52 protein-coding genes (2 of these 52 running past the window's edge) are annotated in these 57,671 nt (G+C 32.1%); 31 read left to right on the top strand and 21 right to left on the bottom strand.

Going from position 1 to position 57,671, the window contains the following annotated elements; translation table 11 throughout:
• The 8 genes from KKQ79_RS11515 to lepA all read left to right on the top strand — a co-directional run.
• On the top strand, positions 1-1,235 hold the 3' portion of the coding sequence (locus KKQ79_RS11515) for an OmpP1/FadL family transporter (RefSeq protein ID WP_213190258.1). It extends 7 nt beyond the left edge of the window; 1,235 of the gene's 1,242 nt are visible here — the last part of the coding sequence; its start codon lies beyond the left edge, outside the window; the stop codon is at positions 1,233-1,235.
• A 12-nt stretch (positions 1,236-1,247) separates the two neighbouring features.
• Entirely contained in the window at positions 1,248-2,729 is a 1,482-nt protein-coding gene (locus KKQ79_RS11510; RefSeq protein WP_213190257.1) for an SGNH/GDSL hydrolase family protein, read from the top strand.
• A gap of 92 nt (positions 2,730-2,821) precedes the next feature.
• A complete protein-coding gene (locus KKQ79_RS11505) occupies positions 2,822-3,760 on the top strand; it encodes a ribose-phosphate pyrophosphokinase (protein WP_213190256.1) in 939 nt (312 codons plus the stop codon).
• Between the two features lie 55 nt (positions 3,761-3,815).
• Complete coding sequence (locus KKQ79_RS11500) at positions 3,816-4,457, top strand: 50S ribosomal protein L25/general stress protein Ctc (protein ID WP_213190255.1); 642 nt, start codon at positions 3,816-3,818, stop codon at positions 4,455-4,457.
• A gap of 136 nt (positions 4,458-4,593) precedes the next feature.
• Positions 4,594-5,145: an RNA polymerase sigma factor gene (locus tag KKQ79_RS11495; RefSeq protein WP_213190254.1), complete on the top strand. Its 552-nt coding sequence runs from the start codon at positions 4,594-4,596 to the stop codon at positions 5,143-5,145.
• Positions 5,146-5,167: 22 nt separating this feature from the next.
• A complete protein-coding gene (locus KKQ79_RS11490) occupies positions 5,168-5,671 on the top strand; it encodes a hypothetical protein (protein ID WP_213190253.1) in 504 nt (167 codons plus the stop codon).
• A gap of 7 nt (positions 5,672-5,678) precedes the next feature.
• On the top strand, positions 5,679-6,191 hold the full coding sequence (locus tag KKQ79_RS11485) for a hypothetical protein (RefSeq protein WP_213190252.1): 513 nt from the start codon (positions 5,679-5,681) through the stop codon (positions 6,189-6,191).
• A 96-nt stretch (positions 6,192-6,287) separates the two neighbouring features.
• Complete coding sequence (gene lepA / locus KKQ79_RS11480) at positions 6,288-8,084, top strand: translation elongation factor 4 (RefSeq protein WP_213190251.1); 1,797 nt, start codon at positions 6,288-6,290, stop codon at positions 8,082-8,084.
• A 77-nt stretch (positions 8,085-8,161) separates the two neighbouring features.
• Here lepA and KKQ79_RS11475 read toward each other — a convergent pair whose 3' ends face one another.
• Positions 8,162-8,962 carry a hypothetical protein gene (locus KKQ79_RS11475; protein ID WP_213190250.1) on the bottom strand — a complete coding sequence of 267 codons (801 nt, stop codon included), beginning with the start codon at positions 8,960-8,962 and terminating at the stop codon, positions 8,162-8,164.
• A gap of 56 nt (positions 8,963-9,018) precedes the next feature.
• On the opposite strand from KKQ79_RS11475, the gene KKQ79_RS11470 reads away from it, so the two are divergent.
• Positions 9,019-10,716 (top strand): M14 family metallopeptidase, encoded by a 1,698-nt coding sequence (locus tag KKQ79_RS11470; RefSeq protein ID WP_213190249.1) that lies wholly within the window; start codon positions 9,019-9,021, stop codon positions 10,714-10,716.
• A gap of 557 nt (positions 10,717-11,273) precedes the next feature.
• Positions 11,274-11,774 carry a ferritin gene (locus KKQ79_RS11465; protein WP_213190248.1) on the top strand — a complete coding sequence of 167 codons (501 nt, stop codon included), beginning with the start codon at positions 11,274-11,276 and terminating at the stop codon, positions 11,772-11,774.
• Positions 11,775-11,805: 31 nt separating this feature from the next.
• Here the strand turns inward: KKQ79_RS11465 and feoB are convergent, their stop codons facing one another.
• Entirely contained in the window at positions 11,806-13,848 is a 2,043-nt protein-coding gene (gene feoB, locus KKQ79_RS11460) for a ferrous iron transport protein B (protein WP_213190247.1), read from the bottom strand.
• A gap of 32 nt (positions 13,849-13,880) precedes the next feature.
• The gene (locus tag KKQ79_RS11455) at positions 13,881-14,135 is read right to left on the bottom strand and encodes a FeoA family protein (RefSeq protein WP_069799908.1); all 255 of its coding nucleotides are present in this window, start codon (positions 14,133-14,135) and stop codon (positions 13,881-13,883) included.
• 206 nt (positions 14,136-14,341) lie between these two features.
• Between KKQ79_RS11455 and KKQ79_RS11450 the strand changes: the two genes are divergently transcribed.
• Positions 14,342-14,854: a methylated-DNA--[protein]-cysteine S-methyltransferase gene (locus KKQ79_RS11450; protein ID WP_250131246.1), complete on the top strand. Its 513-nt coding sequence runs from the start codon at positions 14,342-14,344 to the stop codon at positions 14,852-14,854.
• Between the two features lie 54 nt (positions 14,855-14,908).
• On the opposite strand, the gene KKQ79_RS11445 is transcribed toward KKQ79_RS11450, so the two are convergent.
• Positions 14,909-17,029, bottom strand: coding sequence for a carboxy terminal-processing peptidase (locus tag KKQ79_RS11445; RefSeq protein ID WP_213190246.1), 2,121 nt, complete (start codon positions 17,027-17,029; stop codon positions 14,909-14,911).
• Between the two features lie 165 nt (positions 17,030-17,194).
• Positions 17,195-19,474 carry a DUF5686 family protein gene (locus KKQ79_RS11440; protein WP_069799904.1) on the bottom strand — a complete coding sequence of 760 codons (2,280 nt, stop codon included), beginning with the start codon at positions 19,472-19,474 and terminating at the stop codon, positions 17,195-17,197.
• A 414-nt stretch (positions 19,475-19,888) separates the two neighbouring features.
• On the opposite strand from KKQ79_RS11440, the gene surE reads away from it, so the two are divergent.
• From surE to guaC, 6 genes are all read left to right on the top strand, one after another.
• Positions 19,889-20,656, top strand: a complete 768-nt coding sequence (gene surE / locus KKQ79_RS11435) for a 5'/3'-nucleotidase SurE (RefSeq protein ID WP_213190245.1) — start codon at positions 19,889-19,891, stop codon at positions 20,654-20,656.
• Positions 20,657-20,817: 161 nt separating this feature from the next.
• Positions 20,818-21,678: a TraB/GumN family protein gene (locus KKQ79_RS11430; protein WP_213190244.1), complete on the top strand. Its 861-nt coding sequence runs from the start codon at positions 20,818-20,820 to the stop codon at positions 21,676-21,678.
• 533 nt (positions 21,679-22,211) lie between these two features.
• Entirely contained in the window at positions 22,212-22,943 is a 732-nt protein-coding gene (locus tag KKQ79_RS11425) for a hypothetical protein (RefSeq protein ID WP_213190243.1), read from the top strand.
• A gap of 368 nt (positions 22,944-23,311) precedes the next feature.
• Positions 23,312-23,557 (top strand): type II toxin-antitoxin system ParD family antitoxin, encoded by a 246-nt coding sequence (locus KKQ79_RS11420; RefSeq protein ID WP_213190242.1) that lies wholly within the window; start codon positions 23,312-23,314, stop codon positions 23,555-23,557.
• 2 nt (positions 23,558-23,559) lie between these two features.
• Entirely contained in the window at positions 23,560-23,859 is a 300-nt protein-coding gene (locus KKQ79_RS11415; protein WP_213190241.1) for a type II toxin-antitoxin system RelE/ParE family toxin, read from the top strand.
• 36 nt (positions 23,860-23,895) lie between these two features.
• The gene (gene guaC, locus KKQ79_RS11410) at positions 23,896-24,939 is read left to right on the top strand and encodes a GMP reductase (protein WP_213190240.1); all 1,044 of its coding nucleotides are present in this window, start codon (positions 23,896-23,898) and stop codon (positions 24,937-24,939) included.
• 227 nt (positions 24,940-25,166) lie between these two features.
• Here guaC and KKQ79_RS11405 read toward each other — a convergent pair whose 3' ends face one another.
• The 7 genes from KKQ79_RS11405 to KKQ79_RS11375 form a co-directional block, all read right to left on the bottom strand.
• Complete coding sequence (locus tag KKQ79_RS11405; protein ID WP_213190239.1) at positions 25,167-25,745, bottom strand: 5'-methylthioadenosine/S-adenosylhomocysteine nucleosidase family protein; 579 nt, start codon at positions 25,743-25,745, stop codon at positions 25,167-25,169.
• Between the two features lie 107 nt (positions 25,746-25,852).
• A complete protein-coding gene (fabG, locus tag KKQ79_RS11400) occupies positions 25,853-26,596 on the bottom strand; it encodes a 3-oxoacyl-[acyl-carrier-protein] reductase (protein WP_069799888.1) in 744 nt (247 codons plus the stop codon).
• A 104-nt stretch (positions 26,597-26,700) separates the two neighbouring features.
• Positions 26,701-27,255: a YdeI/OmpD-associated family protein gene (locus KKQ79_RS11395; RefSeq protein WP_250131245.1), complete on the bottom strand. Its 555-nt coding sequence runs from the start codon at positions 27,253-27,255 to the stop codon at positions 26,701-26,703.
• A gap of 35 nt (positions 27,256-27,290) precedes the next feature.
• Entirely contained in the window at positions 27,291-27,965 is a 675-nt protein-coding gene (gene rsmI / locus KKQ79_RS11390; RefSeq protein WP_213190237.1) for a 16S rRNA (cytidine(1402)-2'-O)-methyltransferase, read from the bottom strand.
• A 1-nt stretch (position 27,966) separates the two neighbouring features.
• On the bottom strand, positions 27,967-28,521 hold the full coding sequence (locus KKQ79_RS11385) for a type II secretion system protein GspG (protein ID WP_213190236.1): 555 nt from the start codon (positions 28,519-28,521) through the stop codon (positions 27,967-27,969).
• Between the two features lie 9 nt (positions 28,522-28,530).
• A complete protein-coding gene (locus KKQ79_RS11380; RefSeq protein WP_213190235.1) occupies positions 28,531-29,898 on the bottom strand; it encodes a UDP-N-acetylmuramate--L-alanine ligase in 1,368 nt (455 codons plus the stop codon).
• Between the two features lie 79 nt (positions 29,899-29,977).
• The gene (locus tag KKQ79_RS11375) at positions 29,978-30,985 is read right to left on the bottom strand and encodes a hypothetical protein (protein WP_213190234.1); all 1,008 of its coding nucleotides are present in this window, start codon (positions 30,983-30,985) and stop codon (positions 29,978-29,980) included.
• Between the two features lie 59 nt (positions 30,986-31,044).
• Here KKQ79_RS11375 and KKQ79_RS11370 point away from each other — a divergent pair, with 59 nt between their 5' ends.
• From KKQ79_RS11370 to KKQ79_RS11345, 6 genes are all read left to right on the top strand, one after another.
• The gene (locus tag KKQ79_RS11370; protein WP_069799881.1) at positions 31,045-31,629 is read left to right on the top strand and encodes a thymidine kinase; all 585 of its coding nucleotides are present in this window, start codon (positions 31,045-31,047) and stop codon (positions 31,627-31,629) included.
• Complete coding sequence (locus KKQ79_RS11365) at positions 31,629-34,076, top strand: bifunctional UDP-N-acetylmuramoyl-tripeptide:D-alanyl-D-alanine ligase/alanine racemase (protein ID WP_213190233.1); 2,448 nt, start codon at positions 31,629-31,631, stop codon at positions 34,074-34,076. Before KKQ79_RS11370 ends, KKQ79_RS11365 begins: the two co-directional genes overlap by 1 nt.
• 35 nt (positions 34,077-34,111) lie before the next feature.
• A complete protein-coding gene (locus KKQ79_RS11360; protein ID WP_213190232.1) occupies positions 34,112-36,268 on the top strand; it encodes a patatin-like phospholipase family protein in 2,157 nt (718 codons plus the stop codon).
• Between the two features lie 11 nt (positions 36,269-36,279).
• Positions 36,280-36,690 carry an rRNA maturation RNase YbeY gene (gene ybeY / locus KKQ79_RS11355; RefSeq protein ID WP_069799876.1) on the top strand — a complete coding sequence of 137 codons (411 nt, stop codon included), beginning with the start codon at positions 36,280-36,282 and terminating at the stop codon, positions 36,688-36,690.
• Positions 36,691-36,882: 192 nt separating this feature from the next.
• Positions 36,883-38,748, top strand: coding sequence for a tRNA uridine-5-carboxymethylaminomethyl(34) synthesis enzyme MnmG (gene mnmG, locus KKQ79_RS11350; RefSeq protein ID WP_213190231.1), 1,866 nt, complete (start codon positions 36,883-36,885; stop codon positions 38,746-38,748).
• A 70-nt stretch (positions 38,749-38,818) separates the two neighbouring features.
• On the top strand, positions 38,819-39,637 hold the full coding sequence (locus tag KKQ79_RS11345; protein ID WP_213190230.1) for a class I SAM-dependent methyltransferase: 819 nt from the start codon (positions 38,819-38,821) through the stop codon (positions 39,635-39,637).
• A gap of 182 nt (positions 39,638-39,819) precedes the next feature.
• Here KKQ79_RS11345 and KKQ79_RS11340 read toward each other — a convergent pair whose 3' ends face one another.
• Entirely contained in the window at positions 39,820-41,010 is a 1,191-nt protein-coding gene (locus KKQ79_RS11340; RefSeq protein ID WP_213190229.1) for a phosphoglycerate kinase, read from the bottom strand.
• Positions 41,011-41,667: 657 nt separating this feature from the next.
• Here KKQ79_RS11340 and KKQ79_RS11335 point away from each other — a divergent pair.
• The 8 genes from KKQ79_RS11335 to tsaB all read left to right on the top strand — a co-directional run bounded on the left by KKQ79_RS11335 (position 41,668) and on the right by tsaB (position 49,870).
• Positions 41,668-42,099, top strand: coding sequence for an RpiB/LacA/LacB family sugar-phosphate isomerase (locus KKQ79_RS11335; protein ID WP_104793017.1), 432 nt, complete (start codon positions 41,668-41,670; stop codon positions 42,097-42,099).
• A 56-nt stretch (positions 42,100-42,155) separates the two neighbouring features.
• The gene (locus tag KKQ79_RS11330) at positions 42,156-43,823 is read left to right on the top strand and encodes an RNA/DNA-binding domain-containing protein (RefSeq protein ID WP_213190228.1); all 1,668 of its coding nucleotides are present in this window, start codon (positions 42,156-42,158) and stop codon (positions 43,821-43,823) included.
• A gap of 132 nt (positions 43,824-43,955) precedes the next feature.
• Entirely contained in the window at positions 43,956-46,103 is a 2,148-nt protein-coding gene (rnr, locus tag KKQ79_RS11325; RefSeq protein WP_213190227.1) for a ribonuclease R, read from the top strand.
• Between the two features lie 111 nt (positions 46,104-46,214).
• Positions 46,215-46,901, top strand: coding sequence for a LysE family translocator (locus KKQ79_RS11320; RefSeq protein ID WP_213190226.1), 687 nt, complete (start codon positions 46,215-46,217; stop codon positions 46,899-46,901).
• On the top strand, positions 46,898-47,830 hold the full coding sequence (locus KKQ79_RS11315) for a S66 peptidase family protein (RefSeq protein WP_213190225.1): 933 nt from the start codon (positions 46,898-46,900) through the stop codon (positions 47,828-47,830). Before KKQ79_RS11320 ends, KKQ79_RS11315 begins: the two co-directional genes overlap by 4 nt.
• 67 nt (positions 47,831-47,897) lie before the next feature.
• Positions 47,898-48,269, top strand: coding sequence for a YraN family protein (locus KKQ79_RS11310; RefSeq protein WP_104793020.1), 372 nt, complete (start codon positions 47,898-47,900; stop codon positions 48,267-48,269).
• A gap of 93 nt (positions 48,270-48,362) precedes the next feature.
• Positions 48,363-49,112 carry an SDR family NAD(P)-dependent oxidoreductase gene (locus KKQ79_RS11305; RefSeq protein ID WP_213190224.1) on the top strand — a complete coding sequence of 250 codons (750 nt, stop codon included), beginning with the start codon at positions 48,363-48,365 and terminating at the stop codon, positions 49,110-49,112.
• A gap of 86 nt (positions 49,113-49,198) precedes the next feature.
• A complete protein-coding gene (tsaB, locus tag KKQ79_RS11300) occupies positions 49,199-49,870 on the top strand; it encodes a tRNA (adenosine(37)-N6)-threonylcarbamoyltransferase complex dimerization subunit type 1 TsaB (protein WP_213190223.1) in 672 nt (223 codons plus the stop codon).
• Between the two features lie 184 nt (positions 49,871-50,054).
• Here tsaB and porW read toward each other — a convergent pair whose 3' ends face one another.
• From porW to KKQ79_RS11260, 8 genes are all read right to left on the bottom strand, one after another.
• Positions 50,055-52,523 (bottom strand): type IX secretion system periplasmic lipoprotein PorW/SprE, encoded by a 2,469-nt coding sequence (gene porW / locus KKQ79_RS11295; protein ID WP_213190222.1) that lies wholly within the window; start codon positions 52,521-52,523, stop codon positions 50,055-50,057.
• A gap of 77 nt (positions 52,524-52,600) precedes the next feature.
• Positions 52,601-53,161 carry a Maf family nucleotide pyrophosphatase gene (locus tag KKQ79_RS11290; RefSeq protein ID WP_213190221.1) on the bottom strand — a complete coding sequence of 187 codons (561 nt, stop codon included), beginning with the start codon at positions 53,159-53,161 and terminating at the stop codon, positions 52,601-52,603.
• Positions 53,162-53,297: 136 nt separating this feature from the next.
• Positions 53,298-53,816 (bottom strand): KdsC family phosphatase, encoded by a 519-nt coding sequence (locus KKQ79_RS11285; RefSeq protein ID WP_213190220.1) that lies wholly within the window; start codon positions 53,814-53,816, stop codon positions 53,298-53,300.
• Positions 53,817-53,898: 82 nt separating this feature from the next.
• Entirely contained in the window at positions 53,899-54,654 is a 756-nt protein-coding gene (locus KKQ79_RS11280) for a Rossmann-like and DUF2520 domain-containing protein (protein WP_213190219.1), read from the bottom strand.
• Between the two features lie 135 nt (positions 54,655-54,789).
• A complete protein-coding gene (locus KKQ79_RS11275; protein ID WP_347813936.1) occupies positions 54,790-55,743 on the bottom strand; it encodes a glycosyltransferase family 9 protein in 954 nt (317 codons plus the stop codon).
• Positions 55,740-56,159, bottom strand: a complete 420-nt coding sequence (locus KKQ79_RS11270; protein WP_213190218.1) for a SufE family protein — start codon at positions 56,157-56,159, stop codon at positions 55,740-55,742. The genes KKQ79_RS11275 and KKQ79_RS11270 overlap by 4 nt, the downstream gene beginning before the upstream one ends.
• Positions 56,160-56,293: 134 nt before the next feature.
• Positions 56,294-57,127 carry a TraB/GumN family protein gene (locus tag KKQ79_RS11265; protein ID WP_213190217.1) on the bottom strand — a complete coding sequence of 278 codons (834 nt, stop codon included), beginning with the start codon at positions 57,125-57,127 and terminating at the stop codon, positions 56,294-56,296.
• An 83-nt stretch (positions 57,128-57,210) separates the two neighbouring features.
• On the bottom strand, positions 57,211-57,671 hold the 3' portion of the coding sequence (locus tag KKQ79_RS11260; protein ID WP_213190216.1) for a glycosyltransferase. 658 nt of this gene lie beyond the right edge of the window; the window shows 461 of its 1,119 coding nt (coding positions 659-1,119); its start codon lies beyond the right edge, outside the window — the gene reads right to left on this strand; it ends in the stop codon at positions 57,211-57,213.

Here is a 57,671-nt window from a genome sequence, read left to right as displayed (position 1 = left end):
GAATTTTAATAACTACAGCTCTTTTAGCTGGCGTATTTTCTTACGCAGGAGGTTTTAGAGTATCATTACAAGGTGTAAAACAGCTTGCAATGGCTCACACTAGCGCGCATACTGAAGATGCGAGTGTAGCTTTTTTTAACCCTGCAGGTATCTCTTTTATTCCTAACAAATTGAGTGTTGCAGTGGGTGGTTTTGGTGCAATTACTGAAGTAGAATACCAAAGTCTAGAAACTTTACAATCTTACAAAACAGAAAACCCTTTGGGAACACCACTATATGCAGCAATTGCATATAAAGTTACAAATAATGTTTCTGTAGGTTTAAGTGTTACTACACCATTCGGAAGTACAGTAAAATGGGCAGATGATTGGACTGGTAGAGAAATCGTTCAAAAAATGGAATTGAAAAGCTTCTATTTCCAACCTATGGTTTCTTATAAATTTAATGATTGGGCTTCTATCGGTGTAAGTTACATCTATGCAAAAGGTATGGTAGATTGGGACAAAGCAGTTACCAACCTAGGAGGAACATTTAATATAAATGACGAAAAAGCAACAGGTTCTGGTTTTGGATTAGGTTTCTATCTTAAACCAAGCAGTAATTTAGATTTAAGTATTGCTTATCGTTCACCAGTTATTATGAAAGCTGATAACGGAGTTGCCACATTTACAGGAGTACCAGAAGCTGTACTTACTTCTCCTCAATTAAATGTAGGAGCAGATGGTCAAGATGCATTTACCGCAAAATTACCACTTGTAGATGAGTATACAATTGGTCTTACTTATAAAATCACACCAAAATGGTTAGTATCTGCAGATTTCAATTACCATGGTTGGGAAAGATATAGCAAATTAACGCTAGACTTCGAAAATGCTCAAGTTGGAAACCAAGCAGATAAAACCATTTTAGTATCTCCTAAAAACTTCAAAAATGCTAAAACATTTAGAATTGGTACACAATATATGCTAACTGATAAATTAGCAGGTAGATTAGGATACTATTTTGATGAATCTCCATATGAAGACAAATATTTCATCCCAGAAACTCCATCTTTTGATGCAAGCGTATTTACTGCTGGTCTTGGATATAAATTTGGAAAGTTAGGAGTAGATTTAGCAGCTGCTTTATCATTCCCAGAAGCAAGAAAAGTAAACAACGATTACTTAAGCTTCAGAGGACAGGCTAAAGCTAAAGCAATGTATCTAGGTTTAGGTTTCACTTACAATGCATTTTAATTTAAAAAAATTATGAAAAAAATAATATTATCAGCTTTCGCAATTTCAGCTTTAACCTTAGTAAGCTGTAATACAGATTTCGAAAGAGACGTAAATAACATGACTGTTTCAACGGGGAATGCAGACTTCAAAACTTTTGTATCTATTGGAAACTCTTTAACTTCTGGATACAGAGATGGAGCATTATACCTTGATGGCCAAAAAGAATCTTTCCCTTCCATGCTTGCACAGCAAATGGCACTAGCTGGAGGCACACAAACTTTCACTCAGCCCTTAATGCCAAATAATGTAGGTGGATTCACTGATTTATTTGCCGCTTCAGGAAATACAGAGTTTTATGGAAAACTTACGTTAAGCCAAACTCTTTCACCAACCCCTTCAGCTCCAGGTGCTAACCTTGACGTTATTGGTGGGGCAGGAAAATACTTTAACAACATGGGCGTTCCAGGTGCTAAATCTTTTCATTTAGTAACTCCAGGTTATGGTAGCGCCGCTAATTTAGCCACTGGAAAAGCTAATCCATACTTTGTAAGATTTGCTACATCTGCTACTACTACAGTTTTAGCTGACGCTGCCGCTCAAAAACCAAGTTTCTATACATTATGGATTGGTAATAATGACGTTCTTTCTTATGCAACTTCTGGAGGTTCTGGAATAGACCAAAAAGGAAATTTAGACCCATCAACTTATGGCTCTAATGATATTTCTGACCCTAACGTTGTAGCAAATGTTATTAAGACGGTTATTACAAGTCTAAAAACAGCGTACGCAAATTCTAAAGGTGCTATTGCGAACATTCCGTATGTTACTTCAATACCTTATTTCACAACTGTACCTGCAACTCCTATTACAGGTCTTACATCTGCACAAGCTTCACAATTAAACGCAGCTTATGCAACTTACAATGGAGGCTTACTTACGCTTAAGAACCTTGGAGCAATATCTACTGCAGAATATAATGCTAGACTTATTAAGTTTTCTGAAAATGGAGTAAATGGAGCTGTTATCGTAGACAAAGACCTAACAAACTTATCTGGATACAACCTGCCTTCTCTTAGACAGACTACTTCTAAAGACATAATTCTTTTACCAGCATTAACATTGTTAAGAGACACTACAATTAAAGGAGGAACAGCAACTCCACTTGCTGATAAATATGTATTAACTGAAAAAGAAGCTGCTAAAGTAATAGCTGCTACTGATGCTTACAACGCTTCAATTTCAAGTTTAGCTACAGCTTACGGTCTTGCTCTAGTAGATGCTAATGCGAAAATGAAAGAATTAGGCACAACCTCAGGGATCCAATATAACGGTGTAAAATATACTGCATCATTTATAACTGGAGGAACTTTTTCTCTTGATGGTGTTCACCCTAATGGAAGAGGATATGCAATTATTGCTAATACTTTTATTTCAGCAATAAACAATACTTTCTATTCTACGCTTCCTTTTGTTGATATTAATGCTTATTCTGGGGTAACTTTCCCAAAATAGTGATAATAAAAAAATAATTTTTATAAAAACCACCTGATATTTTTCAGGTGGTTTTATTTTTTTTAAATTTGCCAAACCAAAAAAAAGTAAAAATGGCTGATCAAGCAACCTATTTGTTTTGCACCAGAACAAGTCGAGATTTAGCAGAAAAAATTGCAAATCACTATGGGCAAGAATTAGGGAAAATTAATTTCCAAGAATTTAGTGACGGGGAATTCGAACCCGTATTAGATCAATCTGTAAGAGGAGGAAGAGTTTTTCTTATCGGCTCTACCTTTCCACCAGCAGACAATCTTCTAGAACTTCTTTTAATGATTGATGCAGCAAAAAGAGCATCAGCAAAGAGTATTACCGTAGTGATTCCATATTTTGGATTGGCTAGACAAGACAGAAAAGATAAGCCTAGAGCACCAATCGGAGCAAAATTAGTAGCTAATCTTTTAACTGCAGCCGGCGCAACCAGAATCATGACTATTGATTTACACGCAGACCAAATTCAAGGTTTCTTTGAAATTCCTGTAGACCATCTTTATGCTTCTACCATCTTTGTAGATCACATTAAATCTTTAAACTTAGACAATCTTACGATTGCTTCACCAGACATGGGTGGTGCAAAAAGAGCGAAAAATTACGCAGGATACCTAAGTGCAGAAGTAGTAATTGCTTATAAAGAAAGGAAAAAAGCAAATGTAGTAGAAGAAATGTTCTTGATTGGCGATGTAAAAGACAGAAACGTGATCCTCATTGATGACATGATAGACACGGCAGGAACACTTTGCAAAGCAGCAGAAATTCTAATGAAAAACGGAGCAAAATCAGTAAGAGCTATGGCAACTCACGCTGTTCTTTCTGGTAAAGCTTATGAAAATATAGAAAACTCTCAGATAAGCGAAGTTATTGTAACTGATACTATTCCAGTAAAATCAGAGCTTTCTTCTAAAATCAAGGTTTTATCTTGTGCGGCACTTTTTGCAGATGTAATGAAAATGGTACACGAGCACAAATCAATTAGTGATAAGTTTATTATATAATTTTTTTCACTATATTTGCAGCCTGAAAAATTTAACACACTTAAATATTTTTTAAATGAAATCTATTACAATTCAAGGTACAAAAAGAGAAAGCGTGGGCAAAAAGTCTACCAAAGCTCTACGTGATGCTGAATTAGTTCCTTGTGTTGTTTATGGAGGTGAGCAACCAATCAATTTCTCTTCTACTGAGAAATCTTTCAAAGACTTGGTTTACACTCCAGATGCACACACGGTAGTAATTGAGCTAGATGGTCAAAAAATTGATGCTGTTTTACAAGACATCCAATTTCACCCAATTACAGACAAAATTCTTCACGCAGACTTCTATCAATTAAGCGCTGATAAACCAGTAGTTATGGAAGTTCCTGTAAGAATTACCGGTCGTGCAAAAGGTGTTTTAGCGGGTGGTGTTTTAAGACAATCTTTCAGAAAATTAAGATTGAAAGCTATTCCTGCTAACTTACCAGACGAAATCGTAGTAGATGTTACTCCACTTAAAATTGGTAACAAATTATATGTAGGAGACATCAAAAACGATCAATACACTTTCTTACATCCAGATAACGCAGTAGTAGCTGCTGTGAAGATGTCTAGAAATGCTATGAAAAATGCTGGTGCTATGGTAGAAGATGATGAAGATGAAGATGAAGTAGCAACTGATGCAGCTCCAGAAGCAGAAGCTCCTGCAGCAGAATAATTAGAGAATCTTTTTTCTACATATAAAACCATTCCGAATATCGGGATGGTTTTTTTATTCTATAAACTTTTGTAATTTTTTATTTTTAAATTTAACTTTCCTTAAAAAGAACAATCAAACCATTGAAAACTAAATTATGAAGTGTAAAGACGACGAAATCATCAGCTTGATGTTGCAGCCCAATTCTTCGGAAAAAGGACTTCGTGCGATGATGGATACCTACCAAAGTCGGCTTTATTGGCATATCAGAAGATTAATTGTGCAACATGACCTTGCGCAAGATGTGTTGCAAGACACTTTTATTAAGGCATATAACAATTTTAGTCAATTCAAACAAGACAGTAAATTGTACACTTGGCTATACAGAATCGCTACCAATGAAGCGCTTCAGCAATTGGCAAAATTGAAAAAAATGCAAAAAACAGAAGAGGATGCAGAATACTATATGCAAAACTTAGTCGCCCAAAATGCAGAACATGATGCAGAAGAAATTCAAGTTTTATTGCAGAAAGCCATACAGACATTGCCAGAGAAACAAAAATTAGTTTTCAATATTAGATATTATGACGAATTGCCTTTCGAAGAAATAAGTAATATTCTAGAAATGAGCGTAAGTACTTGCAAAACCAATTACCACTACGCCAAAGAAAAAATAGAAAACTACATCAGAGAAAACTACGAATCATAAGAAAATTTAAAATTTTTAGAAAATGAAAGATTTTAATATAGAACATTTAGCTAAAAAAACACCATACAAAATTCCCGAAAACACTTTCGAGGAAATGCAGGAAAATGTGCTTAATAAAACAGTAAGAAAAAAAGAACATCAACCGAAGATTTTTAAAATCAATTTTTCAATGGTAACTTCTATTGCTGCCGCTTTAGCATTAATTTTTGGCTTTACTTTCTTATGGAAAACCAACCAAACAGAATTTTCTAAACCAAGTCAAGATTCAGTGCAATCCATCACCAAAGTAGAAACTACACAGCCAAAACCAGAACAAAATAACACCCAAAATTCATCACAAAATATTGTTAAAGAAAACAATAGTGAAGTTGCTCATATCCAAAACCCAGAAATTACAGAACAAATTGTGAATTCTAAAAACACTGATGAAAATTATGAGCAACTTCTTAATTCTTTGACTCAAGAAGAATTGGCAGAATTATCAAAAAACACTAGTCACGACATCTATTTAGACCTTTATAATTAAATCTTTTATGAAAAATTTTATCTATATCCTTCTATTTTTTGGAACCTTTATGAGTTTTAAAGCTCAAGAAAAACCAAATTTTAGAGAAATGACACCAGAACAACGCAGAGAATACATCAGACAAATGTCTCCTGAGCAAAGAAAACAATTGATGGAAGATGCCGCTACCATGATGGCCATCAAAAATTTACAAGTTCCTGCCGAAAAACAAGAAGCTTTTAAATCCCTTCTCAAAGAATATCAAGAAAGTCAAAAAACCATCAAAAATAAATTCAGAGCAGATTTCTCTCAAGAAAACCTTTCTGATGCAGAAGCCAAGAAAATGCTGAACCAAAGCTTTGACTTAGGCCAACAACTGCTCAACAACAGAAAAGTGTATGCTGATAAGTTTCTAAAAATTTTGACACCTCAACAAGTGCTGAAACTTTTTAATCAAGAAGGAAGAATGCGCGAAAAATTTATGGAACGCAGACAAAAAATGGGGCCACCAAAAGGTCGCGAACCGATGCCAAATCCTTAAAATCTTTAAAATATACTCCGAAAATCAATTCGGAGTTTTTTATTTTTAGGATTTTACCTTAAAATCAATATCTTTGCAAATCATTGAAAAAGAAGAATGAAGAACATTAGAAATTTTTGTATAATCGCACATATCGACCACGGGAAATCTACCCTTGCTGACAGACTTTTAGAATATACCAATACGGTTTCTCAAAGAGAGTTGCAAGCGCAAACTCTTGACGATATGGATTTGGAAAAAGAGCGTGGAATTACCATAAAATCTCACGCCATTCAAATGGATTATGAATATAAAGGCGAAAAATATATTCTCAACCTGATCGATACACCGGGACACGTAGATTTTTCTTACGAAGTATCTCGTTCTATCGCTGCTTGTGAAGGTGCACTTCTGATTGTAGACGCTGCACAAAGTATTCAAGCACAAACGATTAGCAACTTATATTTAGCGCTAGAAAACGATTTGGAAATTATTCCAATTCTGAATAAAATTGACTTACCTTCTGCTAATCCGGAAGAAGTTACCGATGAAATCGTAAATCTTCTCGGCTGTAAACCAGAAGATGTATTGCGTGTTTCTGGGAAAACAGGAGCTGGTGTTCATGAATTGCTTGAACAAATTGTAGAAAGAATTCCTGCGCCAAAAGGTGACGAAAATGCGCCGCTTCAAGCTCTAATTTTTGACTCAGTTTACAATCCTTTCCGTGGAATTGAAGCTTACTTTAAAGTAGTAAACGGTAAAATTTCTAAAGGTGAGAAAGTAAAATTCATGGCGACGGATAAAGTCTACGAAGCAGATGAAGTAGGAACGCTGAAACTAAAACAAGCGCCAAAATCTGAAATCAAATGCGGAGATGTAGGCTATATTATTTCTGGAATTAAAGATGCTAGAGAAGTAAAAGTAGGTGATACCATTACTTCTATGGCAAATCCTGCAACCGAAGCAATTGATGGTTTCGAAGATGTAAAACCAATGGTTTTCGCGGGAATTTATCCTATTGAATCTGAAGATTTTGAAGAATTAAGATTTTCTTTAGAAAAATTAAGGCTGAATGATGCTTCTTTGGTTTTCGAGCCAGAAAGTTCTGCGGCTCTTGGTTTCGGTTTCCGTTGTGGTTTCTTAGGAATGCTTCACATGGAAATTGTACAGGAACGTCTTGATAGAGAGTTCAACATGAACGTAATTACTACGGTTCCTAACGTTTCTTACTACGGATATTCTAAAAAAGAACCGAATGTTCCGATTTTGATTAATAACCCGTCAGAAATGATGGATCCTATTGCTTTAGATCGTGTAGAAGAACCTTATATCAAAGCTACCATTATTACAAAATCTGATTTTGTGGGTGCGGTAATGACGCTTTGTATAGAAAAACGTGGCGAAATTGTAAACCAATCTTATTTGACTTCAGACCGTGTAGAATTGGTATTTAACATGCCTTTGTCAGAAGTTGTTTTTGATTTTTATGACAGATTAAAATCAATTTCTAAAGGTTATGCAAGTTTTGATTACCATCCAATTGGTTTTAGAGCTTCTAAATTGGTGAAAATGGACATTTTAATCAATGGAGATATGGTAGATGCCCTTTCGTCGTTAATTCACGATAGCAACGCGTATTACATTGGTAAAAAAATGTGCGAAAAACTAAGAGAATTGATTCCTCGTCAACAGTTTGATATTGCAATTCAGGCTGCTCTTGGTGCAAAAGTTATCGCCCGTGAAAACGTAAAAGCTCTGAGAAAAGACGTTACCGCAAAATGTTACGGTGGTGATATTTCCAGAAAACGTAAACTCCTAGAAAAGCAGAAAGAAGGAAAGAAAAAGATGAAGCAAATTGGTAGAGTCGAAGTTCCACAATCTGCATTTATGGCAGTTTTGAAATTGAATGATTAAATAAAATAGATTCAAGATTTCAGATCCAAGAATCAAGATAAATAAAATCCACAGAAAATTCTGTGGATTTTTTATTTCTAATAATCCATAATATATCTATTCCTTTGATTTTCAATAATTTTATAATCAATAGAAATATCAAATTCTTTGGAAGAAGCATCATAAAATTTCACTTTAGCTTTATGCGTTTTTCCTTTTTTGAAATAAGGGTAAGCGTACACTAAAATTTCGTTGGGTTTAAGTTCAAAATAGCTATAGAAATTAGTTTCTATTCCGCAAATCATATAATTACTGTTTCTGAGATAATAGAAATTTTTTCTCTCATTATCAAAAGTATAAAAAGCTACGCCTGTAGCTTCGGTTGGAATTTTTAAAGTTTTTTTAGAAATATTTTTAATAAAAACTGGAAACGCTTTAAACGTTTTAAATTGATGGCTTATATAATCTTGTTTATAAATAGGAATTGTATCTTTTTGTTTTACAATGATTTCAAGATTTTTATTGGTTAAAGAATCATAAGGCTCATTTTCTTTAGACAAAGAAATTTTCAATAAATTTCGTTTAAAATATGGTTTTTGACTTAAATAAATAGAATCAATTTCTTTTTTTATTATCTCATTAAAAGATTTATCTATCTTATTGAATTTCCTCGGAGGAGGAGGTGGTGGTAGAATACTTTCATAATATTTTACATCAATTTTTGGAATAATTTTTCCAACATATATTAAATTATCACCACCTAAATTACCATCTTCATTAAACTCCTGTATTTTCATTTGAGTATTTTTCGGGTAAACCAGGGTAATGTCATCAGCAAAAGTTTTCTCTTGACAACTGATGATGAATAGTGAAATGAAAAGAAGATAGAATGTTTTCATGAATTAGTTTTATCAAAGATATAAAATTAATATATTCGTTTAAAATTTTCCTCCCAATGAAAAAAATCACACTACTATTACTTGTTCAAACCGTATTTTCTTTTGCTCAAGATTTCAAAACGCCTTACGAAAAAGGCAACGGAAATCAAACCACCACCTACGAAGAAATGGTAAAATTCTATGACGATTTAGACAAAAACTTCGAAAGCATTTCCGTAGTAGAAAAAGGAAAAGATGACAACGGAGAACCAATTAGAGTCGTAATTTTTGATAACTCAAAAAAACAAAATATTCACGTAATTTTCATCAATAACGGAATTCATCCTGGTGAAAGTGACGGAATTGATGCTACAATGATGCTAATGCGAGATTTGGCTTTAGGAAAAATAAAAGTTCCACAAAATACCAAAGTTGCCGCAATTGAAGCATACAACATTTCGGGAATGCTGAGAAGAGGGAAATTTTCAAGAGCTAATCAAAACGGACCAGAAGAACACGGTTTCCGAGGGAATGCCAGAAATTTTGATTTGAACAGAGATTTTATCAAAAATGATACAGAAAATGCCAAAGCTTTTCAAGAGATTTTTCATTGGCTAAAACCGATTTATTTTATTGATAATCATGTAAGTAACGGCGCAGATTATCAATACACTTTTACCTATATTTCTACCAATAAAGAAAGATTAGGAAGCTATCTCGGAACGTATTTTCATCAAGAAATGCAACCGAAACTGATTCAAAATATGGAGAAATCTAAAATTTTGAACGTTCCTTACGTCAATATTCACGGAGATTCTCCAGATGAAGGTTTTCCTGCTTTTATGGATTCTCCACGTTATGCAACGGGTTACACTACCCTTTTCAATATTCCAGGAACAGTAGCAGAAACGCACATGCTAAAACCTTACCAAGACCGCGTAAAAGCAACGTATGAATACATGAAACATTCCATCAATTTTGTAGATGAAAATTACTTGGATATTTCTAAAAAAAGAATGCAAGAATTGACCAATTATTTACCAAATAAAAAATACGCAATTCATTGGAAATTAGACAGCACTAAATACAGTTATATTGATTTCAAAGGTTATGAAGCAGGGAAAAAACCAAGCGGAATTTCTGGAAAACCGAGACTTTTCTATGATAGAAATAAACCTTTTACAAGAAAAGTAAAATTCTTTGACACTTATAAATCTGATAAGGAAATTACAATCCCAACTTATTACGTGATTCCAAAATCTGAAGGGAAAATCATAGAAAATTTAAAACGCAATCAAATCAAATTCAAAGAATTACAATCTGATTCTTTGATCACAGTTGAATCTTATAAAATCGTAGATTTTAAAACCGTAAAAAATCCTTATGAAGGTCATTACTTGCATTTTGATACTCAAGTTTCATCAGAATTAAAGACCAAAAAATTCAGAAAAGGAGATTATTTGGTTTCTACAAAACAATCTGGCGTGAAATTCCTTTTAGAAACGCTAGAACCAGAAGCAGTTGACTCTTACTTTAACTGGAACGAGTTTGATGGAATTTTGGGACAAAAAGAGTATTTTTCTGACTACGTTTTCGAAGATACTGCTGCCGAATTATTAAAAACCAACAAAGCGTTAAAAACAGCCTTTGAACTGAAAAAAGCTTCAGATGCTAAATTTTCAGAAGATGGAGCAGCACAATTAGATTGGGTGTATAAAAATTCTGAATATTACGAAGGTTCTGTAAATCAATATCCTATTTATAGAATTCGATAATTTAAAAATAGATTTTTAAACCATTAAGCAAGAATTAAGAGATTAAGTTTATTAAGAAAAAACTCGAAGAATGGAAACTTATTTTTCTTAATTCCTTAATAAACTCTTAATGTTAGAAAAATGTTTTCAACGTTTTAAAAATCAAGAACATCCGCAATCTTTGTCGCAATGCGTTCTTTTACTATTGAATTTTTTTGGAGAAAAAGTTTTTTTAATGATTTTATAAATAGAATAAGATGCCGCTAATAAAGCTGCAAAAATGATAACATATTGAAGGACTAAACTTTCCATGACAAAAATCTTATGACAAAATTACATAATTATTTTGAACTATTCTAAATAAAGATTAATTTTGTCTCATGGATTTCAGAACTAACCCTTATTTCAATCTTGTTGTTCCAACTTTGGAGAGCAAAAACTACGAACAATATTGTGGTAAAAAGAAATGTTGTAAGAAATTTAAGAAAGGGAAAAGATGTAAAAAATGCCCAGGAAGAGATAAAATTTCTTAAAACTAAATCACATTTATTTCTTATCTTTGAATAAATTCATTTATCATGAACAGAGATTATATATTTGATTTGCTGAATCAGCAAATTGCAAAAGAACAATATGCAGCGCAATTGTACCTATCCATGAGCGCTTGGTTTTTAGAACAAGATTTAGACGGAATTGCCAATTATTTCAGAGTTCAGTCTAAAGAAGAACTGATGCATTCAGAAAAATTCTTTGATTATTTGAACGATATCGGTGGAAGAATTGTACTACAAGAAGTAAGACAACCTCCTCATGATTTCAAAGATGCTTTAGAAATTTTTGAAAAAGCTTTAGAGCACGAAAAATTAGTAACCAAAAGTATTTTTGACATTGTAAAAGCTGCTAATGATGCAGGAGACTACTCTACTGCTGCTTTCTTACAATGGTTTGTGAATGAACAGGTAGAAGAAGAAGCCAATGCTTCTCAATTGATTTCGAAAATTAAAATGGTGAAAGACAATCCTTCTGCTTTGTATCTTTTTGATCAAGAACTGGCGAAACGCGTTTTCGTAGCTGAATAAAATGAAAAACTGCTTTTAAAAGCAGTTTTTTTTATTTGAAAAATTGGTAAACCAACATGGAAGCTAGATAAGCTAAACCAGACATGAAAACCAATTGAATCGCTGTCCATTTCCAAGATTTTGTTTCTCTGTAGACTACAGCAATCGTAGAGATACATTGCATCGCAAAAGCGTAGAATATAAGTATGGAAAGTCCGGTTGCAAAACTGAATACTTTTTCGCCATTCGGTTTTACATCACTTCTCATTTTTTCGATGACCGATTTTTCTGGAGCATCATCATCAAGACTGTAAAGTGTTGACATTGTGCCGACAAACACTTCTCTTGCTGCAAAACTGGTAAGAATTCCTACTCCCATTTTCCAATCGTAACCCAATGGCGAAATCACAGGTTCCATTTGCTTCCCGATTTTAGCCAAATAAGAATTTTCTAATTTCACATCTGAATGATGTTCTAAAATATGGAAATCATCTTTCGGTCCGAAATAACTTAAAAACCAAAGAATCACACTTACTGCCAAAATAATTTTTCCAGCGCCTGTGATGAATTCCCAAACTTTACCTAAAACCAATTTGAAATCATATTTCCAAAGTGGCATTTTATACGTTGGTAAATCCATTACCAAGAAGGTTTTTCCTTTATTTTTAATGAAATATTTTAAAATAAATGCGGCTATAAGCGAAGTCGCAAATCCTAAGAAATACATTCCAAGAAGAGCTATCGCTTTATATTTTACGCCAAAGAAAGTTCCATCAGTAAAAATCAGCGCAATAATGATACTGTAAACCGGAAGTCTTGCAGAACACGTCATAAAAGGCGTAATGAGAATCGTAATGAGTCGCTCTTTTACGTTTTCAATGTTTCTGGTACTCATAATTGCAGGAATGGCACAAGCTGTTCCCGAAACGAGCGGAACAATACTTTTTCCGTTTAAACCAAACGGTCGTAAGAATCTGTCCATCAAGAAAATAACTCTCGCCATGTAACCAGAATCTTCTAATAAATACAAGAAATATAAAAGAATCCCGATTTGCGGAGCAAAAATCACAATTCCGCCAATTCCTGGAATAATTCCGTCAGAAATTAATGAATTTAATGGACCTTCTGGAAGCCAAGTACTGGAAGTTTCAGACAACCAAGCAAAAGCGGCATCAATCCAATTCATGGGATATTCTGCGATGAAAAACACACTTTGGAAAATGGTGAGTAAAATAAACCCAAAAACCAAATATCCTAAAACAGGATGTACTAAAATTTTGTCTAATTTTTCGGTGAGAAGTTCCTTGAACTGAGGTTTTTTAGAAATGGTTTGAGAGATAATTCCGTCAATTTGTTGGTATCTTCTGATGGTTTCCTGCACTTGTAAACGCTTAGGAACCATACATTTTCTGTCTTCTTGATTCAGTTGTGTTTTTACACTTTCTAATTTGCCCAAATAAGTATCTGCTGCAATAAGTGTCCAAACTTTATAGAAATTATTCTCTTCGATTTGTCTTGAAATCTTGAAAACCAATCCTAAATTTTCTGAAGGAATATCAAAATAAGGCTTATCCGAAACCGAAAATTCATCTTTAAAAATAGATTCTCTTATTTCTTCAATTCCTATATTCTTTTTGGCATTGGTTTCTAGAATATTTTGACCAAGAAGTTCGCTCAGTTTTTTAGAATCGATGTGTAAACCTCTTTTTTCCGCCAAATCTACTTGGTTAATCACCATCAAAACAGGAATTCCCAAATCTTTGATTTGCTGATAAAGTAGCAAGCTTCTTTTAAGGTTCAGCGCATCTGCGATGTAAATAACACCGCTGTATTTTTCTTGTTCTTCAATCAAATATTTGGTGAAAATAGCTTCGTCTTCAGAAGTGGGATAAATGCTGTAAGAACCTGGCAAATCTACAATTTCTACTTCTTCGTCTTTGTATAGGTAAGTTCCTTCGTGTGAAGCAACAGTAACGCCAGCGTAATTGCCGGTTTTTTGGTTTTTGTTACAAAGCAAATTGAAGATGGTAGATTTTCCTACATTAGGATTTCCTACCAAAAGAATATGTTTTTGTTTTTTTGCTGAGTTCGGCATATAATTTTCCAAATTTCAGTAGAAATATTGGTTTAATTTTCTGGTTCTACGAAAATAAATCTCGCTTCTTCTTCACGAAGAGCAACTCTCGTTTTTTCTTCTCCGTATTCTATGTACAGAGGACCGCTAAAAGGCGCTTGATGTAAGATAACAAATGATGTTTCTGGCAATAATCCCATTTCGATTATCTTATTGGGCATCTGCAAGTTTTCGTTATCATAACCTTTGATTTTCCCCTTTTTATTTCGAGGAAAACAGCACAATTTATTTGAAATATTTGTCTGCAAGATTTCTATAATTAATTGAGGAGCAAATATACTTTATTTATTTTAATTCTAAATAAGACTTCCGTAGTTTTTTTCAAAAGAATTACTGATTAAAAACATCTTCTCACGAAAAACGATTCTCAAATTGATGAAATGAAAAAGTATTTTAAAAATTAAACCGTCTTTTCGTAAAAATTCTTCCTAAATTTGTTGAAAACTCATTCATTATGAACATGCTGTACACCAAATCATACGAAACTCCTCTAGGTAAAATGGTGGCTTTTGCCAATCAAAATGCCTTGCTTCTTCTCGATTTTGAAGATTCTAAATATTTTGAAAAGCACATGGAAGAAATTTCGCAAGGTTATGGCGTCATCAAAACATCCAATAACAGAGTTTTAAAACTTCTGGAAAAGGAATTGAGCCAATATTTCAAAGGAAAATTGACAAAATTTACCGTTCCTGTGGAATTTACGGGTACAGATTTTCAGAAAAAGGTTTGGGAAGAATTGCAGAACATTAGTTTTGGAGAATATAGAAGTTATCAGTCTCAGGCTGATGCCATGAAACGCCCAAAATCGGTAAGAGCTGTTGCCAATGCCAATTCTAGAAACAAATTATGCTTAGTGGTTCCTTGTCACAGAGTAATCGGTAAAAATCTTTCATTAACGGGTTATGCTGGTGGCGTCGATAGAAAAGCGGCGCTTTTTAAACTTGAAGGAATAGAATTAAAATTCTAAATAAAAACTCCTCCAAAAAATTTGGAGGAGTTGTATAAAATCAGTCAAAGACTGTTATTTTAAATCAGAGATAATATTTACAGTTTCTTGAAGGTAAATATCTCTTTTCAGATTTTTCATCCAGTTTTCAGATTTTTTTGCGAAAACCTCATCGGTTTTTCCTCTAGAAACTTCGTCTGCATGAAGGGCAAAGTTTAATCCGTTATTGTATTTAATCAATGGTTTGAATTTATCAATCTGTGCTTTTCTGGTTTTCATCACTGCTTCAAAATCTTTTAGATTAAGAGAAATCTTTTCTTCTTTGTCTAATTTTTCTCTCCATTGTGCAGATTCTAGCAATAATTGATAAAATTTATTTTGAGCCATTCTTGACTGACTGTTTTTAGCCAAATCTGCAACATTTATTGGATTACTCATCGTAAAACTGCTAGAGTTTACTTGATCCCAAGGTAAAGCATAATTATCAAATCTTTCGCCGATTTCTTCATAAGAGAATACATCTTTCATCGGGATATCAGACTCTACACCTTTTAACTGGGTAGATTTTCCATTAATTCTATAGAATTTCTGAATGGTTAATTTCAGTGAGCCGAAATCATCCGTACTATTTAAAAACCTATTCAGTTCTACGAAAGTCTGCACTGTTCCTTTCCCGAACGAATTAGGAGAACCAACAATCACTGCTCTTCCGTAATCTTTCATCGCACCTGCTAAAATTTCAGAAGCAGAAGCCGAAAGTTCGTTTTGCATGATTACCAAAGGCCCAGTCCAAATTGGGTCATTTTGTTTGTTTCTCATCACTTGAACTCTACCGTTTCCGTCTTTTACTTGAACTACAGGTCCGTTATTCATGAAAAGTCCCATAATATCTACCACTTCGGTAAGAGAACCGCCTCCGTTATTTCTTAAATCAAGGATAATTCCTTCTACATTTTGAGCTTTTAGTTTAATGAGCTCTGCTTTTATATCGTCTGAAGCATTTCTTCCTTTAGCATCTTCAAAATCTGCATTGAAACTTGGTAAATTGATGAATCCATATTTTTTACCATTCGCTCCATTGATGATGATACTTCTCGCAAAAGTGTCTTCTATCGCTACTTCTTCACGAATCATTTTCACTTCTTTGATGGTTCCGTCTTTTTTCTTGAGCGTAAGAACTACTTCTGTTCCTTTTTCGCCACGGATAAAACGCACCGCTTCATCTACCAACATTCCCGTTACATTAATCGGTTCTTCTCCTTTTTTAGACTGAACTTTTAGAATTTCGTCTCCTTCTGAAATTTGTTTCGATTTCCAAGCGGGAGCGCCAACTACCAATGTTCCGATTTTTATTTTTCCTTTGCTTTCTTGAATCGTTGCACCAATTCCAATGACTTTTCCTGCGAAATTCACATCAAAATCTTCTTTGTCTTGAGGTGAAAAATAATTGGTATGCGGATCAAAAACTTCGGTGTAAGCGTTCATGTAAACAGAGAACCAATCCATTTTTTTACGTTTTTGGAATCTCTTAAACATAGAAGTCATTAGATCTTTTACTTCTTCCGTCGCTTTTACTTGTTTCTGCGCAGGTGTAAGAATTTCTAACTTAATGGTATCTTTCAGTTTCAGACGGTTTACACTGTCTTTCTTCTCACGTTGCGTTTCTTCTTTCGCATTGAGCGTTTCTATTTCTTGAAGAATATTGTACTTGATGAATTTTTTCCACTCGTTTTTTAATTCTTCTTGATTCTGTGGATATTTCTTCAGTTTTGGTTCCAGAATTAATTCATCATTTTCTTCAAAATTAATCGGTTTGCTCAAGATTTCCTGAGAATATTTTTCAATTTCTGCGGTTCTGTCGTACAATTTATCAACCGTCAACTTATAAAAAGTTAAATCACCTCTGTTCAGATAATCATCTAATTTGGTTCTGTGTTTACTGAATTCATCTACTTCTGACTGCAAGAAAAATCTTTTTCCTGGGTCTATCATTTCCATGTATTTATCATAAACATCAGCAGAATAAGCATCATTAATCGGTTTAGGCGAATAATGCAGATAAGAAAGCGTATTTTTTACACTTATCATAATCGTTTGCATCTTCTCGTCATCATTCTGTGGTGCATTAAAACAGAACATGAGCGTGATTAATGGTGCGAAAAATAATAATTTATTGAGTTTGAATTTTTTGAACATATTTTTTAATAAAATTATTTACAATAAGTTGGGTTAACTATTGCTTTGTTACAGAATACATTTTTAAATAAAGCTCAAATTTAATGTCTTATTTAAAAATATGATATATTTTTTTGATTTTTTTCTTCGATTTTAAAAATTTACAGAAACAAGAATGTATTTTTCTTAATAATTATACTGTAATCCGAATTTAATCCCAAATTTTTGTGCACCTGGATTTTCTAAATAATTGCCTCTCCAATTGAAATCTATTCTCAGCATTCTGATGTTCCCGAAACCAATATTTTCAATCCCAAAGCCATACTCGTAATAAGGTTTTTGATGTGGCGCAGAAAGCAAGATATTGGTAGAATTAATATTTTTAGACGCATCGCTTAAACTACCGATTGCGGTTCTGTAAAATGCTACTTCTCTCAATTTCAGTTTTTTAATTAAGGGAATATAAGAAAGTAATTTTCCATTAAAATGATGTTCGGCCTGAAAACTAAGGTACTCATCCGTAACAAATTCATAATAATTGAGTAATGAAAACGTGTTGGGCGTAAGCCCGTAAGATTGATTGCCTGGGATTACATTTTGCAAAGCCAAAGGAACCGTATTGAAGTTTTTACCCGCTTCTACATTCAGAATTAATCTTCCGAAACTCTTCAATAAAAATGGCTGATAATAGTAAAACTGCAATTTATTGTAATTAAAATCTGCATTGAAAACGCCTTCTAAACCTCTGGTATATTTCAAAACAAATGTTGGCGCCAAAGTACTATGTTCGTAACGATCTACACCATATTGTGAGAATTTTGCGCCAGGTCTTGCGGTAATGCTCAGTGCTAGTTTACTATCTTTAAGTTCTGAAAAAAGTTGGTTATTTTGATAAAAATCCAGCGAAAATTTAGTCGGATTGGCAGATTTTATGGTTTGATATGTTGCGTCTAATCTTACCGTAAAATTTTTAAAAGGGTCTATAGCTGCAAATGCACTGGTCTGATTTACAGAACTTAAATTAAAATTATTCCCTGAATTAAGAACTCCTGAAGAGGCAAAAGAACGCGTCATAATTCCCTCATCTGTAGTAAGTTGCGCGCCTAATTGCATTACATCTCTTCTGGTGCCAATTCCTATGGTAAATCTATTATCTCGGTTGAACATTTTTCTGGCCTCGAAACCGTATTTTATCTGCCCGTCTTTAAATCCGTAGGCGGTATAAAATGCAGCCCTCCACATATCATTTGGCGAAAAAAAGGTTCTTGCGCCAACCCTCACCCTAAAGCCTTCAACATCATTAAAACCAATGGTAGAATACAAATCGCCAATATCAATAGCGTTCCCAACGTTGTAATAGCCAGATGCAAGCGTTTCATAAAGCTTTACAGCTCTTTTAAATTTCGGAACATTATTAAGCTCATCCATCATTACATAAATGTTCTTTTCTGATTCAGAAAGTGGTGTTTTTCTGTTTTCTTCCCAAAAATTTTCGTCTTTTTGCAACTGTTCATCGCTTAGAAATTCCGTTTTCTGTTCAAATACCTCATCTTTTAAATTTTGATTGAATAAATAATCAGAAAAAGTAGTATTCTTTTTGATTACCAAGCTTTTAGACTTGTCTTTTTTACTTAAGATAGACATTTGTATTTCCTGATAATTTTTCTTTGGCAAGAAAATACTATCATTTGGGTTATCAAAATCCAACTCATTATAAAAATTGTTCACAAAATTTACGTTTAGGTTTTTGCTAGATTTCAAAGTAGCTCTTACAACCGCATAATTTTCTTTAGAAATATACAACATCCCATAAATAGACAAAACATCTTTTCTTTTTGGAGTATATTTTATTCTATAACAATCTACACTATTGTAATTTTGGTCTGATAAAAGTTCATAATCATAACTCATAAAACCATCCTTCGCAACAGGACTTGTAAAGCCTATGTTAAAGAAATTCAGAATATTATCATAAATATTAATGTCTTTATAAAGGTTTTTAGCAGTATTGGCGACTACTTCGTTACTAGAAAATCCTGAAGCTTTATTGGCTAAAACTTCTTTTTTCTCTTTTTTTACAGGTTCTTTTTTACCCCAATTTTTATAGACCGTTTCATTAAAATAAATAGGTAAAGACAATTTATTATCAACAGTATCCGCATATTTAAAAATAAAATCTACTTTGTTGAAAATTTTCTTTTGCGTAAAAGTACTGTCTAAATTAATAACATCTACCTGTATTTTTTCGTACTCATTATACTGATAGTCTTGAAACTGAGAAAGACCATTGTTTTTCTTGTGTTTCCACACTTGTTGCAAGATTTCGTATGCAGGATTGTCTTTTTTCTTCAATTTCTTTTTTGAAGATTTTATAACTACTGCATCAATATTTTTCTCTTTAATCTGAGAAAAAGCTACAATTGGTATAAGAAAAGTAAAGACTAAAAGTAGTTTAAAATAGTTCATATTCTTCGGTATTAAATATCCTTTCAATTTTTGTTAATAAACAAGGGCGCAAATTAATATTAATTTTGATTTATTTTTGTAACCAAAATTTCATTATTCATTATATTTAAAATTTATAAATACAATCATTAAACGAAAAAACTTTCGTTTTTATTCTGAAAACTGTGTTTTCGCACTTCAGAAAACAATTAGGCCTGTGTTTTGTATGACAAACAAAATATTCTTCAAAAATTACGAAAAAATTAATCGGATTAAAAAAGCAATAATCTTACCATTTTATAGTAAAAATCTGTTTTTAATAAATTAATTTTGTCTGAAATCTAATTTTAAGAAGAAAATCGCACTAATTAAATTGATAATCAATCCCCAAAAAAGTTTGCGAAACTACAAAAATCAATAAAAATAATTTTTAGAATGAAAAAACCTTTGATATTAGTTACCAATGATGACGGAATTACCGCACCAGGAATTAGAAATCTGGTAAACTTTATGAACGAAATAGGCGAAGTTGTGGTTGTAGCACCCAATTCTCCACAATCTGGAAAAGGACATGCCATTACCATCAATTCTACCCTTACTTTCGAAGAAATCAATTTAGAAGGACCTCAGCGTGATTATTCACTGAGCGGAACTCCTGTAGATTGTGTAAAATTTGCTCTAGATAAAGTCTTGACCAGAAAACCAGATTTAGTGGTTTCGGGAATTAATCACGGTGCCAATTCTTCGATTAATGTCATTTATTCTGGTACCATGTCTGCCGCAGTAGAAGCAGGTGTAGAAGGTTTACAGTCTATAGGATTTTCTCTGCTGGATTTTGCGTGGGATGCAGATTTCTCACAATGCAAAGACTATATTCAAAATATCGTAAAAAAAGTTTTAGAAAATCCATTGCCAAAAGGAATTGTGCTAAATGTAAACATCCCGAAACTGAAAAAAGAAGAAATAAAAGGCATCAAAGTTTGCAGGCAAGCCCAAGCAAAATGGGAAGAAAGCTTTGATGAACGTGTAAATCCTCATGGTAAAAAATACTATTGGCTCACAGGTTATTTTAACAACCAAGACGAAGGAAAAGATGCCGATGAAAACGCACTTGCCGATGGTTACATCTCTGTAGTTCCCGTGAAATTTGATTTAACTGCCCACGAATATTTACAGGAATTGGGAGAGGTTTTGAATTCTTAAGATTTCGTATTTTATATAAAATGAAAAAAAATAGAGCGCAACTCATTTTCTATGATTGTAAATAAAACACGAAACAAAATACAAATAAAAACACTGATTTACATCACTATACTCAAATTTCACAAAACATATACACTATTGTAAAACTTTCGTATATTTGAGTGTTAGCAGAAATTTTAAACAATATTATGGTAAAAAGACATTTCATTTTAACATTCTTACTAATTTCTTCATTTTTATTGTCTCAAAAGTCAATTTTTTGGAAAATATCAAAAAATGGTAACGATAGTTATATATTGGGAACTTATCATTATTTAGGAAAGGATTTTTTTAAAGATGATGAAATTATTTTCAATGCTCTTAAAAATAGTAAGGTTGCTTATTCCGAGAATATTGATTCTGCCAAAGCGTTTATAAATCAAAGAAATCAAAATTTAGTTCTGAAAAAATTGAATGAAAAAGAATTTCAAACTATAAAAAAAATAGTTCCAAAATATGTTGATTGGAATAAAATGACAATAAAAGAACTTATTGTAACTATTGATGGAAAAATTACTTCAAAATTTTGTTTGTCAGAAAAAGAAAAACTTGATTCAATTAAACTAGATGATTATTTGAAAGAGTATTCAATAAAAAATAAAATTCAGTTACTTGGGTTAGAATCTACATCAAAAACCTTCGACTACCTAAATAGCAATATTTATAAAGATTACGATGAGAACAAACTTTTAAAAATACTTGAAGATAAAATTCAAACATTAAATTCTAAAGAACAAAATATTAATTGCGCAATTTTACAGGAATATAGAACTAAAAAACACAATTTTAATTTTTCAAAAGAAAGTCAACAAAAAATGCTAACAATAAGAAATAAAGATTGGATTAATACTATAGACAAATCAATTCAAGAAAATAAAAATATATTCATTTTCGTTGGACTTTATCATTTAGATTTTAAAGATGGATTATTGGAACTACTAAAAAATAGAGGATATTCTGTATCACCAATTGAACTAAAATAAAAACCTCTACTAACATCGGTAACTGTTGCACAACTCCTTTTTTTTAGAAAATAGCTTTCAAAAACATAAAATTTCAACCTCGTTTAAGTACTTTTAAGCGAGGTTTTATTTTAGTTCAGGTGTAGAATTCTAATTTTTAGAAGGCTTAAAATTGAGTTATTGAAGTCTAAAAAGACTGTTTTTACAAAAGCAAAGCACTTCCTGTCTTAGGAAAATAACTTGGTGCCGATATCTCAGATTTGTAATCCGTGACTATAATAAAAACAAACTCTAAAATCCGCTTTTTGCGGATTTTTTTATGGGAAATTCTTTGAGTTTTCTAGGAGTGAAATAGGAGTTTTCCTTCGTGTTTACTCGTGGTTTGTTCGTGTTTCCTTCGAATCTCGAAAAATTTTATTTGACTGACTACGCCTCAATTACAATATTATCAACGATTCTATATAAAACAAAATAATTTTTTATTTTTTTTGAATATTTGCATAATTAAAAATGACATTTTATATTTGTAATAATAAACATTAAAAATAAAATTTATGAAAAATTTACTATTGTATGCATTTATTTTATTACTTGTATCTTGTTCAAGAGACTCTGTTTCAATTAGTGATACGAGTTCTTTAACGGTATCCAAGACAAATCAGAAAATTTTTAAAGAAAAAGACAAATCTTTATATAAAGATAAGTATTTGAAATCTTTAGAGAAAGTAAGAAAGAAGTTAAGCTTAAAAAATGGTATGACCTATCGTATAGATGGAAACTCATTTGAACAATTAATGCCCGCAGATGAATTTACTTATTATTTAACAGGAGAATATGTTGGTGACCCATATGATGATGTTTTGTTGGCGGATGGAGAAATAGTTTATGCTGCTAATAGTCTTGAAGAAGCCGAAGCTAAAAATGAACTTTCAGAATCTATCGAATCTGCCAAAAACTATTTACTTTCTCACCAATTAGATTTTTCTGATGAATGGTCTGCTGACAGCCCCAATTATATTCATGCTGCTAATATTGTAATTGAGATGGAACAAAAATTAGGTATCCCTACTTATGATGGTTATTCTTCTAATTTAAATGTAAGTCGCTCTGTTGGTGAATGCTTTCTTGAGGCAACAGGTATACAATCTTTATATGATGGTTGGTATGGCAAATTTGCAACAAAAAGAATGTTAATAGCTGCTGTTGGAAAAGTTGCAACAAGGTTTCTAGGATATGTTGGTGCAGTAATTGCAGTTGCAGACTTTTCATATTGTATGTGGGGTTAAATAAATAATTATGGAAACGATATTTAATTTATTAGTAATTTTTATTTGCTTGCTAGGTTTATATTCGTTAGCAAAAGAGACAATTTCTTACTATAAAAAGAAAAAAAAGTTATCACTTTATGACAAAAACTATCGTATCTTTTTATTTACTATTGGAATTTATATTATAGTAAGTAAATTGTCTACTATTTTATAATTATTAAGAATATATAAAGATAATATTACCCTATATTAGACCTATATAAAACCCGATGTCTCGGATTACAAAACCGAGACTACAATAAAACATAAACTCTAAAATCCGCAAAAAAGCGGATTTTTTATTTGCACAAATACCAATAATTGGTATATTTACAAAAAAATAAATCATGGCAAAAAATACTTCTATTTTGCTCGGAGAATATTTTGAGAATTTCATTTCAGAACAAATTAAGTCTGGTAAATTTTCTTCTGCTAGTGAATTAATTAGAACAGCTTTAAGGGTTTTTGAACATCAAGAATCTCAAAAAACATTATTAATTAACGAACTAAAAAAAGGAGAAAAATCTGGCTTTTCAAAAGATTTTAATCGAGATTCTTTTAAAGAAAAGCTTCACAAAAAACATGCTGAATAGTAATGAATTACAAAATTAGCATAGAAGCCGAAAAAGATTTAGAAAATATTTGGCTTTATACACTAGAAAATTGGTCTATAGAACAAGCAGATTACTATTTTGATTTAATAATGAATGAAATAGAATATCTTGCAGAAAATCCTAAATTCGGACAAGATTTCGGGGAAGTTAGAAAAGGTTATTTTCGCTCTCGTGTAAAATCCCATTTTATTTTTTACAGAATTAATCTCAAAAATAACGATATAGAAATCATACGAATCTTGCATCAACAAATGGATGTAGATTCTCATTTAAATGTTTAAATTTTTCCCTATTTTTACCCCAATAAATTTCACCAAATGCGCATAGAATATGATATAAAATTGGGCTTCAAAGACGTGATGTTTCGCCCAAAACGTTCTACTCTTAAATCTCGTTCACAAGTAAGTCTAGAAAGGGAATTTATCTTTAGAAATTCTAAAAAAACTTGGCGTGGTGTTCCCATTATCGCTGCCAATATGGATACGGTAGGAACTTTTGAAATGGTAACGGCTCTTGCAGAAGAAAAAATCATTACTGCCATTCATAAGCATTACACGCTAGAAGAATGGTCGGCATTTCTAGAAAATTCTCCAGAAAGCATTTATCAATATATCGCCATCAGCTCTGGAACTGGAAGCAGTGACGAAGAAAAAATTAAAGAAATCATCAGTAAATTTCCGAAGATCAATTTCATCTGCATCGATGTAGCCAATGGTTATTCTGAACATTTTGTGAATTTTGTGAAAAAAGTTCGCGCAGATTTTCCAGATAAAACCATCATCGCAGGAAATGTGGTGACTGGCGAAATGGTAGAAGAACTCATTTTAGCTGGTGCAGATATTATAAAAGTAGGAATTGGGCCAGGTTCTGTGTGTACTACCCGAGTAAAAACTGGAGTGGGTTATCCTCAACTTTCGGCAATTATAGAATGTGCAGATGCAGCGCATGGTTTGGGTGGACACATCATTGGTGATGGTGGTTGCAAAGTTCCGGGAGATGTAGCCAAAGCATTTGGTGGAGGCGCAGATTTCGTAATGCTAGGCGGAATGTTTGCTGGTCACGACGAAAGTGGCGGTGAAATGGTAGAAGAAAACGGCAAAAAATTCAGATTGTTCTACGGAATGAGTTCTAAAACTGCCATGGAAAAACACAGTGGCGGCGTTGCAGAATATCGCGCTTCTGAAGGGAAAACCGTAAAGGTAAAATACAAAGGACCAGTTGCGGAAACGGTGAAAGATATTTTAGGCGGAGTACGCTCTACTTGTACGTATGTTGGCGCTTCTCAACTCAAGGAATTATCGAAAAGAACCACCTTTATCAGAGTGCAAGAACAGCATAACGAAGTCTTTGGAAACGAATAGTTTAGATAAAAAAACTTTTTATTTATGTTAATGCAATTATTTTATTTGTAATAGCTAATTGAAATGGTAATTATTATCTAAACTACTGTAAATCAAGCGATTTCTAAACATTTTTTTTGGAGATAAAAAATATTATTTTTATATTTGCACTCGAAAACACAAGTGCTCCAATAAAATATAATTCTTTGAATTATAATGGCTTAATCCTCGAATTACTCGAGGATTTTCTATTTTAGAAGGGTTTCTCTGAGTTTTTGGGCTGCTTTTTTTACTTCTGTACTCCAATCATCTACTGCGTTTCCATCTGCTCCATCAGAAATATATTTAAGACACAAAAATGGTAATTTTTCTTCTTTGCACACTTTAGCCAAAGCAAAAGCTTCCATTTCTATCACGTTGTATTCTGTATTATAGTGTTCCATTTCGAATTGGTCTCCGCTTCCGCAAATTCCACTCGGAACATCTTCTAAAGAGATGCCGTGTTCTAGAATAATCTCACCGTTTGCAAAAGGCGTTTCAAATTTTTGAAAACCGAGTGCCATCACATCCATATCTCTTTGGATAAATTGCGTACAACACACCACATTTCCCTTATTAAAAGCCGTGCTTCCTGCAGTTCCCAGATTAATGATAATATCGGGATTGTACTTTTCTATGCCTTTAAAAAGATGATACGCTGCATTAATCTTCCCTACTCCAGTAAAAATTTTCTGAAAATCATTAAACTCTTCTTGCGCTTCTACTTCTAAAGCAAAAACCAGAAGTGGATTTTGGTAAACAGTTCCGTTAATATTTATTTCTATCATTTTATTTATTTTTTTAAACGCAAAGAATATCATCTATCCAAACTTTTCTAAAAATGAAAAGACTTCCGAAGAAGCCTTTTTATGTTTATTTATTGATTTTCAATATTTTAAGTAAGCATTCCACCATCTACATTCATGACTTGACCTGTAACATAAGCAGACATTTCGCTTCCGAAGAAAACACAAGCATTTGCTACATCTTCTGGAGTTCCGCCACGTTTTAAAGGAATAGCATCTCTCCAACCTTGTACGGTTTTCTCGTCTAAAACAGCCGTCATTTCAGTTTCTATAAATCCTGGCGCAATTGCATTACATCTGATATTTCTAGAACCCAATTCCAAAGCTACAGATTTTGTAAAACCAATTACCCCAGCTTTAGAAGCTGCATAATTCGCTTGTCCTGCGTTTCCTTTTACACCAACTACAGAAGTCATGTTAATAATAGAACCGCTTCTTGCCTTCATCATGGGTTTAATTACCGCTTTGGTCAAGTTGAAAACAGAATCTAGATTTACTTTGATAATCGTATCCCAATCTTCTTTTGACATTCTGAGCATCAAATTATCTCTTGTAATTCCTGCGTTATTGATTAAAATATCGATTTTTCCAAATTCTGCCATTACATCATCTACCAATTTCTGAGCTGCTTCATGGTCTGAAGCATCTGATTGATAACCTTTGATTTGGGTAACAGAACTTAATGATTTTTCTAATTCCTGTGCTTTTTCTACAGAACCTGCATAAGTAAAAGCCACTTTCGCACCTTGTGCTGCAAAAACTTCTACAATTCCTTTTCCGATTCCGCGAGTTCCTCCTGTGATAAGAGCCACCTTTCCTTCAAGTAGTTTCATTTTATATCAAGTTTAATATTTCAATATGAATTTCTGCAAATGTAAGAGAATTTATTCATTCTGTATTTATTGCATAATGATAAGACTTTAAATTGCGTTATTGACTATTCATTTAAACCTTTTCCCTCAAATATTTTTGGTTTTAATTTTTCTATTCTTGAAATTCTAGTCGCCGATTGTTTTGCTGAAGAAAAATGCAGTAAATATGCGCGTTGTCTACCAGGAGTTAAAGATTTAAACGCCTTTTCAAAATCTTTATCTTGGCTAAAAATTTCTTCTAATTCTTCGGGTAATTTTTGTTCTTCTATTGTTTTGAAAGTAACTTTTGCGCCAGATTTTTCGAGGGCAATCATTTCTTTGATGTAGTCTTTCAAAATAGATTCTAATTCATTGATTTGATGTAGATTAGTAAACTTTACGATTTTTGCTGATTGTGTGTTTTGACCTGCAAATTCTAAGATTTTATATTCGTCTTTCAGCAAAACTCCTTTGAAAAAACTCAATGTACAAAAGTCTTTGAAACTACCCAAAATAATGAGATTGCTTCCATTAAAAGAATAACACGGTTGATACCATTTTACCTCCTCCGTTAAACCATAATCCAAAACAATGGAACGAAGTTTTGTAAGTTCTTCTTTCCAATTTTTTATTTTTGGCAATAAGTTCTTCAACGGTGGGTTTCATGCAGAAAAATTTACAAAGCGTTATTCACAATCAAAACAATTTCGCCTTTCAGTGTTTTACTTTTTGAAAAAGCAATCAGCTCTTCAATGGTTCCTCGCTTGGTTTCCTCGAATTTTTTAGAGATTTCTCGGCTTAAACTCACCTTCGCATTTTCGCCAAAAAATTCTTTAATCTGTTCTAAAGTGGTATTAATTTTATGCGGACTTTCGTATAAAACAATGGTTTTTTTCTCTTCGGCGAGTTGTTTCAGTTTGGTTTGTCTGCCTTTTTTTTGAGGTAAAAACCCTGCGAAATAAAAATCGTGATTCGGTAAGCCAGAAACCACCAAAGCTGGAACAAAAGCAGTTGCACCAGGCAAACAAATCATTTCCAAATCTTCATCTGCACAAGCTTTTCCGAGCAAATATCCAGGATCTGAAATTCCAGGAGTTCCTGCATCGGTAATAATGGCAATGTTTTGTCCAGATTTTAAATCTGCAATTACTTTTTCCGTTGCAGTATGTTCATTATGAAGATGATACGATTTTAGAGGTTTAGAAATTTCGTAGTGCTTTAACAAAATTCCCGAAGTTCTGGTGTCTTCACAAAGGATATAATCTACTTCTTTCAGTACTTTTATCGCTCTGAAAGTCATGTCTTCTAGGTTTCCAATCGGTGTTGGAACAAAATATAGGATTCCGCTCATTTTATTTTTTTATCCAGCCTACTTTACTATCATTTTTCACATTCGGAAAAATATCATCTTTTGTTTTAGCAACTCCATCTAACCCAACAGAATAAAGTGAATATTTATCTCCCAAATTTTCATAAATAAAGATATCTTTTTCACTTGAATTTAAGCCTTTTATGGGATCCTGAATATTAACAAGAGTATCACCATTTTGAAGCTGTTTTAAACTATCTGGATATTTTCCATTTTCTAACTTAAAATATTCAATATCTTTAACTAATTCATTAACTTGATATTGTGATAATTCTGCCCAACTTTCTCTTACTTTACTAGACTTTTCAATTCCGAAATACATGAAAGAATACACGAAAATGGTAAAAACCATGCATAAAACTCCGATAATAATTAGCTTTTTGTCTTTGTATTTAATTAATCCATAAAGAGTTAAACCAATTCCAACAAAAAAACCAACTAAAGGAATAAAACCTAATAAACCTAACAAATAAGGAGGTTTATTCATTTCTTTTGAAACATTCTTTGGATTTGGATTTGCATTTTCAAATTCTAACATATCAAAATTTTACAATTTCTCATACAAATCTTTACAAAATTCCTCCAAGCTAGGATCTCTCGCTCCCATCAACAATAAAACCGAATTTTCTGATAATAAAGGCTTTACCTTTTCTAAAAACTGATTTCTATCTTCTACAAAAAAAGCTTTTTTGCCTTTCGCTTTTATGTCTTCAATTAAATCATTCGCAGAAATATCTTTCACAGCGGTTCCGCCTGCATAAAAAATTTCGCTCATCCAGATTTCATCATTTTCACGAAGTGTATTCGAGATTTCTTCTACAAAATCTTGTCTCAAAAATCTTGTCGGTCCATAACCATGCGGTTGAAACCAAGCCACAACTTTTTCTGCCAAAGGTTGACAAGCCTTAATACTTGCTGCACATTTTGCAGGATTGTGAGCATAATCATCAATCACCCAAACTCCATTTTTTTGTCCTAAAATCTGATGACGACGATAAATTCCTTCATATTTTGATAAACTTTCGGCACAAGTTGTTAAATCAACCCCAATTTGATTGGCTACCGCAACTGCAGCCGTAGCATTTTCTACAGTGTGCTGTCCGATTGCGTTCATTGTAAACTCTTGATTGTCAATTTCAAAGCTTAATTTAAAACCTTCTTGTTTGAAGTTTTTAGCTGTAAAACCTGCATCAGTTTCAAAACCGAAATCGTTATTTACATTTGCCGACAAAGTTTTTGCTAATGTATTTGATTGATTTACAACAAATAAACCTTTTGTATTATTTTTGAAAATAGTGAAAAGTTCTATCAATTCATCAATTTCTTGATGGTCTTTATCAATATTCAAAAGCAAACCAATTTCTGGTTCGTATTGAACAACCGAACCATCGCTTTCATCAGCTTCTATAATGAGCCAATCTCCTTTTCCTACGTAAGCGTTACCAATTTTTCCTTGTTTGATAATGCTCGTTAAACCCGCTCCAGAAATAATAGACGGTTCTAAACCTGCATCCAACAAAATTTGAAATAGCATTGCCGAAGTGGTTGATTTTCCAGAAGTTCCCGCAACTGCTACCGTTTTTTTACTTTTCGCAATCATCGCGAGAAGTTGGCTTCTTTTAATAATCGGAATTCCGAGTTCTTTGGCTTTTTTTACTTCGTAAACGGTTTCTTCAATCGCAGTAGAAACCACTACCAAATCGGTTTCAGCTGTAATTCCACTTCCGTCTTGTAGAAAACACTTTATTCCTTCATTTTCAAGTTGTTCCTTGGTTTTATTGTATTCATCAGGATGAAAATATCGGTCGCTTCCCGATACATTTTTGCCAATTCCCTGCAAGTATTGAGCAATTGCACTCATCCCAACTCCTGCAACACCTATGAAAAAAGGATTTTTAAAATCTGAAATATTCATTATTTTTTAGTTGATGGTTAATGGTTGATGGTTGTTGGAATTCTTCTATCAACTAACAACCTTCAACAGACAGCCAATTTTACATAAATTTATTTTCTACTAAACTCCACAGTCTTTGTGCATATTCGTCTACATTTTCCCAGCCTTTTTCATAATAAACTTCGCTGAGATATTCCTTCGCTTGTTCTAGAGTAGCATAAGAATTCAGTCGATTCACCACTTGATTCAGTTCTACCTGACTTCCGTTAAAAAGAACTTTGGTAAAAGCAATTCTATCATTAATATCTAACTTAAAATCTGGAAGTGTTTTTTCGGCTTGCATATAATCTGTAGGAAGATTAGTTTTCAATAAACTCGGTGCTTTTTTCTCTTCTGGAAGATGAGTAACGTCTATTTTTTCTTGAATATGTTCTAAAGGATCATCATCAAAAAGGCTTTGAACAGTAGCTTTCAGTCCTTTAATATGTGCCAATTTGAATTTTTTCTCGTGATGTTCTTTGGTTTCGTGATGAGATTCTTCTTGGCTCGCAGATTTTTCTTCAGAAGATGGCTCAGATTTTTCTTCGTGATGATGAACAGGAGCAGGAATATCTATAATTTTTCTTCTTTCCTCATGAAGTCTTTCTTCTTCATCTTTTTTCTCCATTTCTTCTTTAGCCAAAGTAATTTCAGAAATTTCTTGCTCTTTTTCTTTTTCTATATTTTCAGCTAATTCATTGATATTCTGTTCTTTTTCAATAAAATATTCTTCGTCAAGTTTTTCTGCCACAGCATTTTCGTCAACTGCAAATTCCTCTTTTAGTTCTTCTTCAATTTCTACAATTGGTTGACTGAAATCATCTACTTTTTTAGTATCAATTTCAAAGTTTATCACCTGTCTTTCAATATCTTGTTCTACATTTTCTTCAGCACGAATAACAGAAAGCATCTCTGAATAATTTTTCAAAGAAATAACCTTTTCCTGAAGTTCTGTGAAAACTCCTACTTCTGCTATAAAATCTTCTTCATTTGAAAAAGATGAAATCTTTGAAATCAATTCTTTAATTTCAGCGAATAATCTTTCTTGTGTTTCTTGTAATTTTTGCATGGCAAATCTTTTAATTTTTGCGTAAATTTGAAACTTATTTATATCTGCTAATTTAGACAATGTTTTTAGAAAATACAATAAACCACGCAAAACAAAGTGGATGGATGGAAGTAATTTGTGGCTCAATGTTTTCGGGGAAAACCGAAGAACTAATTCGCAGATTGCGCAGAGCTGAAATGGCTGGACAAAAAGTAGAAATTTTCAAACCGAAAATAGATACTCGCTATGATGAGGAAGAAGTTGTTTCTCATAATCACAACAAAATTAGAAGTACTCCTGTAGAAAGTTCAAACGAAATTTTACTCCTGGGTTCTACTTGTGATGTGGTAGGAATAGATGAAGCACAGTTTTTCGATGATGGAATTGTAGAAGTAGCTAATCAATTGGCTAATAACGGAATACGAGTAGTAATTGCCGGTCTAGATATGGATTTCTTAGGAAGACCTTTCGGACCGATGCCTTTTTTAATGGCAACCGCAGAATACGTGACTAAAGTGCACGCCATTTGTAAAACCACAGGAAACTTGGCCAACTATTCTATGAGAACTTCTAGCAGCAAAGACTTAGTACAACTTGGGGAAACCGATAGTTACGAAGCAGTAAGTAGAAGAATTTTCATAGACGAAGTTTTGAATAAAAAATAATGAATTACACCACAAAAGAAATAGCAGAAATTACTCAATCTCAAATCATTGGAGATAAAAATCTGCAAATTCAACATATTGCTTTTGACAGCAGAAATATTTATTCTACCCTCAAAACTGCTTTTATCGCCATCAATACTCACAAAAATTCTGGTGAGAAATACATTTCGCAAGCGATAGAAAAAGGAATTAAAGTCATTATTTCTGAAAATTTTTATCCAGAATACGATGGAATTACATGGATTATTGTAGAAAATTCTGTAAAATTTTTACAAGATTTAGCACACTATCATATTGAAAATCATCCTATTAAAACCATAGGAATTACGGGAAGTAACGGAAAAACCATCGTGAAAGAATGGTTATACCAATGTTTATGGAATGAATTCCCCACCGTGAAATCCCCAAAAAGTTTCAACTCACAGATTGGTTTACCGATTTCTCTATTGCAAACTTCGGAAAAACATCAAGTAGGAATTTTCGAAGTGGGAATTTCTAAACCACAAGAAATGAAGACTTTAGAAGAAATTTTTTCTCCTAAAATTGGAATTTTGACTCATATTGGAACTGCGCACTCTTCTAATTTCGAAAATGAACTTCAGTTGATTAAAGAAAAACTGATTCTTTTTAAAAATTCAGAAATTATTATCTATAATGTTGATAGTAAGCAAGTTTGTGAAGAAATAAAAACGCTGTATTCTGATAAAAAACTCATTAGCTTTGGTCTAAAAGCTCATAATGATGTAAAAATAATCTGTGATTATAAAGACAGAAGTCAAGAAATTTTAGTTCAGTATTTCTCAGAAAAATTGAGTTTTCCTGCCAATCAGAGAGACGAAGCTACATTGACCAATGCTTTGGCTGTAATTTGTATTTTAAAAGAATTTGGTTTTACCAACGAAAAAATAGTTGAAAAAATCAACAATCTTAAAGCGGTAGAAATGCGCTTAGAAAGTGTAAATGGAGTTCGTAATAATTTGATTATCAATGACTCTTTTAACTTAGATTTAGACTCGCTCATTATTGCATATCAGTTTATTAATCAGTATAATAGAGACGAAAAAACCTTAGTTCTTTCGGATATTTTTGATGTAAAAAATGATGATGTATCGCTTTATCATAAAGTGGCAGAAATTACCAATCAGCAAAATTTCAAACAGATATTTTTAGTTGGCAATCAAATTTCTAGATTTCAAGAAAAATTTAATGCTAAAACATATACTTTTTCTACCACAAAAGAATTATTAGAAAGCCAACAGCTCAATTCCATTGAAAATCAACTGATTCTGCTGAAAGGAGCAAGAATTTTTGAATTTGAGAAAATAAAATCACATTTAGAACTTCAAAAACACGATACTGTTTTAGAAATAAATCTGAATGCCATTCTGCATAATATCAATGTTCATAAGTCATTGCTAAAACCAGAAACCAAAATGTGTGCGATGGTAAAAGCCTATTCTTATGGACTTGGCGGTTATGAAATTGCAGAGTTTCTACAACATCATCACATTGATTATCTGGGAGTTGCATACGCAGATGAAGGAGTAGACCTTAGAAAAAATGGAATCACTACACCCATTTTGGTCATGAATCCTGAACAAGGCAGTTATGATGTAATCATAGATTATAATCTCGAACCTGAAATTTACAGTTTAAGAGTATTAGAACTTTTTGCTAACCAATTGCAATTAAAGGGAATTCAGCAGAAATATCCTATTCATATCAAGGTAGAAACTGGGATGCATCGTCTTGGTTTTAAAGAACATGAAATAGATAAATTGGTAGAAAATCTTAAAAAATACAATGTAAAAGTTGCCAGTATTTTTAGCCATCTTTCTTCTGCAGACGTTCCCGAAGAAGATGATTACACGATGGAGCAAATTCACACGTTCCAAAGAGTTTCTTCTAAAATTTCTGAAGCTTTGGGTTATCAACCCATCAGACACATTTTAAATACTGCTGGAATTACCTATTATTCTGATTATCAGTTTGAAATGGTAAGAATTGGAATAGGAATGGTAGGAATTTCTGCTAATCCAAAAGTGAAAAAACAATTACAAAGTGCTGTAACTTTTAAAACCGTAATTTCACAAATTTCTGAGGTAAAACAAGGAGATTCAATTGGTTACAACAGAAAATACAAGGCAGAAAAAGACACCAGAATTGCTACCATTCCTGTAGGTTATGCAGACGGAATTCCTAGACTAATTGGCAATAAAAAAGGATTTGTAGGCATTCAAAACCAAAAAGTATCCATCGTAGGAAATATTTGCATGGATATGTTAATGTTTGATTTACAGAATATTAAAGCCAAAGAAGGAGATGAAGTGATTATTTTTAACGGTAATCCTACTTTGGAAGAATTCTCTGGATATTGCCAAACCATTCCTTATGAAGTTCTTACTTCTATTTCTAGAAGAGTCAAAAGAATCTACATAAAAGATTAAAACACCACACCAAAACACCCAAATATTACTTACAAATGAAAAAATTAATATTTTATATATTATTGATTTTCTTTACTTTACATGCAAATGCTCAAGTGAAAGAAAATCTAAAAATTCCCAAAAATCCTAAAATTGGATTATCACTTTCTGGAGGCGGAGCAAAAGGATTTGCGCATGTAGGCGTTCTAAAAGTGCTGGATTCTCTCGGTGTAAAAGTAGATTACATCTCTGGAACTAGTATGGGAGCAATTGTAGGCGGTTTATACGCTTCTGGTTACACCGGAAAAGACATTGAAAAAATTATTTTAGACACCGATTTTTATAATTTGATTTCTAATCAAAATAACCGCGCCGAAAGTTCTTTTTTCAATAAATCCGTTGATAAATATCTACTAAAAGTTCCCATAAAAAATGGAAAAGCTACACTTCCCACTTCTATTTCTTCTGGTCAAAAAAATCTATACTTGCTCAAAGAATTATTCAAAAATGTATCTAACATAAACGATTTCAGTAAGTTACCAATACCTTTCATGTGTGTAGCGACCAATTTAGAAACTGGAAAAATCAAAATTTTTGAAAACGGAGATCTCTCAGAATCTATTTTGGCAAGTTCTGCATTTCCATCATTGATGGATCCTGTGAAAATAGGCGATAGTATTTATGTAGACGGAGCAATGACGGTGAATTATCCTTCAGAATTTCTAAAGAAGAAGGGAATAGACATTGTAATCGGTGTAGATTTAAATCAAGGACTTAATAAAAGGAATAAAATTAACAGTATTGTAGATATTTTGAATCAAATCATTGATTTTGGGATTGTAGAAGAGACTAAGAATCAATTAAAATTTACAGATGTAAATATCAAGCCTAATCTTGAAGGTTTAGGAGTAACCAGTTTTGATGATAAAGCCAAAATTCTAAAATCTGGCTACACAGAAGCGATGAAATATGTAGAATTTTTTGATAAACTTCCTAAAAAAGGCTACGAATATCTTAGAATTCCTATCAATCCTATTTATTCTAATATCTATAAAATTGATGCATTAGAATTAGAAAATAATAAAATTTACAGCAAATATTACGTTCAAGGAAAGATGAACCTCCTGATTCCATCGGTACAAACCTATGGAAAGATTAATAAAATGGTAGATAAACTCTACGCTACTAACAACTATAAAATTATCAATTACGATATTATTCAACGAGATAACAGAAATATTCTAAAACTGAATGTAAGTGAAGACGACACTAGATTTTTCTTAAAATTCGGTTTGCATTATGATGAGATTTTCAAATCTGGTTTATTGGCCAATATTACCATTAAAAGACTTATTTTTAAGAACTCTAATATCTCTATAGATGGTGTTTTCGGGGACAAACCTAGGTATTACATCAATTATTTCATTGATAACGGCTATATTCCAGGATTTGGCTTTTATGCTTCTGGAATGAGCTTTGATACAGAAAATGCAGACGGAAATGCTGTTAGTAAATGGAATTGGTACAGAAATGAAGCATTTATTCAATCTATTTGGAAAGACAAATTTGCTTTTGGTCTAGGTTTAAGTCATGATAATTTTTCTACTACAGAAATTATTACCAATGATGAAAAATTCGGGAATTATTTCAACCCTTTCATGTTTATGAGAGCGGATAATCAAGACAGTAAATCTTTCGCAAAAAGAGGATTTTATACCAATTTAGAAGCCAAAATTTACAATATTTTTGATGACGAACAGAATAAAAGAGCCTTTCAAATCAAAGCAGATTTACGAGGAAATTTTCCTATCACCAAATGGCTAACTTATCGTTTGTCTACTTTTTATGGAATTTCTATTAATCCTGTTAATGATTTTTACCAATATCATTTAGGAGGAATTTTTGACCAAAGAATCGTTAATTTTGTAAGATTTAATGGGTATAACCTTGGTGAAGAAAAAGGAAATAATATTTTTACGGTTTCTAATAACTTCCAATTTAATTTTTACAGAAATTTTTATGTGATTGCAGGAATTAATTCAGCCAATATTTTTGAAAACTTTGATGATTCTAAATTTCTTGATTTGAAATATAATTCAGCCGCAATTACACTAGGATACGACTCGCCATTTGGTCAGGTGAAACTTAATTACAGTCACGCCTTTAAATCTAAACCTGGAATTTTCACTGTAGTTCTTGGTCACTGGTTCTAAAAAATAAATTAATGATACACTTTTTTTACGAAAATATAGACGAAAATATAGACGAAAATCTTAAAAATTGGATCGAAAATATCATTGTTTCCGAAGGAAAAAAACTCGGAGAAATCAATTATATTTTCTGTGATGATGAATATTTGCTCAAAATCAATCAAGATTTTCTAGACCATGATTATTATACAGACATCATTACTTTCGACCAAGTTCGTGGAAAAACCATTTCAGGAGAGATTTTTGTATCTTTGCAGCGAATTAAGGACAATGCTAGTCTTATTTCAAAAAATTACGAAGAAGAAAAGAAAAGAGTAATTGCACACGGTATTCTTCACCTTTGTGGTTATAAAGATAAAACCGAAGAAGAACAAAAAACAATGCGAGCAAAAGAAGATTTTTATTTGTCATTAAAAACAGAATAAAGATTTTTAGAAGCTATTCCCGCTTTCCACTTTTACTCCTCACTCCTAAGCTAAATCAAATGCTTGTTGCGGGGTAACCGTTGCAATCGGGGCTAGTTACACTCCGTAATTGGTAGAAAATTTATACAATGTTTCACGTGAAACATTTGAAAAAAAAAAAAAAAAAAATAGAAAATTTATAAATAGATATAAATGTTATTTAACGAAACATATGATGTAATCGTAGTGGGAGCTGGTCACGCTGGTTGCGAAGCTGCTGCTGCTGCTGCTAATCTTGGTTCTAAAACCATGCTTATTACCATGAATATGCAAACCATCGGACAAATGTCTTGTAATCCAGCAATGGGTGGTATTGCAAAAGGACAAATTGTAAGAGAAATAGATGCAATGGGTGGTTTTAGCGGAATAGTAGCAGATAAATCTGCTATTCAATTCAAAATGCTCAACCTTTCAAAAGGTCCAGCAATGTGGTCTCCAAGAACACAAAATGATAGAATGAAATTCGCAGAAGAATGGAGATATGTTCTAGAAAATACCCCAAATCTTGACTTTTTTCAGGATATGGTGAAATCTTTAATTATCAATAATGGCAAAGTAGAAGGCGTAATTACTTCTTTAGGTATAGAAATCAAAGGAAAATCTGTGGTTTTAACCAATGGAACTTTCCTAAATGGACTCATTCACGTTGGTGATAAACAGTTAGGAGGAGGAAGAATGGGAGAACCAAAAGCTTATGGAATTACCGAACAATTGGTAGATTTAGGCTTTGAAGCTGGTAGAATGAAGACAGGAACACCAGTTCGTGTAGACGGAAGAAGCCTTGATTATTCTAAAATGGAAGAACAAGCTGGAGACAAAAATCCTCAAAAATTCAGTTATTTAGACACTCCTAAATTAACGAAACAGCGCAGTTGCTACATTACTTATACCAATGATACCGTTCACGAAATTCTAAGAACTGGATTTGATAAATCTCCAATGTTTAATGGTACTATCCAAAGTATTGGACCAAGATATTGCCCAAGTATTGAAGATAAAATCAATCGTTTTGCAGAAAGAAATCGTCATCAATTATTTGCAGAACCTGAAGGTTGGAATACCGTAGAAGTTTATGTAAATGGTTTCAGTTCTTCGCTGCCAGAAGATGTGCAATTAAAAGCTTTACACCATGTTCCTGGCTTTGAAAAAGCTAAAATTTTCAGACCTGGTTATGCTATAGAATATGATTACTTCCCTCCTACTCAATTAAAGCATACTTTGGAAACTAAATTGATAGAAAATCTTTATTTTGCTGGTCAAATTAATGGAACTACTGGTTACGAAGAAGCTGCAGGACAAGGTTTAATGGCAGGAATTAATGCTCATAATAAAGTTCACGAAAAAGATGAATTCATACTTAGCAGAGACGAGGCATATATCGGAGTTTTAATAGATGATTTAATTACCAAAGGAACCGAAGAACCATACAGAATGTTTACTTCTAGAGCAGAATACAGACTGCTTTTAAGACAAGATAATGCTGATATTAGACTTACAGAAAAAGCTTTCAATATTGGTCTAGCTAAAGAAGAAAGACTCAAAAATATGGAAGAAAAAGTGGCTAAATCTTCGGAATTAGAAGAATTTCTGAGAGAAACTTCTTTAAAGCCTGGTATTATCAATCCTATCCTAGAAGCTAATGAAAGTTCACCTGTAGACCAAGCGTACAGAGCAGCTCAAATCCTTACAAGACCTAACCTATCTTTAGAAAAATTAACTGCAATTGATTTCATCAAAGAAAAAGTAGAACAGTATAATGAAGAACAAAAAGAACAGGCAGAAATCAACATCAAGTATAAAGGATATATAGAAAAAGAAAGAGATAATGTAGCCAAATTACAAAGATTAGAAACCATTAGAATTCCAGAAGATTTTGATTATTCTAAAATTTCATCTCTTTCCGCTGAAGCAAAACAAAAGCTCAATAAAATTCAACCTAAAACCATTGCGCAAGCCGGAAGGATTTCTGGAGTTTCTCCAGCAGATATTAATGTATTGCTTATTTATTTAGGAAGATAAAAGTAAAATGTTTCACGTGAAACATTTTGGAAATTTGTAATAAATTTAGATTGGACTTAGCAAATTAAACATGAAAATAAAAGATCATTTTTTAAGCAAAGAAATTTTTGAAATTAAAGAAACCGAAATAGAAGGAATTTTTAAAACCTACCCTATTCCAGAAAATTTAGGTAAATATTATGAGAGTAAAGATTACATTTCTCATCACCAAGATTCTAATTCTTTAAAAGAAAAAATTTACAAATTTGCTCAATCTTTTAATTTAAATTATAAAAGAAATATTCTTTCTTCTGTAAGTTTTGAAAATGCTAAAGTTCTAGATTATGGTTGCGGCGCGGGTGAATTTTTGAAACATATAGAAAATGATGTTCAAACTTTGGGATATGAACCAAGTGACGCTGCCAGAAATTTTGCCAAGCAAAAAACTACCAAAACAAAATTTATAGAAAACTTAAATGAAATAGAAAATGGTAGTTTAGATGTTATTACGCTTTGGCATGTTTTCGAACATATAGAAAATCAGACTGAGATACTCTCATTATTTTATGACAAATTAAAATCAAACGGTCATTTAATAATTGCGGTTCCCAATTGTACTTGTTACGATGCAAAATATTATAAAGATTTTTGGGCAGCTTATGATGTACCTCGTCATATTTTTCATTTCTCAAAAAAAGGAATGGAAAAATTTTTCAACACCGAAAATTGGAAATTAGAAAAAATAAAACCTCTCCTACTCGATTCTTATTACATTTCTATTTTGAGTGAAAAATATAAGAAAAATCCACTTTTTTGGATTTGTGGAGGAATTCTTGGAGCAATTTCTAACATAAAAGCATCAAAAAACGGCGAATTTTCAAGTTTGTTATATATTATCAAAAAAATCTAGAAAATCGATTTTTAAGCTATTTCTGAAAGTCAATTTTCAGCTATTTTGATAAAAATTCTAGTTTTTGGAAATTTTATACTTTAAAAAATTCTTTCTATTATAAAATAAAAAAAATCTTCAGAAAAATTTCTGAAGATTTTTTTTAAACCTTTAAACTTAGATAAAGTTTAAATCAAAATTTTTTAATTATTAATCGCAGCAACTCCTGGAAGTTCTAAACCTTCTAAAGATTCTAACATAGCACCTCCTCCTGTTGAAACATACGAAACTTTATCTGCATATCCGTTTTGTTTAACAAAAGCAACAGAATCACCTCCACCAACTAAAGAGAAAGCTCCTAATTGTGTAGCTTCGTCTATACTGTCTCCTAAGGCTTTAGTTCCGGCTGAGAAATTCTCCATTTCAAAAACTCCAATCGGTCCGTTCCAAAGAATAGTTCTAGAATTCATAATCACATCATGGAAGATTTCTCTAGTTTTAGAACCTGCATCCATTCCCATCATATTTTCTGGAATGTGATAAATATCTACCTCTTCTCTATGTGCATCATTATTAAATTCATCTGCAGCAATTACGTCTACAGGTAAGAAAACTTTTACATTATTTAATTTAGCTTTTTCTAAAATTTCTAAAGCCAAATCCATTTTATCAGCCTCTAATAAAGAAGTTCCGATATTTCCGCCTAAAGCTTTAATAAAAGTAAAAGACATTCCACCTCCGATAATTAAATTATCTACAGCTGGCAAAATATTTTCGATAATAGTAATCTTAGTAGAAACTTTTGAACCACCCAAAATAGCAGTTACTGGTTTTTCTCCACTTCCTAATACTTTATCAATCGCTTCTAATTCTTTAGCCATCAATAAACCGAAAAATTTAGTTGATGGGAAAAATTTAGCAATTACAGCAGTAGAAGCATGTGCTCTGTGAGCCGTACCAAAAGCATCATTTACATAAACATCACCTAATTTTGCTAATTTTCCTGCAAATTCTTCATCTCCAGCTTCTTCTTCATTATAAAATCTAAGGTTTTCTAACAATAAAATTTCTCCTGGTTGAAGCTCTGCAGCAGCTTTTTCCGCTACTTCTCCTATACAATCAGAAGCAAATTTCACTTCTTTACCTAATACTTTAGACACTTCATCTACTATCTGAGAAAGAGAAAACTCTGGATTTACTTTACCTTTTGGTCTACCAAGATGCGTCATGATAATTACAGAACCTCCATCATTTAAGATTTTATCAATCGTAGGTTTAGCAGCAACTATTCTGGTATTATCCGTTACTTTTTTATTTTCATCTTGAGGTACATTGAAATCTACTCTAATTAATGCTTTTTTTCCAGCGAAACTGATATCATTAATGGTTTTCATAAATTTTTTCTTTTTAAAGTTTTTAGATTATTCTGCTTTTTTTAAAGCTTTACAAATTTAAGATTTCTAAAATGGCAAAAAGAAAAATCCTGAGAAAAATTTCCACAAACTGACGAAAAACATTTTCTAACATATTTTCTTCTTTTTAATAAAAAAAGAAATGAATACTATTGTTGTAGTTGTGAATATTGGGGAAAACTATTTTCTAATTTTTTTACGGAAAGAGTTGTACTGCAATTCATAAGTTTTCCATATTATAAAAGATTAATAATCAAATAAATAATAAGTTTACTAACAATTGTTAATATCTCTTATTTCATGCATATATTGAAAAACATGTTATGGAAAAACTAAATAATTTGACCTCAAAAAAATAGATAAACAAAATCTATAATCTTGCAAGATTTTTTCTATTACACAAAAATTCTTTACCTTTTTATTTTATTTAGCAGAAGTTTTAAACATAGTAATTAACATTCTGTTAATAATTGTGTAACATTCTCTTAAATTACTGTAAATTAGGATAATACAATTGAAAGTAATTTGCTGAGATTTTCTTAAACACTTGATTTTAAAGCTCATTTAAAAAATCGATTTTAAAATTTAATCCACAATTCACATTTAAAGTGTTAATTTTGTAGAAATAATAAGAATAAAATGAAAAAAATAGCAATCGCCGCAGATCACGCAGGCTATGAATACAAGGAATTTGCAAAGAAACAATTAGAAGGAAAATATGAATTGGTAGATTTTGGAACCCATGGTTTAGATTCTGTAGATTATCCAGATTTTGTACATCCTGCTGCAAGTGCTGTAGAAAACGGAGATTGTGAATTTGGAATTTTATTTTGTGGAAGCGGACAAGGTGTACAATTAAGTGCTAATAAACACCAAGGAATAAGATGTGCTCTAGCTTGGATGCCAGAAATTGCAGAATTATCTCGCCAACATAATAATTGTAATATGGTTGCAATGCCTGCCAGATTTATTGCCAAAGAATTGGCGCTAGAAATTATAGAGAAATTTCTCACCACGGATTTCGAAGGAGGAAGACATCAGAACAGAGTTGATAAAATCACTTGTAAATAAAACCATCTCCGACGAAAGTTGGAGATTTTTATTTAAATTAGTAAGAAAATTTAATAATGACCGAATTAGAGTTAAAATCCTTTTTGAAAGAGAATTTTCCAAAAGAAAATGAAAATTGTGATTGGAAAGAATATAAGAACTTAAAAAATTCTATTAATGGAAGTGAAGGCGACGATTTGGTTTCTTATGTTTCTGCTTTTTCTAATATGGAAGGAGGACATATTGTAATAGGAATAGAGGATAAGACATTTGAAATTGTAGGAATACAAAATTTACATAGCTATAATAGTGAAAATATTAAACTTACTCTTGTAAAAAATTGTATAAACCTTTCTTCGGAAAATTTAGAAATAAGTGAATATATTACTTCTGATACAAAAAAAATAGTTTGGATTGTAAAAGTACCTAAACATTCTTTTCGCTTGCCAGTTTATGCACATAAGAAAGCTTGGCAAAGAATAGGCGATTCTTTGGTGAGAATGACTAATGAAAGACTTGATACTATTTTAAATGAGAATTTTAATAAAGAAGATTGGACTAAAGTAATTATTGAAGATGCTACAATAAATGATTTAGATGAAGAAGCAATAAAAAAAGCTAGAATAGAGTTTGTAAAAAGAAATCCTAAATATTCTGAAGAAATTGAGAGTTGGGATAATGCTAAATTTCTAAATAAGGCTATACTTACTATAAGAGGGAAAATTACTCGTGCTTGCTTTATTCTATTAGGTAAACAAGAAGAAGAACATTTTTTAGATTCAGCAGTTAAAATAAGATGGAATCTTAAAACAATTGATAATCAGGATAAAGATTTTGAGATATTCCACATTCCTTTTATTCTTTCTGTAGATGAAGTTTATAAAAAAATAAGAAATCTTAAATACAGATATTTAAAAGAAGGGACACTTTTTCCTGATGAAGTATTAAGATATGATCCTTTTGTAATTAGAGAGCCTCTAAATAATGCTATAGCTCATCAAGATTATTCTGAAAAATCTCGAATTAATGTTATAGAATTTGAAGATGATCATTTGGTATTTACTAATTATGGAAGATTTATCCCAAAATCAGTTGAAGATGTAGTTTTACACGATTCTCCTGAAGAAAATTATAGAAATCCTTTTCTTGTGGAAGCAATGAGAAATCTTGGTATGATTGAAACTCAAGGAGGAGGAATACGCAAAGTTTTTAATTTCCAAAAACAAAGATTTTTTCCTTTGCCAGAGTATAATCTTTCTGAAAATAAAGTAAAAGTCACTATTACAGGAAAGGTTATTAATGAAGAGTTTGCTAAAATTTTAATTAATAATCCTGAAATTACTTTAGAAGATATAATCCTTCTTGATAAAGTTCAAAAACAAGTACAACTTTCTTTAGATGAACTTAAATATTTAAGGAGCAAAAAATTCATTGAAGGAAGAAGAAATGGAATTTTCTTATCTCATGATTTGATTAAAAAAACGGGGAACAAAGAATTACTTGCAGAGTATGTAAGGAATAAAAGTTTTGATAATGATTATTATAAAAAGTTAATTTTAGAATATATAGCAAAATCTGAAAAAGTAAAAAGAAGCGAGATTGATAATTTAGTTATTCCAAAGCTTTCAGAAGTATTATCAAAGAAACAGAAAAAAGATAAAATTAGAAACTTTCTTTTTGCATTAGGAAAAGAGGGTAAAATAGTAAGTAGAGAGTATGCAACTTGGGAAATCAAAAAAGATTAGATAAGTTTAGTCATCTTTTAGATATATATTTAGACAAGTTTGAAAAATAATAAAATATATATTACTGATATACAATAAAATAAAAACAAAAAACCATTTATTTAGAATTATTCAAAATAACAATTTAAAAAAATGAAACAACAACATAAATCACAAAAACAAGACCAGAAACTTCGCGATATTGGGAAGCTCATTCTGCGTTTTATGAATAAAAAAGCGTCTAAAATCTACAATTACAAACAGATTGCAGACGGAATAGAATATAAAAATCCTAGACAAAGAGAACTCGTTATTCAGGCACTTCATAAATTGAAAGCCGAAGATAAAATTAAGGAAACGGAGAAGAATAAATATATTGTAAACCTTCAAATTACCGATACGTTAACAGGAGTTATCGATTTTGCAGCCAATGGAAATGCGTATGTAAAAGTAGAAGGAGTAGAAGATGATGTTTTTATTCATCAAAAAAATGTAAAAGATGCATTGCAAGGAGACACTGTTCTTATCGTAACTTATCATTTTAAAGGTAAAAAACTAGAAGGTTCTGTTTTAGAAGTTCTAGAACGTGCAAATGATACTTTTGTAGGAACTTTTCAGTTCGTTCCGCATAAAGATTTTGGATTTGTAGTCATTGACAAAAAACAAATCAACAACGACTTCTTTATCCCGAAAAATAAAATAAACGGCGCTAAAGATGGCGAAAAAGTAGTAGTAAAAATGCTGAATTGGGATGCGAATTCTAAAAATCCAGAAGGCGAAATTATCCAAGTTTTGGGACTTCCTGGAGAACATGAAACTGAAATCCACTCTATTCTCGCGGAATATGGTTTACCTTATGAATTTCCACCAGAAGTAGAAGCTGAAGCAGATAAAATTGATAGAAAAATTACCGCTGCAGAAGTGAAAAAACGCAGAGATATGCGTAAAATTCTCACATTTACCATTGACCCAAAAGATGCAAAAGATTTTGATGATGCTCTTTCTTTACAGAAATTAGAAAATGGAAACTGGGAAATTGGTGTTCACATTGCAGATGTTTCGCATTACGTAAGACCGGGAACTATTTTAGATGATGAAGCGTATAACAGAGCCACTTCTGTGTATTTGGTAGACAGAGTTGTTCCTATGCTTCCTGAGGTTTTGAGTAATGATGTTTGTTCGCTTCGTCCCAATGAAGATAAATTCACATTTTCAGCAGTTTTTGAACTCAATGACAAAGCTGAAGTTCAAAATCAATGGTTCGGAAGAACGGTTATTCATTCAGACAGAAGATTTACCTATGAAGAAGCGCAAGAACGAATTGAAACAAAATCAGGCGAATTGGCAGAAGAAATACTGGTATTAGATAAACTCGCTAAAATTCTAAGAAAAAATAGAATTAAAAATGGAGCAATTACGTTTGATAGAAGTGAAGTAAGATTCAATTTAGACGAAAATAATGAGCCAATTGGTGTTTATTTTAAAATCAGCAAAGATTCTAATCATTTGATTGAAGAATTCATGCTTTTAGCCAATAGAAAAGTATCTGAATTTGTTTCATTAAACAGAAAAGGTGAAACTACGGGAAATACTTTTGTGTATAGAGTTCACGATGATCCTAATCCTACAAAATTAGAAGCATTGCGAGAATTCGTAGGAACTTTTGGTTATAAAATGAACCTTGCTAATTCTAAAAAAGTAGCAGAATCTCTCAATAATTTATTGCGAGATGTAAAAGGAAAAGGCGAAGAAAACATGATTGAAACTCTTGCCATGCGAAGCATGAGTAAAGCAGTTTATTCTACCAATCCTATTGGACATTACGGTTTAGGATTCGAATATTACTCGCACTTTACCTCTCCTATTCGTAGATATCCAGATTTAATCGCGCACCGTTTGTTACAACACTATTTAGATGGTGGTAAATCTCCTTTTGCTGCAGAATACGAAGAATATTGCAAACATTGCAGCGATATGGAACGTCTCGCATCAGATGCAGAAAGAGATTCTATTAAATTCATGCAAGTAAAATTCATGGAAAAACATGTAGGAGAAGTTTTCGAAGGGGTGATTTCTGGAACTGCAGACTTCGGATTCTGGGTAGAAATTCCAGAAAACGGAGCAGAAGGTTTAATTAAATTGCGCGATTTAATGGATGATTCTTACTTCCACGAACCAAAAACACATTCTATTGTAGGAATGAGAACAGGTAAAACCTATCAATTGGGAGACACTATAAAAATTAAAGTTGTGAAAGCGAATTTGGTGGCTAAACAATTAGATTTTAAAGTGGTAGATTAATGCTATTCATCGCTAAGAAGTAACTTTAAAATTTGTAAGATTTTAGTTTAAACAACAAGCAAAGTTTTAAAAAATATTAATCTTTAAATACTTATTTCTTACCTTTGTTAAATGCTTGAACTTATACTTTCGGCAATCGGATTAGGATTTATGTTGAGTCTTGTTTTCATAGGACCAATATTCTTTTTATTGATTGAGACTAGTTTTTGTAGAGGTCATCGTCATGCATTGGCATTAGATTTAGGCGTGATTACTGCAGATATTTTGTGTATTGTAGCTGCTTATTTTGCCAGCGCAGACTTGGTAGAACTTATAGACAAACATCCAGGATTTTACAGAATTACAGCGCTTATTATTTTGGTTTACGGAATTTTTATGATGCTTACCAAAACTCAAATGCACGTTGCTAATGAGAATAAAATCATCAGTCAAAATTATTTCAAAACCTTTGTAAATGGTTTCTTGTTCAATATTTTGAATGTAGGGGTTATTTTATTTTGGTTAGTTACGGTAATTTCGGTGAGAAATGAATATCCAGATTTGCAGAATTTCTTACTCTACATCAGTTTAGTGATTGCGACTTATCTTGTGATAGATTTATTCAAAATATTGTTAGCCAAGCAATTTCACTATAAATTGACCCAAAATTTAGCCAATAAAATCAGAAAAACCGTAGGAATTATTCTTATTATTTTTAGTTTTTTCATCTTTCTGCAGAGTTATAAAAAATTCAATCAGTTTGATAAGCGTTTAGAAGAAGCAGAAAGCAAAGAAATCCTCTACCAAAAAGCAAAATGAAAAATATTATTTTTCCTAAAAATCTAAAAAAAGGTGACCAAATAGCCATTATTTCTCCTGCAGGATTTGTGGAAGAAGCATCGCTTCAGAGCACCATCAATTTGATAAAATCAAAAGGTTACAAAACTATTCTTGGTAAAAATACTTTAGGAAAATTTGAAAAAGGTTACAATTATTCAGGAACCGAAAAAGAAAGGATTCAGGATTTAAATTGGGCTTTAAATAACCCAGAAATTTCAGCAATTTGGGCTTCCAGAGGTGGTTACGGTTGTCAGCATTTATTGAGATATCTCAAACTTTCAGAATTTAGAGAAAATCCGAAATGGTATATTGGTTATTCTGATAATACAGTCATTAACAGTTATTTATTGAAAAATAATTTCGCTTCTATTCACGGACAAACCGTTAAAACAGCTAGTTTCGGGGTTTCTGAAGGAAGCTATGAAGATATTTTCAAAATTTTAGAAGGAAAAAAAATTCAATATTCCGTAGAAAAACATCAACTTAATAAAAACGGAAAAACTGAAGGAGTGCTCATTGGTGGAAATTTAGCTTTGATTTATGCCCTTTTAGGAACGCCATATTCATTTGATTTCAAAGATAAAATTCTTTTTATAGAAGACATTGGCGAGAATTTTTATGCGCTTGACAGAATGTTGATGAGTCTAGATTTGGCAGGCGTTTTCAGAAAAATAAAAGGTTTAATCATCGGCGGAATGACCAATATGGGCGATGCAAAAGAAAATAAAAACTATGATGAACCTTTCGATGAATTTGCCTATGAAATCATTGCTCAAAGAATAAAAAAATACAACTTCCCTACTCTTTTTGGTTTTCCAAATGGACATATTTTTGATAACAGACCTTTAATTATAGGAAGTAAGGTAAAGATGGAAGTTGAGGAAAAAGGATTAGTAAAAATTTTATAAACCACACTGAAACAGAGAATTCACAGTGTTCACAGTGAAAACTCGGAGCTCTCTGTGTTTAAATATTATGGCAGAACACAATGATTTTGGCAAACTCGCAGAAGAATTGGCAGAGCAATTTTTAGTCGAAAAAAACTATAAAATCTTGGCCAAAAACTTTCGTTTTCAAAAAGCAGAAGTAGATATCATTACAGAATTTGATGGGAAAATAGTAGTGATAGAAGTAAAAGCGAGAGGAACAGATATTTTCATGGAACCTCATGAAGCGGTGACCAAAAAGAAAATTAAATCCATCGTTTCTGCCACAGACGAATACCTAAAATCTCTAAATATAGACAAAGAAGTGAGGTTTGATATTATTTCTGTCCTTCCAGACGAAACAGGAAAACTTAAAATTTCACACTTAGAAGATGCTTTTGAAGCATTTGATGCGAATTAACTCTCGCATTCTGTGCTGATTATGCAGAAATTTTTTTAAAATTAATAATAAAATCAGCATAATTTGCTAAATCCACGAGAAAAAAATATTAAAATGAAAACAATATTCATCACCGGAGCGACTTCAGGAATTGGAAAAGCTACCGCAGAAACTTTTGCTAAACAAGGTCATAGATTGATCATTTGTGGTCGTAGAAAAGAAGTTTTAGAGCAATTACAAATCGAATTAAGCAATATTACAGAAGTGTACAGTTTGGTTTTTGATGTAAGAAACCAAGAAGAAGTAGAAAATGCCATCCATTCACTTCCAGAAGAATGGAAAAACATAGATGTTTTAGTCAATAATGCAGGTAATGCTCATGGTTTAGAATCGATATCCGAAGGAAATATTGCAGATTGGGATGCGATGATGGACGGAAATGTAAAAGGATTGCTCTACGTTTCTCAACCGATTATTAAAATCATGAAAGCAAGAAATACAGGTCATATCATCAATATTTCTTCGGTTGCTGCGAGACAAACGTATGCAAATGGTGTGGTGTATTGTGCATCAAAACGCGCTGTAGACGTTATTTCCGAAGGAATGCGTTTAGAGCTTACAGAATTTGGAATCAAAGTCACTAATATTCAACCAGGTGCTGTAGAAACTGATTTTTCTAAAGTAAGATTCAAAGGAGATGAACAACGTGCTGCAACAGTTTACGCGGGTTATGAAGCACTGAAAGCAGAAGATATTGCAGATGCGATTTCGTATTGTGTAAATGCACCAGAAAGAGTTTCTATTGCAGAATTATGCATTTATCCAAAAGCACAAGCAGAACCGAGAACGATTCACCGTAAATAATTTGTTGATTTGTTAATGTGATGATTCGTTGATTATCTTTGCAAAAATTATCACATCATCACATTTTCAAATTACCACATCAAAAAATGAAAATCCTCCATATAGAAACCTCGTCTAAAAACTGTTCAGTTGCCATTTCTGATGGCGAAGAATTATTATGTCTTTGCGAAGAAGTTTCAGAAAACTATAAACAGTCAGAATCGCTACACACTTTTGTAGAATGGACTTTAGAAGGCGCAGAAATTTCTTTGAAAGACATTGAAGCAGTTTCCCTCGGAAAAGGTCCAGGTTCTTACACTGGACTTAGAATTGGCGCAGCTTCGGCAAAAGGTTTTTGTTATGGTTTGAAAGTTCCTCTCATTGCTGTCAATTCTCTAGAAACGATGATAGAGCCGTTTTTAGGTCAAAACTATGATGTAATCATTCCATTAATCGATGCGAGAAGAATGGAGGTTTATTGCGCCGTTTTTGATGGAAATTCAGGAGAAATGTTGACGGAGACAGAAGCAAAAATCTTAGATGAACAATCTTTCAAAGAATTAGAAGGCAAAAAAATCCTTTTCGTAGGAGATGGAGCCAAAAAATCGCAAGAGATTTTACAAATTTCGGGAGCAGATTTTAATGAAAATGTGTATCCATCTGCGAAATATCTCATCAAAAAATCCGTGGAGAATTTCAACCGACAAGATTTTGAAGACGTGGCGTATTTCGAGCCGTTTTATTTAAAAGATTTCCACGGGGTAAAGAAGAAATCTTAATCTTTCTTCAATCCTTCCTATTTATCACGCAAAGATTTCTTAAAAATTGGTATAAAATTAAGATAGCAAAGAAGCGAATAAATTCGCCTTTTAAGCGTTTGCTTTTTCATTCGCCAAAGCAAAAAAACTTTGCTCACTCTATTAAAGAGTGTAGAAAATTTAAACTTGGAGTTGAGAAAACTGCTTATTTTTTAGGTTTTAAATCTTTTGGTTGCAACGGATCATCTTGTTGCATTTCTTGCAAATTCCTTTGTTTAGAATCATTTTGCTGAATTCTTTCAGGATTTGTAGTGCTAGAATTCACATTCTGAGGCGCAACTGATGGTTCATTTTTCGGTGAGATAGGATTTCCATTATCATCGAACTGTTCCACTTTTATATCGCTTTTCAGATATTGAAGCATTTCCTTTGCTTTTATACCTTCAGGAGTTTTCGCATAATTCAGCATTAATTGCTCTAGTTGAAGAATCATGATTTCTTTTCCTGCTGTTTTTCCTGTGTTAAAGGCATTCAACAAGGTAAATTTAGGAACCAAAACATCTTTTGGATATTTCGGTAAAGTTTCTTCAATCAATTTTTTAGAATCATCAAATTTTTCTTCGGAGTAAAGAGCAAAAGCTTGTGTATAGATTTTTTCTACTTCAGAATCAGACGTGGTGAAATCTGCTTTCTTAGGATTTTTCACAAATTCTGCATAAGAAGTGTAAGGATATTTCTCTAAAATCAACTGTTTCGCACGTTCTGCAGCACTCGGATTTTTTTCATAATTCATAGAAAAAATTTGATACAATGCTTGCAATTCTGTTTCTTCATCAGTCTTAGAATCTACCAAATCATACAATGTTTTGGTGGCTAAAGAAGTATTAGAAAAAAAGTTCTCGTACATTCTTCCCAAACCAAGACTTGCCGTATCTCTGTCTTTTTTGAGTGCTAAAATTTCTTCTGTTTTGGTCGGAATTTTTTCAATGTAGAAATCCGGTTCATATCTTCTAGGATCTGGAGCAGCCGTAATTCCGAGTGCTTCATTTTTAAGATCTTCTATAGAATTCATCTTGGTAGAAGTTCTCCAATTATCGGTAAGCGCTCTATTTCCCCAGATTTGCTTAAATTCTTTTTCGCCTTTAGAAATATTGGCTTGATTTGCAAAATAGAAGCCTTTACTTCCATTAAAATCCAAGAAAGAATTGTTGTTATCTGTATTTCCTAGCAAGGCAAAATCTACAGTTTCTACTCTATTTTTGCTTTCTTTTTCTGCTTTTTTACGTTCGAGTTCTTCCTTAGCTTCTTTGGCTTTTATGCCTTCAATATGTTTGTTGAAAAAGGCAATTCGCTCATCATTAGACATTTTAGTCAGTTTCAGAATACTGTCGTTCTTTTTGATGAGATAATAATTTTTAGAAATGTCTTTTATGTTTTCGGTAAGCGATTTCAGTTCTTCTTTTGCAGGGGCATAATTCATCGCAGCATAAGCAGAGTCATAATAAACACCAGCGCTTAGATAGTCATTATCTTCGAAAAACTTTTTCCCGATTTCATAGTAAGCCAAACCTCTTACTTGAGGATCTGATATTTTTTCTTTAATAGATTTCTGGAAAAATTCTTGCGCTTCTTCCTTTTTACCCGCTTTTTTTGCCATTAAACCTAGTGCATAATAAAATTCATTTTTTCTAGAAGCATAGGTTCCTTTTTTACTGATTTTTTCCAAATATTCTTTTGCTCCTTCGTAATCATCATCTTTTCCGTTGAAAGTTTTGGCAATTTCTACTTGAGATTTTACTTCAAATTCAAAATTTCTGGCGTTTTTATAAGCGGTGACAAAACTTTCTCTCGCTTCTTCATTTTTTCCAAGATTGGCAAGGATTTGTCCACGAAGAAAAGCAATTCTGCTTCTTAATTTTTTGTTTTTATTGAGTTTATAGGCACTTTCTAATTCTGTTACTGCTTCTTCTTTTTTACCAGCGTTTAAAAGCATTTCCGAATAGAAAATACTGAGTAATTTTTTCTCAGATTTTTTGAGTTTTTTATTTTCTTTCAGTTCACGGAAGGTTTCATCTGCACGGTAATAGTCCTTCATTTTTCCGTAAGTGTAGGCTTCGTAAACTTTGGCTAAAGAAAATCTCTTGTCTTTTTTATAAATTTTTTGAACTGTATTCAGTGCGTCAAGTGCTTCTAAAGGCTTATTTTGAAATAATCTTGCTTTTGCTAAAACAAGATAAGCATCAAAAATAGTTTTGTTTTTTTCTTCGCCCTTAAACATCATCGAATGTTTCTCAATGGCTTTTTGAGCCTTCATTTCTGCGATTTCTAAAGTGCTAACTCCAGTATTGGCAACAGAAGCTCCAGTTTCGATGTTATCTCTGTAAAAATCTTCTGGTGCTACTCCTTCTTCGTTATCAGAAACGCCTAAATTTTCCATTTGAGCAGAAGAAATTTGTTCTTCGTAAGTGAGTAATTTAATGTAAGGCGCATGAAAATTATCTCGATAAGATTTATCTCGCTGTTTCAATTCGGCATTGAGCGCTTCTTCTCCATTGAACAAAACATTGTAAAAAGTGGTGAAACCTTGATATTTACGGTTCAAATAGCCATCTTTTCTTGGCGAACAAGCCAAAAAAACTGCAGAACCTAAAGCGAGAAGTATATATTTTTTCATGGAGTGTTTTAATAACTGAAATTGCCACAATTTATTGTGATTGAGGCGAAAAACATTCAGTAAAAATAAGGAATTTTTTAGAAACCTAAATCTTTTAAAGTTTCGTAAACCAAATGTGTTGGCAATCCCATAATCGTGTAAAAACTTCCATTGATTTTTGAAATTTTTGCCATGCCTAACCATTCCTGAATTCCGTAGCTTCCTGCTTTGTCAAATGGATGATAATTTTCGATGTAAAAATTGATTTCTTGGTCAGTAATTTCTGAAAATTCTACATCTGCTACATCTGTTTTAGTGATGATTTTTTCATCAGTTTTAAAAGAAACAGCGGTGTAAACTTGGTGAGTTTTCCCTGACAAATGTTGAAGCATTTCCACAACTTCTTCCCTATTTTTAGGCTTTCCGAGAACTTTTCCTTCAAAGGTGACAATGGTGTCAGAAGTGAGTAAAACGTCATCTTTTTGGAGATTTTGATATGCATCTGCTTTGAGTTCCGAAAGGTATCCTGCAATATTTTCTACGGATAAATTTTCTGGAAAAACTTCGTCACAATTTATAGAAACCACCTCAAAATCAAAACCTAAACTTTGTAAAAGTTCTTTTCTTCTGGGTGAATTAGAGCCGAGTAATATTTTCATTTACGATTTTAGATTTTAGATTTTAGATTTTAGATTTTAGATTTTAGATTTTAAAAAGATATATAATTTACAACTTTTAATACAAACAGGAAAATTGTTTTCACTTTTTACTCTCCAATTCTACAAACTCTCCCACTTAAATAGACTGCGTATCATCGTCAATCCAAGTTCCTTGCACTTTCATGACCTGTTCTATCACGTCTCTTACAGCACCTTTTCCACCGTAAATAGGAGAAATATAGTTCGAAATTTCTTTTACTTCTGCCACAGAATTGGGCGGACAAGCCGAAATCCCCGAAACTTTCATCATCTTGATGTCTGGAATATCATCTCCCATCGTAAGAATTTCTTCGTTTTGAAGATTATATTTGGTTTTAAACTCTTCGAATTTTTCTAATTTATGATGCACTTTTGAATAATAATCAGTAATGCCTAAATAATGAATTCTGTGACTAACCATGGGATCATCTCCACCGGTAATCACGCAGATTTTATAGTCTTTTTTCAATGCTTTTACCACTGCAAAACCATCTAAAACATTCATTACTCTGCACATATTTCCTTCTGGTAAAAGATAAACGCTACCGTCTGTGAAAACGCCGTCTACATCAAAAACAAAGGCTTTTATATTTTTTAATTTTTCTAAATGACTCATATTTTCTATGTTGTAAAGTTGTAAAACCGCTAAGTTGTAAAGTTGTAAGAAATACGATTAACGACTTTACAAATAAGCGATTTTACTCAAAATGATACATTTTCTTTATCGATTCGTTTAAGGTTTTATAGATTTTTAGTTTTTCTTCATCGGTTAATAAAGATTCATGAAGCTTCAGCACTTTTTCATCATTTCTAATAGCAGGTCCAGTTTGTGCCAATTTTGGTTCTAATTCATGAATTTTCTGGGTAGTTTCGTCAATTAATGGTAAGAAATAATCAAACGGAATTCCCTGACTGTCAGAAATTTCCTTGGCTCTCGCGTACAAATGATTCACAAAATTACAAGCAAAAACCGCTGTCAAATGAATGTATTTTCTTTTTTCATCATTGGCAAGCATTACATTTTTAGAAATTTTGGAAGCCAAATTTTTCAAAATTTCTTCATCATTTTCATTTTCTGCATCTATGAAAAATGGAATTTTAGAATAGTCTAAATTTTTAGATTTTGAAAACGTTTGAAGCGGATAAAAAACTGATTTTCTGTAATTTCCACTCAATGCTTCACGTGAAACCGAGCCAGAAGTATGCGCCACCAAAACATTTTCATTTTTGATGAGCGCTGAAACTTCAGCAATCGAAGAATCACTCACCGAAATAATGTACAAATCTGCATCAGTAAGCGTTTCCGTAGAAGAAGGAATGGAAAATTGTTCCGAAATTTTCTGAAGTTCGGTGATATTTCTTCCAAAAATTTGAGAAATAGGAATTTGAGCTTCGGTAAAAGCTTTTGCTAAGTGAAATGCCACATTTCCAGAACCGATGAGTACAATTTGCATAGAGCAAAGATAAGAAATACAAGTATTTATTGAGATTAAAATTTAAACATTAAGTCTCTATTAAGGGATTAAGTTCATTAAGAAAACATCTTAGATGTTTTTAAAAAATTAATAAAACTATGAATTAACTTAAATCTAAATTTTCTTCAAGATTTCTGAAATTTCTATTTGATGAAGACAAGCATAATCCCCACGGAAACAAGGTTTATTGCCAAAAACAGAACAAGGTCTGCATGCTAAATCTGTAATTTCTACAATATCATTTTCGGACTGTCCGTATCCTAAAAATCCAGCGAAATAATGGGTAGCTCCCCAAACCGAAACCACTCTAGTTCCCACCAAACTTGCCAAATGCATATTGGCAGAATCCATAGAAATCATGAGTTCTAATTCAGAAATTTTCTGAAGTTCTTCTTTAAGCGAAAGTTTCCCAGCGAGAGAAGTTACATTTTCTACTTCTTGCTCCCATTTTGATAGAATTTCTACTTCCTTTTTTCCGCCACCAAAAAGATAAATTGGATGATTTTTAGAAAGAATTTTTACCAAATCTAAAGATTTTTCAATCGGAAGCATTTTTCCTGCATGTTGCGCAAAAGGAGCAAATCCAATTCCCGATTTTTGTTGAGTTTTTGGGAATAATTGATGAGAAAGTGTCAGGGTAAAACCTAATTTTCTAAAAACATCTGCATAACGTTCTGTAGTTGGTTTCAGCGGTTTTTTAACCTTATTTTCCTTTCTCGTAAGTAATTTTTTTTCAGTTCTTCCTTTGTCAAGTGTTGCGGTTTTTTTGAAGAAAAAACTCAGAATTTTAGTGCGCAAAACATTGTGCAAATCGGCTATAAAATCTGGCTGAAATTCCTTTTTCAGTTCTAAAGCCAACTTTCTCAATCCGAAAAATCCTTTGTAATCATCTAGATTTACGCCACGAAAAGTCAATCGCTCTACTCCATCGAATAAATCAGCAAAGTTTTTTCTGGAAACGAAAATAATTTCTGTGTCAGGATTTTGCGCCAAAAATTCTTTCAGAACGGGCACAATCATTGCCACATCTCCAAAAGCGGAAAAACGATATGCTAAAATTCTTTTCACGATTTTAACTGAAATGCAACCGCGTAGAACTTAATTTGTTTGGTCATTGCCATTAAACCATTGGCTCTAGAAGGCGATAAAAACTCTTGCAAACCGATTTTTGAGATAAAATCAAAATCAGAATCCAAAATTTCTTGGGTAGAATGACCGCTGTAAATTCTCACCAAAAGAGAAACAATTCCTTTCGGTAAAATTCCGTCAGAATCTGCATTGAAGAAGAGTTTTCCGTCTCTGAATTCGGCGTCTAACCAAACTTTTGACTGGCAACCTTTAATCAGATTTTCTTCAGATTTTTTTTCTTCTGGCAAACCTTTCAGTTCTTTTCCCAAGTCTATAATGTATTCATATTTCTGTTCCCAATCGTCCAGAAACTCGAATTCTTCTATGATTTCTTGTTGTTTTTCTTGAATTGTCATGGTACAAAGGTAAATCTTTTTTGTGGGAAGCTAGAAAGTTAATATGTTGGAAGTTTTGTAAAAAAAATAGTAGGTATTTTTATTTTTGGAAATTAAATGTTTATATTAAAACTTTAACTGACAGATACAAACTTCTAATTTAAAATTATTTCTTCTACTGAGTAGCCTCTATTTTTTAATAACTCTAATAACCCCTCTTTAAAATCCAGATGGTATAATCCAACAAATATAAATGCTTTTTCTTTTTCTTGAATTGCATTATCTATTTTCACAATCCAATCCTTATTTCTTAAGGTAATAAACTTTTCTTGAATTTCTTTCTCAAAGTTAAAAATGTGCTTTTTTGTTCTATATTCATTTAAAATAAGACAATTAATATTTTGATTTTCAGAATTAAGAAGTTTTATTTTAGATTTTAATATTTCTATTATTTTTTCTTCAGTAGTATTTGAGTAGAGATTGCGGTTTAGATAGTCAAATGTTTTTTCTGTAGGTTCTAGACCTTCTAACTTTATTCTATTTTTTAGACAATATTCTTTTAAATAATCATCCATTTTCGTTTCATCAATTTTTTCTTTATCTGTTAAACAAAATTTTTGCGTAATTTTCCCATCAATAGTTACAATTAATTCTCTTAAAGTCATTTTATTTGAATCAATATAATAAGGTACTATATTTTTAATCGTTTGCAATTCATTTTTATTCATTCTTTTTAATTGCAAATTTTCATTTCTATTATTAATAAAAATTTTTGCCGAATCAATATTTTCAGATAATGCAATTTTAGATTTTTTAAGTTTTTCTAAAATAATGTTGTTATTTAATAAAAAATCTTTTCCCAAATAATGATATGTTCCTAATATGTAAGCTTCGTTACCTTTTTTTGAGATTTTCCAAAAAATTGATTGTTGTGATAAAACAATTGATGAAAATAGAATGAATATTGCGGTTAAATTGATTTTCAACATATTATGGTGTAATTATTTTTACTAACTTTCAAATATAAGCATTCTAATAATTCAATTAAATGCTATTTTAATATTATGATAAACTACTTTTTGTAAATTTGAATTGCTTGTGCTGATGCTACTCTTTCATAAAGTTCCAGAATTTTCGGAGCTTCATTTTCCCAACAAAGTTCGTTTGCTGCAATTTCCAGTTGAGGAAGATAAGAACTTCTCCCCTTTTCTAAAACGGTTTTTACTTTTTCGGCCAAATGTTTTGGTTTGTGAGAAGTGATGAATTCGCCTACGTGATAATTTTCTACAATTTTCTGCATTTCGGGGAATTTAGAAACCACTACAGGAACTCTGGCTTGTATGTAATCTGAGATTTTATTCGGAAGTGAGTAGTAATAACTTAAGCCCTTATTTTCTTCAATGCTTAAACCTACATCTGCTTTTTCGGTGATTTTTCTTAAATCATCTGGATGAAGATTCCCTAAGAATTTTACTTTATTTTCTAGATGTAATTTTTTCGTAAGTTGTTGATATTCTTCTAAAAAAGGACCTC

It is taken from the genome of Cloacibacterium caeni (assembly GCF_907163125.1).
Classification (GTDB): domain Bacteria; phylum Bacteroidota; class Bacteroidia; order Flavobacteriales; family Weeksellaceae; genus Cloacibacterium; species Cloacibacterium caeni_B.
Note: the sequence above shows the minus strand (reverse complement) of the source record. Positions and strands in the feature narration are given on the sequence as shown.

Coding starts and splice junctions, on each gene's coding strand:
- KKQ79_RS11510 (WP_213190257.1), top strand. CDS start 1,248: ATGAAAAAAATAATATTATCAGCTTTCGCAATTTCAGCTTTAACCTTA.
- KKQ79_RS11505 (WP_213190256.1), top strand. CDS start 2,822: ATGGCTGATCAAGCAACCTATTTGTTTTGCACCAGAACAAGTCGAGAT.
- KKQ79_RS11500 (WP_213190255.1), top strand. CDS start 3,816: ATGAAATCTATTACAATTCAAGGTACAAAAAGAGAAAGCGTGGGCAAA.
- KKQ79_RS11495 (WP_213190254.1), top strand. CDS start 4,594: ATGAAGTGTAAAGACGACGAAATCATCAGCTTGATGTTGCAGCCCAAT.
- KKQ79_RS11490 (WP_213190253.1), top strand. CDS start 5,168: ATGAAAGATTTTAATATAGAACATTTAGCTAAAAAAACACCATACAAA.
- KKQ79_RS11485 (WP_213190252.1), top strand. CDS start 5,679: ATGAAAAATTTTATCTATATCCTTCTATTTTTTGGAACCTTTATGAGT.
- lepA (WP_213190251.1), top strand. CDS start 6,288: ATGAAGAACATTAGAAATTTTTGTATAATCGCACATATCGACCACGGG.
- KKQ79_RS11475 (WP_213190250.1), bottom strand. CDS start 8,962: ATGAAAACATTCTATCTTCTTTTCATTTCACTATTCATCATCAGTTGT.
- KKQ79_RS11470 (WP_213190249.1), top strand. CDS start 9,019: ATGAAAAAAATCACACTACTATTACTTGTTCAAACCGTATTTTCTTTT.
- KKQ79_RS11465 (WP_213190248.1), top strand. CDS start 11,274: ATGAACAGAGATTATATATTTGATTTGCTGAATCAGCAAATTGCAAAA.
- feoB (WP_213190247.1), bottom strand. CDS start 13,848: ATGCCGAACTCAGCAAAAAAACAAAAACATATTCTTTTGGTAGGAAAT.
- KKQ79_RS11450 (WP_250131246.1), top strand. CDS start 14,342: ATGAACATGCTGTACACCAAATCATACGAAACTCCTCTAGGTAAAATG.
- KKQ79_RS11445 (WP_213190246.1), bottom strand. CDS start 17,029: ATGTTCAAAAAATTCAAACTCAATAAATTATTATTTTTCGCACCATTA.
- KKQ79_RS11440 (WP_069799904.1), bottom strand. CDS start 19,474: ATGAACTATTTTAAACTACTTTTAGTCTTTACTTTTCTTATACCAATT.
- surE (WP_213190245.1), top strand. CDS start 19,889: ATGAAAAAACCTTTGATATTAGTTACCAATGATGACGGAATTACCGCA.
- KKQ79_RS11425 (WP_213190243.1), top strand. CDS start 22,212: ATGAAAAATTTACTATTGTATGCATTTATTTTATTACTTGTATCTTGT.
- KKQ79_RS11420 (WP_213190242.1), top strand. CDS start 23,312: ATGGCAAAAAATACTTCTATTTTGCTCGGAGAATATTTTGAGAATTTC.
- KKQ79_RS11415 (WP_213190241.1), top strand. CDS start 23,560: ATGAATTACAAAATTAGCATAGAAGCCGAAAAAGATTTAGAAAATATT.
- guaC (WP_213190240.1), top strand. CDS start 23,896: ATGCGCATAGAATATGATATAAAATTGGGCTTCAAAGACGTGATGTTT.
- KKQ79_RS11405 (WP_213190239.1), bottom strand. CDS start 25,745: ATGATAGAAATAAATATTAACGGAACTGTTTACCAAAATCCACTTCTG.
- fabG (WP_069799888.1), bottom strand. CDS start 26,596: ATGAAACTACTTGAAGGAAAGGTGGCTCTTATCACAGGAGGAACTCGC.
- rsmI (WP_213190237.1), bottom strand. CDS start 27,965: ATGAGCGGAATCCTATATTTTGTTCCAACACCGATTGGAAACCTAGAA.
- KKQ79_RS11385 (WP_213190236.1), bottom strand. CDS start 28,521: ATGTTAGAATTTGAAAATGCAAATCCAAATCCAAAGAATGTTTCAAAA.
- KKQ79_RS11380 (WP_213190235.1), bottom strand. CDS start 29,898: ATGAATATTTCAGATTTTAAAAATCCTTTTTTCATAGGTGTTGCAGGA.
- KKQ79_RS11375 (WP_213190234.1), bottom strand. CDS start 30,985: ATGCAAAAATTACAAGAAACACAAGAAAGATTATTCGCTGAAATTAAA.
- KKQ79_RS11370 (WP_069799881.1), top strand. CDS start 31,045: ATGTTTTTAGAAAATACAATAAACCACGCAAAACAAAGTGGATGGATG.
- KKQ79_RS11365 (WP_213190233.1), top strand. CDS start 31,629: ATGAATTACACCACAAAAGAAATAGCAGAAATTACTCAATCTCAAATC.
- KKQ79_RS11360 (WP_213190232.1), top strand. CDS start 34,112: ATGAAAAAATTAATATTTTATATATTATTGATTTTCTTTACTTTACAT.
- ybeY (WP_069799876.1), top strand. CDS start 36,280: ATGATACACTTTTTTTACGAAAATATAGACGAAAATATAGACGAAAAT.
- mnmG (WP_213190231.1), top strand. CDS start 36,883: ATGTTATTTAACGAAACATATGATGTAATCGTAGTGGGAGCTGGTCAC.
- KKQ79_RS11345 (WP_213190230.1), top strand. CDS start 38,819: ATGAAAATAAAAGATCATTTTTTAAGCAAAGAAATTTTTGAAATTAAA.
- KKQ79_RS11340 (WP_213190229.1), bottom strand. CDS start 41,010: ATGAAAACCATTAATGATATCAGTTTCGCTGGAAAAAAAGCATTAATT.
- KKQ79_RS11335 (WP_104793017.1), top strand. CDS start 41,668: ATGAAAAAAATAGCAATCGCCGCAGATCACGCAGGCTATGAATACAAG.
- KKQ79_RS11330 (WP_213190228.1), top strand. CDS start 42,156: ATGACCGAATTAGAGTTAAAATCCTTTTTGAAAGAGAATTTTCCAAAA.
- rnr (WP_213190227.1), top strand. CDS start 43,956: ATGAAACAACAACATAAATCACAAAAACAAGACCAGAAACTTCGCGAT.
- KKQ79_RS11320 (WP_213190226.1), top strand. CDS start 46,215: ATGCTTGAACTTATACTTTCGGCAATCGGATTAGGATTTATGTTGAGT.
- KKQ79_RS11315 (WP_213190225.1), top strand. CDS start 46,898: ATGAAAAATATTATTTTTCCTAAAAATCTAAAAAAAGGTGACCAAATA.
- KKQ79_RS11310 (WP_104793020.1), top strand. CDS start 47,898: ATGGCAGAACACAATGATTTTGGCAAACTCGCAGAAGAATTGGCAGAG.
- KKQ79_RS11305 (WP_213190224.1), top strand. CDS start 48,363: ATGAAAACAATATTCATCACCGGAGCGACTTCAGGAATTGGAAAAGCT.
- tsaB (WP_213190223.1), top strand. CDS start 49,199: ATGAAAATCCTCCATATAGAAACCTCGTCTAAAAACTGTTCAGTTGCC.
- porW (WP_213190222.1), bottom strand. CDS start 52,523: ATGAAAAAATATATACTTCTCGCTTTAGGTTCTGCAGTTTTTTTGGCT.
- KKQ79_RS11290 (WP_213190221.1), bottom strand. CDS start 53,161: ATGAAAATATTACTCGGCTCTAATTCACCCAGAAGAAAAGAACTTTTA.
- KKQ79_RS11285 (WP_213190220.1), bottom strand. CDS start 53,816: ATGAGTCATTTAGAAAAATTAAAAAATATAAAAGCCTTTGTTTTTGAT.
- KKQ79_RS11280 (WP_213190219.1), bottom strand. CDS start 54,654: ATGCAAATTGTACTCATCGGTTCTGGAAATGTGGCATTTCACTTAGCA.
- KKQ79_RS11270 (WP_213190218.1), bottom strand. CDS start 56,159: ATGACAATTCAAGAAAAACAACAAGAAATCATAGAAGAATTCGAGTTT.
- KKQ79_RS11265 (WP_213190217.1), bottom strand. CDS start 57,127: ATGTTGAAAATCAATTTAACCGCAATATTCATTCTATTTTCATCAATT.